Genomic DNA, 57,098 nt, shown 5'->3' with positions numbered 1-57,098 from the left:
GAAAACTCCCCCTATGATGACAGTTTTATTTTTTACTGTCTCTCATAAGGGGAGCATATCAAAGCTCATTTGTTGCAGCCTCTTATTTATTTGCCGTACATTATTTGCTTTTTATAATCATACTGTAAGCGGCGTATCCACTCTGGCCGGCATGGTCTCCCTCTTTGATGGTAATGGGAACGAATCCGTTTCCATGGGGGTCACCGGTTACTTCAATGGGAACAGCAGATTGAAATACCAGTACCTGCCCGTTCCGCAGCATCGTGCGGATTTTATCCGTATCATGCTCTTTGGCGGCCGTAACAAAAAGGTCGATATCCTTTTCGTTCATGACGACGTACGTGCCGCGCATCATCGTATAGGTCTTTCCGGCTTCAAACCGGGGGAGTTCTTTTTTCTGTGATTTGGGAACTTCCGTAGATGAATACGAAGAGAAATCGACGTGCGCCGGTTCGTTCTGGCGCTGGCGGTACATATAGTACCCAAACAGACAGAGACAGATGACCAGCAGTGGAATAAGGCTGAAACGGGTTGCATTTGTCAGACGTTCCAGGAGTGGTGCCGGCTCTTCTTCCTCTTCTTCATTTTCCAGTTCCGTATCTTCCTGCAGCGTATCGGCAGGAAGGTTCAGTGCCCCGGCCAGAACCATCGAAAGGGGAACGCCGTACCCGCTGGCCGGATAAATCATCTGCAGTCTGTCGAGGGCGCTCGTGCAGGCTCTGGCCCGGCTGGCGGCATCGTCCAGATCGGCGCTGAGGCGCAGGCGGTGGATAATAGAAATAAATGAATCGTTTCCCAGTCCCGGCATGTAGGTGATGGCGAGGAACCGGAGATCACGGATGTATAGCTCGGGCAGCATGAACGCTCTGCCGGACGTTTCATAACTGGCTTTCAGGGCATGCAGTGTCCGGGAAGCGTCATAGAGGGCCAGTACATCGCCCTTCAGAAGGGGAAGGATCCGCCGGTCCCATACCGTTGCAAAATCTGCACTGTGCGCTACCATAGAGGCCGTTACTTTACGGGAACATGAGAAATCGTCTGTAGGCGGTTTTACCAGACAGGACATGCTGTGAGCTTTGGATTCACTGATCCAGGCGATAGCGATACGGCATATGCTGGCATCGTCACTGCTGGCTTTGTCGAAAGCGATGGCAATGGCCGAGTTATTTTTACGGCGCATGATGGATTGTAAAAGTTGTTGTGTTTTGGCGTCCTCCTCCATAATACCATCCTTTCTATTCTATCGTTGTATATGATGTGGGGCAGCTCAGGCCTTATTCTGCCTCTTTCTGGAGCGGGATGAATGAGCATAATGATAACGGTGAACCGGTTTTAATTTGAAATAATTATGCTTGACTGTTTTGTTTTTATCATCTGTAATCGTATTGACTTCGAACATGTCCAGGGATTCAATAAAGGGAACGAATTTTTTGAATCCGAAATTACGGACATCGAAGTCGGAAAACTGTTTATTGAGCAGATTGCCCAGCGTGCCGGAAAAAATCCAGCCGTTGTCATCTGAATTTTCTTCCGTGATTTTTACCAGGGCCTGCCGGATTGTGCGGAAATTTTTACCCGAAGTCTTTTCTGATTTGACCGGTTCTTCCGTGACGGGGCAGGTGACGACAGGCGTATCATCGGTGACTGCCGCTTTGGCCGGATCGGTTGATTCTGTATCGGCTTCGTTTTCTGCTTCTTCCAGCAGGACATCGAGATACAGGAACTTATTGCATGCCGAGATGAAAGACCGGGGGGTCTTGCTTTCGCCCATGCCGAGGACGTATTTCTGCGATTCCCTGAGCCGCGATGCCAGGCGGGTAAAATCGCTGTCTGAAGAGACAATGCAGAAACCATCGAGATTGCTTTGGTATAACAAATCCATCGTGTCGATGATTAACGCCGAATCGGTCGAATTTTTTCCTGTCGTATTACTATATTGCTGAATAGGCTGTATGGCATTATTGAGAATTGTCGTCCGCCATGACGCCATCTGTGGTGTGGTCCAGTTGCCATAAATCCGTTTATAAATGACATCGCCCAGATTATTGGCTTCGGATAAAATGACATCAATATACTTCGTCGAGATATTTTCGGCATCGATCAACACCGCAAGTTTCATTTCCTGGTTCATAACTATATGCTCCTCCTGTATAGATTTATTTTATCATGTAGTGTACTAAAGATAAAGCGGAGGACTCTCTTTTTGTAAAAACAATGAAAAATAAAAGGGAGTTATCCCGTAGAGTGGAACTTGCCCCACAGGATGCTCCCGCTTGTCACGTCTTCAGAGTTATTTATAATAATTTTTTCAGTGTATTGGTCACTTCAGACGGATTCTGGACAGGTGACAAATCCATGATCTGCTGCTGGCCGACGCACAGGATATTATTGCCATCTACATGGACATCACCAGAGGATGGTTTGGCATTATTGTGATAGACTGCCGAAAGATTGCCGGCAATCAGGTATGCCCGTTCTTTTCCGCTCATACTGGGAATATCCTGGGGCTGATAGAAGTCCTTTTTGCGGATGGTGATCATGCCCGTGTCCTTATTGACTGCGACGACATTATTGCTCCATTTTGTAATGTCTGCGCTATACGTATCGCGGCGGCTTACCGTCGTAGGATGATCGTTGAACAGCTCCATAATACCACTGGTCTGTACGTCTTTTTCTTTGTCGAGGAAACGCTGCCACAGGGCGGCACCGCCACCGACATTATAACCGGCAGCTACGGCATACTGAAAGCCTAGGGCATCGGCTTCTTTTTCCATCGGCTTGGTCACTAGTTTGGCAGACCCTATCTGGTCCAGAATCGCAGCACCTAGCTGGGCGGCACCGCCACCGGAACCGTAAATCGTTGCCAGGAGGTCAAGTGGCATGCGCTTCTTTACGCCGCTGATAGCGTGATTTTTCTGTCCATGTCCCATTTCATGGGCGAGGACGAAGGCGACTTCATTTTCGTTGTAATTCAATGGTTCAAAGAGGCCGATATTGACGCTCATGTTGTGTCCGATGGTGCAGAAGGCATTGAAACTGGTGTCGTTATTGACGAAGTAGTTGTACGGCTTTTTCAGGATTGATGGATCGGTTTTTGCAATGGCATTGGAGAGGCGGGTCATGACCCGTTCCGTCATAGCATTGGCCTGGTAGTCATTGTTGACGCCATATTTGGCTTTTATCTGCTTCATATAATCGTCGCGGCCTTCATTATCCAGGTAGTTGAGCTGCTGATTCAACTGGGCGTAATAGGCGCCGGCCTGGGCAATCGTACCGATAGTGCCGATATCGATGGCCTGGACTGGGGCCGTTTCCGCCATGGTGCAAAAACTGAGGCCCAGGACTGCGGCGGCAGCCAGCAGGGTCCGTTTCGTTCTGTGTATAAACATGATATTCCCACTCCTTTCGCACTCCACGTTCTATGCAGCCTCATTATAGCATATATTTTTTTATAAGACACGATGTAAAAAAACAATAGTGTTAACATCCAATGTTCAACAATTAATATTGCATCTGCATCTGATTTTGTATTATAATAGAAAAGAGTTATTCTTACTGAATAGTATGGTGTATACAATAGGGCAGGGCAAGTAATCTGTATTAGGATGTGAATCGCTATGGCAGGAGAAAAAACGTATTTAAAACCGATAAAGAGCAAATCCGTCGTTCAGCAGGTCATCGATCGTGTAACCGAAGCCATTATAGATCGCCGTATTCATCCCGGCGATAAAATCCCGACGGAACAGGAACTGGCGGAATCTTTTGGCGTGTCCCGCAACTCCGTACGGGAAGCTATCAAAATCCTCGTTTCCTATGGCGTCCTGGAAATCCGCCGGCCCGAAGGGACCTTTGTCTGTCAGGGATTCAGTGAAGCCATGATTGACCCGCTTCTCTATGGTATTATCCTGAGTGATACGGAATCGATGGAATCGCTTAAGGAACTGCGGGAATGGATTGATATCGGCATCATTTATAAGGCGGCTCGGAAAGCCGATGAAGACGACCTGCGGCGGTTGAAACAGGCATTAGATGATATTCAAAAAGCCGTTGACAACAAAAATTCCAGAGATATGTGTGATGCCGATGACAGGTTCCATCAATGTATGGCTGATATGACCCATAATGTCCTTTTTGATAAAATTGCCTATGTTACGAGACTTCTGACAAAAAAAATCCGTTATCAGACTGTATATAACATGGCTGAAATGGGGAAATTACAGGAAATGTACGATGTCCATCTTTCTATGTATCAATTTATAAAGGATAAGAAACAGGCCGCCGTAGATGAAATAGTGCGTCAGGGCTATTTCTATGAGTATGACGTACTGGATGAAAAAGAAAGATAATATTATATCGAATTCATTCTATTGAAGACGTGGTCCTGTCATGGTGATATAACTGTGACAGGACCATTTTTATGTTTATCACTCATCAGGTTAGTCTTATCGATAACAAAAAAGAAATGGAAAAATCGTCTTAAGTCATTGACAACATCCTACGTTGGAAGTATAATACAGTCAAAAGTTAAACATCCTACGTTCAACGGAGGATGAAAAATGACATCATATTTTTATCTATCATTTATCTTACGAGGTGACATTGCATGAAACGAACAGAAGAGGAATTGAAAGAGGTTGCGAAAGACCTGCGGAAAAAAGCCGTGACCATGATTTATGAAGCTCAGTCGGGTCATCCCGGTGGTTCGCTTTCCGTCGCTGATTTTGTAGCTGCCTGCTATTTTGGTGAAATGAATATCGATCCGAAAAATCCGAAATGGGAAGACCGGGACCGGTTCATCCTGTCTAAAGGCCATGTATGCCCTATCCAGTATGCCGCACTGGCTACACTGGGATACTTCCCCCTCGATGTGCTTCACACGCTGCGGAAAGAAGGATCTATCCTGCAGGGCCATCCGGATATGAAGAAATGCCCGGGTATCGATATTTCGACGGGATCTCTCGGCCAGGGCCTGGCCTGTGGTGTCGGCATGGCGCTTGCAGGTAAGCGGGATAAAAAAGACTATCGTGTATTCGTTGTCGTCGGAGATGGCGAAGCCCAGGAAGGGGAAATCTGGGAAGCTGCCAATACGGCACACAAATATGAACTGGACAACCTGATTGTTTTTGTCGATAACAATAACCTGCAGCTTGATGGCACGACAGACGAAGTCATGCCGAATGGCGACCTGGGCAAAAAATTTGAAGCCTTTGGTTTTGACGTCTATGAAATCGATGGCAACGATATGCACCAGATCGTCCATACGCTCGATATGATCCGCATGCGCAAAAATAAGAAACCACATTGCATCTTCGCTCATACGGTCAAGGGCAAAGGCGTATCGTACATGGAAAACCAGTGCGGCTGGCATGGTGTCGCTCCGAACGATGCAGAATACAAACAAGCGATGGAAGAACTCGAAGGAGGCCTGAAATAAAATGGCAGATATGACAAAAGCAACCCGCGATGGCTTCGGTGAAGAAATACTGAGCCTTGGTAAAAATAACAAAGATATATATGTAGTCGATGTCGATATTGCAAAATCGTGCCGGACGACGCCTTTTTCCAAGGCCCTGCCCCAGCAGCATGTCAATGTCGGTATTGCCGAACAGAATGGTGCCGGCCTGGCAGCTGGTCTGGCTACATGCGGCAAGATTCCTTTCGTCGTCACCTATGCTGTGTTTGGTTCCCTGCGTATGTGTGAAATGATCCGCCAGGAAATCTGCTATCCCAATCTGAATGTGAAGATTGCCTGCTCCCATGGCGGTGTTACACCGGCTAATGACGGGGCCAGCCATCAGTCCATCGAAGATATGGGCGTCCTCAGGACGCTGCCCAATATGACGGTCTGCATGCCTGCCGACTATGTAGCCGCCAAGAAACTGACAAAGGCTGCCGCCGAAATGTACGGCCCGGTATACCTGCGCTTTACCCGCGATCCCATTGCAGTCCTCTATGATGATGATGTAGAACTCCAGCTTGGGAAAGCTCATCAGATACAGGACGGCAAAGACATTGCCATCATCGCCAACGGCGATACGGTCCGCCTGGCTATTGAAGCCGGAAAGAAACTGCAGGCTGAAGGCATTTCGGCACGCGTCATCGACATGCACACCATCAAGCCTCTCGATACAGACGTCGTCAAAGATTGCCTGGAAACTATCGGCAAAGTCATTACCGTCGAAGATCACAATATCATCAACGGCCTGGGCAGTGCCGTCTGCGAAGTAGCGGCAGAACTGGGCAAAGGCAAAGTAAAACGGATGGGCATCCAGGACCGGTTCGGTGAATCGGCTCCATATGAACATCTCCTGGCAAAGAACGGCGTCTCTGTCGATCATATCGTAGAAACGGCCAAATCCTTTTGCCAATAAACAACCTACATTGAACGTTGAGTGGTTATTGGATATATATTGGGAGAAAGGGAGTGCAGTTTTATGACAACAGCAACAGCCAATGTTGCGGATATAGAAAAACGTACTGTGCATAAAGTAACACGAAGGCTGATTCCATTCTTGTTCTTCTGCTTTGCTATTTCCATTCTGGACCGCGTCAATATCGGCTTTGCCGCCCTTCAGATGAATGCTGATCTCGGCTTTTCCAGTGCCGTCTTTGGCTTTGGTGCCGGCATCTTCTTCTTTGGGTATTTCCTTCTGGAAGTACCGGGAAGTGCTCTTATGACCAAATTCGGTGCCCGCCGCTGGATTTCCCGCATCATGGTTTCCTGGGGCCTCGTATCCTGCCTGACCGCATTCGTACAGAACGATATCCAGTTTTACTGCGTACGATTTGCCCTCGGCGTTTGCGAAGCCAGTTTCTTCCCCTGCATGGCCTGGTATCTGAGCAACTGGTTCCAGACGAAGAACCATGCCAAGGCTATCGCCGGCTTTATGATCGCCATCCCCAGTGCCAGTGCCGTCGGGTCCCCTATTTCAACATATCTGCTGGAACTGAACCTCTTTGGGCTCGAAGGCTGGCAGACACTGTTTATCCTCGAAGCTATTCCGTCGCTCATCCTCGGTGTCGCCTGCTTCTATTACCTGACCGATTCGATTGAAGAAGCCAACTGGCTGGAAGCGGATGAACGGGAATGGCTGAAGAATATTGTAGCCGAAGAACAGGCTGCAAAAGCCAAGAAAAAGAAAGTATCTTTCCTTACGGCTCTGAAAGAACGGGATGTCCTCATCCTCGCTCTGGGATACTTTGCCTGGATCTGCGGGTATTATGGCATCGTCATGTTCCTGCCGACACTGGTCCATGGCCTTTCCAGTACGATTGCTACGACGACCATTGGCTGGATCATCGGTCTCATGTATCTCCTGGCTGCATTCGTCATGTATGCTGTCGGTCGTCATTCCGATAAGGTCAATGAACGGCGGTACCACGTGGCAGGCTGCCTGGTAGTAGCTGCCGTCGGACTTGTCGCCAGTGTTTACATTGCCCAGTCCAACGTCATAGCCAGTCTCATCGTCTTTGCCGTCGCACTGAGCGGTGCCTATGGTGCCTACTCTCCGTTCTGGGCCATTCCGCCGGCGTATCTTTCCGGATCTGCTGCCGCAGCAGGTATTGCCCTCATCAACAGCGTCGGTAATCTGGGTGGGTTCTTTGGCCCTTACGTCATGGGCTACGTCAGTACCGTGACCGGTTCCTTTGACGCCGGCGTCCTTTTCCTGGCCATCTGCATGGTCATCAGCGCCTTTGTCGTCACGGTCCTGGTTAAACAGACAGGAAAAGCCATCGACGATAGTAAGTTAAATGCGGCTGAAGCAGCTGATAAATAAGTATTCACAATCTATTACACCATATATTCTATGTATTAACACCGTGTGACATTACACGCGTTATTTCAAGGAGGTTTTTCAAATGTTAGATTTCACAGATCAGGTAGTCATCGTTACAGGCAGTGGTTCTCCCAAAGGTATGGGTCGTGTCATGGCCCGCACATTCGCCAAACAGGGCGCTCAGCTCATCATTGCGGATATCAACATGGCCGGCGTACAGGAAACGGTCGATATCATCAAAAATGAAGGCGGCAAAGCCGAAGGTATCAAACTTGACGTTACGAGCAAAGAATCGTGCGAAGCCATGGTCAATCACATCATGAAGACTTATGGACGCCTCGACGTTCTCGTCAACAATGCCGGCATTTCCCAGCATGTTACCGTAGCCGATATGACTCTCGATGATATGAAACGTATTTTCAACGTCAACATGTTCGGCCTGTTCCTTTGCACCCAGGCCTGCATGAAACCGATGGTCAAAGCCGGTTATGGCCGTATCGTAAACCTTTCTTCCGTATCAGCCAAGCGCGGCGGCGGTATTTTCGGCGGCGCTCATTATTCCGCAGCCAAAGCTGCCGTCCTCGGCTTCTCCAAGAACCTGGCCCGCGAAATTTCTCCTTATGGTGTCACCGTCAATAGTGTAACACCGGGCCTGATCAACACGGAAATCTGGAAATCCCTGCCGAAAGATGAAGCCCAGAAAGTTATCGACAACATTCCTATGGGCCGTCCGGGCGAACCGCAGGAAGTGGCAGATACGGTCGTATTCCTCGCATCTAAAGAAGCTTCGTATATTACCGGTGAAGAAATCGATATCAACGGCGGCCAGCACATGGACTAAGTCGTATAGGACGAGCGGCAGAAAGCAGGAAGGCTTCCTGCCGCCCTTTTCTGCGAAAGGTGGGTCGGGATATGCGAGCAGGATTTATAGAAAAACCAATGAAAGCCTATTTTATTGATGACGCACCAGAGCCCCAGCTGGAGCATGATACGGATGTCAAGATCCAGGTCCGTGCTACAGGCATCTGCGGCTCTGAGGTGCATGCTTATCATGGAAAGCATCCCTGGCGGGTTCCGCCCGTCGTATCAGGACATGAGTTCTCGGGAGTCGTCGTTGAAACGGGCAGTGCCGTGACGACGTGCCGGCCTGGCGACAGAGTGACGGCCGAACCGCAATATGGCTGTGGTCATTGCTATTTGTGTAAGAGCGGACGGTATAATCTGTGCCCGGAAAAGAAGATACTCGGTGCTTCCGGATGGAGCGGGTCCTTTGGCGAATATGTTGTTCTGCCCCAGCAATGCATTGTACCCCTGCCGGATGAAGTATCCTTTGCCGAAGGCGCCCTCATCGAACCGCTGGCTGTCGGCATGCATGCCGTACGGGTTCATCATGTACAGCCGTCAACAACAGTTGCTGTCATCGGCTGCGGTACCATTGGGCTGGGCGTTGTTCTCAGCGCCGCCTGTTTCCATCCGGCAGCTTTGTTTGGAATCGATGTCGTCGATTTTAATCTGGAAAAAGCGCGCTCTATGGGAGCCGTTGCTACATTCAACAGTATGCGCGATGATGTCGTCAAAGAAATTATGACGCGGACCGATGGCAAGGGTGTCGATATCACCTTCCTGGCCTTTGGCAATGATGCCTGCGTACGGCAGGCCGCCGAAATTACCCGTCCGGGCGGTACGATTTCGGAAATCGCCATCATGAATAAGGATGTAAAGGCCTCGTTTGACCTCATTCAGGTGAAAGAGCTGCATGCAGACGGGTCCAATATGTATGTCCGCAGCGATTATGAAGCGGTATTGGCGGAAATAGCAGCAGGCCATATGAAACCGTCGGGATTTATTACGAAACGTTTCCCTATCAGCCAGTTCGGTGAAGCCATGGAATTTACAGACAAGCGGCCGGAACCGGTCGTAAAGACTCTGCTGGAATTTTAGACAGTGATACAGCGTAAGGATGTGACGCCTATGATAAAGAAAATCGGAGTATTGACCAGCGGCGGGGATGCACCGGGGATGAACGCTGCCATCCGCGGCGTTACCCGTTACGCTATGTACAAGGGCCTGACCGTAGAAGGTATCCTGCGGGGCTATGACGGGCTGATCCATGGTGACAGTACGGCCCTGACACGCCGCTCTGTCGGTGGCATTATTCATCGCGGAGGGACCTTGCTGAAGACAGCCCGTTCGGAAGAATTCCGGACCGAAGAAGGACGAAAAAAAGCCTTTGAATGGCTGCAGAAAAACCATATTGACGCACTGGTCGTCATTGGCGGCGACGGTTCTATGAAAGGGGCCGAAAAACTGAGTGCCCTGGGCATGCCGACGATTACCATTCCCGGGACAATTGACAATGATATGCCCGGTACAGAATACACACTGGGATATGACACAGCTGTCAATACCGTACTGGAAGCGGTAAACCGTATCCGCGATACGGCGTCTTCCCATGACCGCGTGGCTATCGTAGAAGTCATGGGGCGTCATGCCGGATTCATTGCCCTTGAATCCGGCATGGCCTGCGGGGCTGAAATCGTTCTGGTACCAGAAAAGAAAGTGACCCTGAAAGAAGTGGCCGATCACCTCGTAGAATCCCATAAGCAGTGGAAAATGAGCAGTATTGTCATCGTTGCCGAAGGGGCTGTCAGCGGATGTGACGTGCTGACGTATATGAAACAGCATCATCCGGAAATGAATCCCAGTCTGACCGTGCTGGGCTACCTCCAGCGCGGCGGTGCTCCATCGGCGCGGGATGCCAAGATGGCGGGGTTGTTTGCCCAGAAAGCCGTCGATTATCTCCTTTCCGGCGGCAAAGATGCAGTCATCGGCTCTATCCACGATAAGATTGTGGCTACCCCTTATACAGAGGTAGACAAGTATTGCTTTACTATCGATGAAAATGAATACGATCTGGTACACGCATTAGGTACGTAAAATTCCCCTCTTCTGTTGAAGAAGAAACTGTAATTCCCCATGCAGTTTCTTCTTCTTTTTTTGTGTACTTTCCCATATAATAAAAGATATAGAACAGGAGGCGGTATGATGCTTGAACGCGTAGCAGCAGATAAGCTGCAACTGGATGTTTTTTCTGTTTTTGGCACTAATAATGGACTTCTCATGGCGGGGGATACAGACGATGCCCGCGTCATGACCGTGGGATGGGCTAATCTGGGACGGACCTGGAATATCCCTACGTGCATCGTCTATGTCCGGCCTGAACGCTATACGTATGAGTATATGGAAACACATGAGTATTTTTCCTTGTCTGTCCTTCCCATGAAGCAGCACGACAAAGTCATTTACTGTGGTATCCATAGCGGACGCGATACAGATAAAATCAAGGACTGTGATTTTTCCCTGCAGTACGGGATGGGGGATACGCCGCTTATTGATACGGCGGAATGGGCGTTGGTCTGCAAGAAACTGTACGTACAGGATTTGTCGCCACAGGGGGTGACCGATTCCCGTGTTCTCCGTTCGTATACCCAGGAAGGATGGCACCGCATGTACATCGGCCAGGTAGTAGAAGCGTACCGGCAGAAGACAGAATAACCGCCGACTAAACTATTTCTATCATTTTCATTTATCAGAGGTGATTCTTATGAAATTAACCATTCTCATCGATAACTACACCATCAGCGGAGGCTGCTACGGCGCCGAATCTGGCTTTTCGGCCTGGTTTGAAGACCGGGGTAAAACGGTCCTCCTCGATGCCGGCCGCTCAGACATGTTTATGAAAAATGCCTGGCGCCGTGGCATCGATTGTCTCCAGGCCGATGCCATCGTCTTGTCCCATGGTCACTATGACCATACATGGGGCCTGCTGCCGCTGGTACAGGCCCATATTGAAGCGACCTATGAAAAACGGCCCCGTATAGCAGCTCCTGTGTATGCCCATCCGGATACCTTCCTGCCCAAGGAAGCGGGCGGTAAAAACATCGGTTCCATTCTGGATGAAGCTTCACTTAATGCGGTCCTGCCGGTCCATACGACAAAAGAACCGGTCTGGCTGACAGACCGGCTCGTATTTCTCAGTGAAATTGAACGGACCAATGATTTTGAAGCGAAAAAGCCTCTGGGTCATACGATGCGGAACGGCGTATGGGAAGATGATTATCTGTATGATGACTCGGCCATGGTCTATTGTTCCGATAAGGGCCTGGTCATCGTAACGCCCTGCGCCCATGCCGGCGTCTGCAATACCATTGCCTATGCGAAAAAAGTATGCCATACCGATACGGTGTATGCCGTCATCGGAGGATTCCATCTTTTGCGGGATAATCCCGATGTCATGAGGAAAACCCTGGATTTCATAGAAGGCTGCCAGCCGGAACTGGTATATCCCTGCCATTGCGTCAGTCTGGAAAATAAGACACTCCTTGCCCGAGAATTGCCGGTAAAAGAACTGGGTACTGGCACGCGCCTGCGCTTTGACGAATAGAGTCAGCGGACGAATTCGAGGCGGAAGGACCGTCCCGGCGTGATATAGGGAATGAGGAATTGTTCTTCCGGCAGGATATAGGCCGCACGGTTGCTGTTGGGACCGCCGGGATACGATTTCAGGCTGATCTGTACTTCTCCCATATAACGGCCGTATCCTTCGTTGTCTACCGTAATATCGCCGTACGATACGGGCTGGTCTGCCGTTTCATCACTTTGGATTGTGTGACCCTGCAGACGGTTGCGGCTTTCTACTGCCCGGATGGCATCCTGAGCCGGGTCCAGCCGGGCCGTCATAGGCTGGCTGAGCAGATCCTGCAGGAAGGGGTCATGACTGAGAAGACGGGCTTTGAGGACAATCCGTCCTTTTTCTTCCTGTCCTGCCTGGGAAAGGGCTGCCAGTTCTTCTCCCGACGGGGCAGGATCGCCGATATATACCGTATCGGCTCCGAGAGCCTGGGCATGGCGGGCTGCCAGATCCACCGGGCGGTGACGGTCCTCTTCCAGTGTAGGCAGTCCTTCGCGGAGGGGCAGCCGGCGGCCGGCCTGGCTGGGGATGAACAGACCGACAGAAATACCCTGGCCCTGCAGCCACTGCGTCTGTTTTTGTACATAGTCTTCTCCCAGACCCGTATGAGGACGGGGATAAAAATTATGCAGACTGTCTATATGGCTGAAATCAGCCCCGGCTTCCTGAAGAGCTGCCAGTCCTTCTGGACGGAGGGTGGAGGCATTGAGCTGCACCTTCATCATATGGCTGAACAGAGCTATTTTGCGGACATCGAATCCATAATCAAAGCGGACGGTCGTAATGCCCCGGAAAAGCAGCTGTTCCGGCGTCAGCGACGGCAGATTCAGTAATTCCTGCGTCTTTGGTGATACATCCGCTATGACATCGAAGTGATGATGGCGGGCGACGGACAGAATTTCCTGGAGTTCCATAGAGAGGATTTCTGCATCTGATTCGGGAATGTGAAGAGACGTAAATACCCGTGTAATACCCATAGATGCCGCTTCTTCCAGAAGGGCCAGTTCATCGATGCAGCTGCGTCCTAAACCGGGATAAAGAGAAACACCTGTTTTCATGGTCAGCAAACCTCCTCAGCAGGGTCATCGAATCCGATGATCCAGGTAGCAATAAAACCGGCAAGATAAGAGACGAAGAGTCCGAGCAGATACACGGGAATATTGTCTGTGCTGGCTGCCAGGGGCAGGCCGGATATGCCCATAGCGGCTGCGCCAACCATACAGGCAGCCTGGACGGCCCCGCCGCAGGCTCCGCCGATGCAGGCACCGATAAACGGTTTGCCCAGTGGAAGGGTAACGCCGTAGATCAGGGGCTCCCCGATACCCATGAGACCGACAGGCAGTGCGGAAGCAATGGTTTTTCGCAGCTGCCTGTTTTTTGTTTTGACATATACTGCCGCTGCGGCTCCTACCTGTCCGCCACCGGCCATGGCCAGAATGGGAAGCAGGATGGTGACGCCGTAGCGTGCCAGAAGTTCAGCGTGGATCGGAGTCAGACCCTGATGGATGCCGAGCATGACCATAGGGAGAAACGTACCACCGAGAATGAACCCCGTCACAGCGCCGCCGCGGCCGATGGATTCTGTTGCCGCGTATCCGATAGCTTCTGAAAGCCATCCGCCGACGGGCTGGCAAATGAACAGGGCGACAAAAGTTGCAATGAGAACGACCAGGAGCGGTGTCAGAAAGAGATCGAACATATCGGGAATGATGCGGTGCAGTTTCTTTTCCAGCAGGGACGCAAAGAGGACGACGAGGATGACGGCGATAATACCGCCCCGTCCCGGGACAAGAGGCTGTCCGGAAAAGACGATATGAGCCAGTCCCGGATGGGTAATGACGGCGGCCATGACACCACCCAGCATGGGCGAGCCGCCAAAGACTTTTGCCGCATTGATGCCGACAAAGATATTGAGACCGTAAAATGCGGCATTGCCGGCAATAGCGAGTATCTGTACCACGGGCAGGGCGGATAGTCCGGGATTGATTTTCAGGGCAATATTCAGCAGTCCCGTAATCAGGCCGCAGGCAATGAACGCAGGGATGATGGGAACGAAAATCTGGGCAATTTTTTTCAGGGCCTCTCTGGCCGGGGTGGCATTTTTTCTGCGTATGGCTTCGTGCAGGGCCTGGCCGTCTCCGACAGCCGCATTGCGGGCCAGCTCGCCAACCGATGATGACTGCGTATCTTTTTTCAGCAATTCCAGAAACTCGCGGGTCACTTCCTGGGCCTTGCCCGGTCCCAGGATAATCTGCCATTCATCACCGGATTTATTGATACCCATGACTCCCCGCAGGCGGCCTATATCTTCTTTTGTGAAATGTTCCTCTTTTACGACCAGGCGCAGACGGGTCATGCAGTGATAGGCCTGGATGATATTGGAGGCAGGGCCGGTAAGATCGTAGATTTCCCGGGCCAGTTCTTTGTAATCCATTATCGTATTCCTTTCTCCGTGGATGCCGTTGTAAGTGTGCGGGAGATAAAACCGTCGGCAGCCTGCAATCTTTTTTGTGCTTCTTCATAGGAAATGTGCAGGAGCAGCATGACGATAGCCGGCTTGGCCTGTCCTTTGCTTTGCCCAAGGGCACGGATAGCTTCATCGCGGCTGCAGCCGGAAGCGGTCATGACGATACGCCGCGCCCTTTCTTCCAGTTTATGATTGGTCGCTTTGACATCGACCATCAGATTCCCGTAGACTTTACCGAGGCGGATCATCGTTCCCGTAGACAACATATTTAAAATCATTTTCTGGGCAGTGCCGGCTTTCATTCGGGTAGATCCGGTAATGACTTCCGGTCCGGTCATCGCGCATAGATCGATATCGCTGCAGGCTCCGACAGGAGAATGGGGAGAACAGTCGATGGCAATCGTAGCAGCACCGCGCTGACGGGCGAAGGTAAGAGCACCTATGACGTAGGGCGTGCGGCCGGAGGCACTGAGACCGACGACGACATCTTTTTCCGTGAGGCCCTTGTCGAGCAGGTCTTTTTTTCCCAGACTTTCATCGTCTTCCGCACCTTCACGGGCGCGGAACATGGCCGATTCCCCTCCGGCAATCAGTCCCTGTACGAGATCCGGGCCGGTGGAATAGGTGGGCGGACATTCCGCCGCATCGAGGACACCGAGCCGTCCCGATGTGCCGGATCCGACGTAAAATAACCGGCCACCGTCATGCAGGTGCCCGCTGATGAGGTCGATTGCTTTTGCAATATCCGGTATGATGGCTTCTACGGCCGATGCTGCCAGATGGTCTTCCCTGTTGATGATGCGGACCATTTCTTCCGTAGAGACCTGATCTATATGCCTGCTGCGGGGATTCCGCTGTTCTGTTGCGATAGCTGCTAATTCAATCATAGTAGAGCCTCTTTTCTCTCAAATGTGTATTCATTATAAAACAGGAGCCGTATCGTAGCAACCGGATGTCATGCAGAGCGGATATGTTATATACAAATGTTTTGATAATATACATCCATTTCAGGATAATAATTTACAATCCCACTTTTTCATGGTATGATATTTTTGCACGGAAAATCTGTGCATGCCTGTGCGCCCATAGCTCAGCTGGATAGAGCAGCAGTTTCCTAAACTGCGTGTCGGATGTTCGAGTCATCTTGGGCGCACCATTTTTATATCCAACCCGTATTATAGCAAACTTCAGCAGAAAGGTGGCTGTCTGCATGTCCCCAAAAGAAAAGAATCCGCTGGCTTTTTTTCATGAAGAACCTATTTCTGACCGTGACTATACTATGTCTGAGGCCGTAGCCGAAGCGAAACGCTGTCTCAACTGCCGTGTGCCCCAGTGCCGCAATGGCTGCCCCATAGAAAATGAAATACCTCAGTTCATTCATGAAGTTGCACAGGGAAATTTTGGCGCGGCTGCCGAATATATTTATCACCGCAGTGATTTCCCCGCACTGTGCGGCCGTATCTGCCCCAGAGAAACACAATGTGAAGGATCCTGTGTGCTGGGCAAAAAAGGAAAGCATATAGAAATCGGGAAACTGGAACGGTTCGTGGCCGATCTGGTCCTTGACAATCATGTCCTCGATGACGTGCCCAGCAAGAAATGTAATGGGACGGTTGCCATTGTCGGCAGCGGCCCTGCTGGCCTGGCAGCAGCGCAGGACCTGGCCCGCATGGACTATGGTGTAACGATTTTTGAAAGTTCCACCCAGCCGGGCGGGACGCTCACCTACGGCATCCCTACGTTCCGGCTTCATAAAGAATATGTTCTCCGGGAAGTAGAACGGCTGGAGCAGCTGGGCGTTACCATACGGTATGAAACCAAAGTGGGCCGAGATATTTCCCTCGATGAACTGGCTGAGCATTTTGACGCCGTATTTATTGCCGTCGGCACTATGGAAGGTTGGAAACTGGGAGTCGAAAATGACCATTTATCCGGAGTGATTGATGCAGCCCAGTTCCTGTATCAGGTGGAACAGGTACAGCTTGGCGAAGAACCGTTATCTAAGCTGCCGGTCAAACCGGGGGATACGGTTCTAGTCGTCGGCGCCGGAAATGTGGCCATTGATGCGGCCCGGACAGCTCTGCGTCTGAAAGCGAACGTGAAAATCGTATACCGCCGGGGCGAAAAGAATATGAAATGTCTCCCTTCGGAATATGAGGAAGCTAAAGAAGAAGGAATTCAGTTCCAGTTCTATTCGGCTCCCCGTGCCGTTACCGGAACAGATCATGTAGAAGGGCTTAAAATAGAAAAACAGAAAATCCTGGAAGACGGGACGATGGTGCCGACAGGAGAATTTGAAATTGTGCCGGCAAATAAAATTATTGCTGCCATTGGCAATAAACCAGAAATGGACATCATCCAGGCTTTTGGTGCCGAAGCGACAGAAGACGGCTATATTGAATCCCGTAATATCCCGTACGGCATGACCAGCCGGCGTGGTATATTCGCTGCCGGTGATGTCGTACACAAACCGAAAACAGTCGTACTGGCTATGCGCGAAGGTAAACGTACCGCTGCCGGTATTGACGAATATATCCGGGCTAAACACATGATGGAAGAAGTGGAGAAAGGATAAGGAGGCCAGTATGTCAGAACTGACACAGCAGATTGAAAAAGCAAATGCAGCATTTGTAGAAGAACATAAAGATGGCGGCCTGGCGCAAGTGAGCAAATATCCGTCCCGCAACGTCGCCATCCTTACCTGTATGGATACGCGTCTCCTGGATTTCCTTGAACCTGCTATGGGATTGAAACGAGGCGAAGCCAAAATCATTAAAGTAGCCGGCAATACGGCAGGCCGCACCTTTGACAGTGTCATTGGCAGTCTGATGGTGGCCGTCTATGAACTTCATGTGACGGACATCATCGTCGTCGGTCATGAAGACTGCGGCATGCTCCATACGACGGCAGCCAGCCTTTGCAAAAAAATGTTTGATGCCGGCATTGCCCCTGACATCATCGATGATGTCGAACCGCGGCTCATGGCATGGGCAGATCCTATCTGCGACAGTGAGGAATCGGTCCGGGTCACAGTACGCAACCTGCAGCGTAATCCCTATTTACCCGGTGGAATCCATTTCCATGGGGCTGTCATCCATCCCGATACAGGGGCTGTCCGGTTCGTGATTACTGATGGAGAAAAGAAATAGAGGAGGCAGATTATGAATCTGGTTGAACAACGTATGGCAGATCATGCAGCCGTCCTGGCTGCGACAAAAGCACTGGCTTCCGATATAGAAAGAGCCGGTATTCTCATCCGGGATGCGCTGGCTCGCGGTCACAAAATTTTATTCTGTGGCAATGGCGGCAGTGCAGCTGATTCCCAGCATCTGGCAGCGGAAATCGTCGGCCGGTTCCAGAAAGAACGGCCCAGTCTGCCTGCACTGGCATTGACCGTGGATACATCGGTCCTTACGGCGGTAGCCAATGATTACGGATATGATACGGTATTCAGCAGACAGGTAGAAGGACTGGGCAATGACGGAGACGTGCTGGTCGGTATTTCCACATCGGGAAATAGCAAAAACGTCATTGCCGCTATCGAGGCGGCTCGTAAGAAGCAGATGAAGGTCATCGGCTTTACCGGCATAGGTGGCGGAAAAATGGCGGATCTGTGTGATGTCTGCCTGGCCGTTCCATCCAGGGTGACGGCCCGTACGCAGGAAATGCATATCATGATGGGCCACATCCTGTGTGAAATTGCAGAAGAAGCGTATTGATGCACGCGTCTCAGTATATAAAAAAACTGGAACAGAATGACTTTATGTCATTTTGTTCCAGTTTTTTTGCTGTTATACATCCTGATTTTTCTGGCGAAGGGAATCAGCAGTATCAATACCCTAAATTTTCTCCGACGAGGATAATTTTGATACGGCCCTGAGGTCCGCTGTTGCGGCGGGTCCGGACCATCTGGTTGCAGATACTCTTCGGGCTGAGACAGTCAGCACACATGCCATTGGCGTTGCATGGCGTAGGGATGCCAAAGCGCTGGGCGTTTATCGTGGCTGCTGTCGAGCGGGCACGGGAGATAGCGGCTTCAAGGGTCGGTTCTACTTTATTCATGCCGACGATGACGATGACCTGTTTCGGCCCGAATATGAGGGCGGCCGTACGGTTGCCATTGCCGTCTATGTTATAGAGCTGTCCGTCCTGGGTGGCGGCATTGGTGCCCATGATGAATGTATCGCAGGTCAGGCCTTTGCGCATGATTTCCATCCGTTCTTCCGGAGTTTTTGCCGTATCACGGTCGAGAACCGGGTTATGGGCTTTGACGTAATCATACAATCCCATTTCGACAATCGATGTGGAACCGCCCCAGGAAACGACGTCCGTTTCCGGAATCAGCGATACCGCTTTGGCAAGGGCTTCTTCTTTGGTGGGACAATACCAGGCGGCAAACCCGCGTTTTTCAAAATTTTTGGCAACGGCCGGTCCTTTCTTATCATACATGATGTGCATCATATCAGAACGATCCATAGTGACTCCTCCTCAAATATATATTGTGACATAGGCTAAAAGCCGATGTTTTCACCTACGAAAATAATTTTGATGCGCCCTGCAGGATTGCAGGCACGGGTACGCAGTATCTGACGGCATACCGTATCCTGTCCTTTACAGTCTGCACACATGCCGGTCAGGTAGCAGGGCGTTTTTGAACCGGCAAAACGGTTGATATTGATGGCAGACGCTGTCGAGCGGGCCCGGGCAAGGGCGGCATCCAGTGTCGGCACGACTTTGTTCATGCCGGCGATGACCAGAACCTGACGGGGACCGTAGGAAAGGGCTGCTACGCGGTTGCCATTACCATCGATGTTCAGTAATTCCCCGTCCTGGACAGCAGCATTGGTCCCCATGAGAAAGGTATCACATAACAGTGCTTTACGCATGAGTTCGACCCGTTCCTCTGGTGTCTTTGCCGTATCGCGGTCGATGACTTTGTAGTGGGCCTGTACATAAGCGTGAAGCCCGATATCGTCGATAGAGCGGGATCCGCCCCAGGAAACGATATCCTCTTTGGGAATCAGCGAAATGGCTTTGGCAAGGGCTTCCTTGCAGTTCGGACAGTACCAGGCGGCAAATCCTCTTTTTTCAAAGTTCCTGGCGACAGCCGGCCCTTTTTTGTCATACATGATGTGCATCATATCGGTTCTTTCCATCGTAAAGCCTCCTTACTGGTTCATGAAATCCTGAAATGCGCGGGTGCTGCGTATACGGTCGAAATGAGACTGGCTGCGTGCCGCTTCTTTTACGTTTTCTTTATCGATGGCAGCGGCTTTTTTCAGATATAAAACGGCTTTTTCTGCATTTCCCTGATCACCGTAAATGGTAGCGATGCCATAATAACTCCACGTATTATCCGGTTCGTTGTCGATGACTTTCTGGAACCAGGTAATCGATTCGTCGTATTGCTTATCGATTTTCAGGGCCAGTGCCAGGTCATAAAAGGACGGGACGTAATCCGGTGCCAGCTCCAATGCCTGCCGGATGAGAGAAATACCCTGACGGACGTCTTTTTGATTTACGCCGTTGCCGCGCATGGCCAGGGCAATCCCTTTGCCGGAGAGCGCTTTATAATTCGCTTTATCTTTGGCAAGAGCCTGGTCATACAGGGAAATGGCCTGATCGTACTGGAATTGCTGGTAGGCAGACAGTCCTTTTTCAAAGAGTGCCTCTGAGGCGGCATCTATCTGAACCGGTTGCTGTTGCTGCTGGTTCTGTGACGGTGCCGGCTGCTGCTGATTTCCGCATCCGGCCATGAACAGGCTGGCCATAAGACATAAGGCCGCCGCTATAGGAATCTTTTTCATTTTTTCACCTCATACACATACGCTACGTATAGTATATAAGAAATTTCATAAATGTACATAGCTGTATACACGGTATTTACATTTTCTTACTATGTATACATAAACTTTGGATAGCTTTATTATACTATCTATGATATCATTTTTATAGAAGTTTCTTTCCGTATACGGCCAATCAGATAATATTTTTAATTATGAAGTGAATTTATTCTGGATGTACCAGATGGGAAACCATACCATTTTAGGATGAATTTTGCTTATATTTAGTATGCCCAAAATGCAATACTCATGCTTGAAACGCAATAGACTATACTGAATAGTGCTATTTATGCAAATGAATTGAAAAATAAATTCAGCTTGCTATAATAAGAGTAGAGAGATTAAACGTTTAAATAACCTCTGTAATTGTAAGCGCTTGTATTGTCTACTATTATTTTTCTCATTTTATTTCTCAAGGAGATGTTTAAAGTGACAGAAAAATTGATGAAAACAATGGATGGTAACGAAGCTGCCGCATATGTATCGTATGCACTGACAGAAGTTGCAACAATTTTCCCGATTACTCCGTCTTCCCCTATGCCGGAACACGTGGATGTATGGGCCGCTCATGGTAAAAAGAACCTCTTCGGCCAGCCGGTCCGGGTTATGGAAATGCAGGCTGAAGCCGGGGCTGTCGGCGCCTTGCATGGCCTCGTTGAAGCAGGTTCTCTGGGTACTTCCTATACGGCTTCCCAGGGCCTGATGCTCATGATTCCTGTCATGCACCGTATTGCCGCAACATGCAAACCGGCTGTACTCCATGTAGCTGCCCGCTCCGTAGGGTCTCATGCCCTTTCTATTTTCGGGGATCATTCTGATGTCATGGGCTGCCGTAATACTGGCTGGGGCATGCTCTGCAGCGGCAGTGTCCAGGAAGTCATGGATCTTGCCGGCGTAGCACATCTTTCTGCTATTAAAGCCAGCCTGCCGATGATGCATTTCTTCGATGGTTTCCGTACATCCCACGAAATCCAGAAAGTCGAAGTTATGCCCTATGAAGAATTAGACAAACTGCTGGACCGCGATGCCCTCTATAAATTCAAACACGAAGCATTGAACCCGGATCATCCGACTATGCGTGGCGGCGTCAACAATCCGGATATCTTCTTCCAGAACCGTGAAGCGGTCAACTCTTACTATGACAAACTGCCTGATATCGTTCAGGATTACATGGATAAGATCAGCGAATTTACAGGCCGCACATACAAATTGTTCAACTACTATGGCGCTCCCGACGCAGAATACGTTATCGTAGCTATGGGCTCCGTAACGGGCGCTATTGAAGAATGTATCGATGCTATGACGGCAGAAGGCCAGAAAGTAGGGTATGTACAGGTACATCTCTACCGTCCGTTCTCGCTGAAACATTTCTTTGCGGCTATGCCGAAGACAGTGAAACGCATTGCTGTCCTGGACCGCACGAAGGAACCGGGTGCAATCGGCGAACCGCTGTATGAAGATGTATGTACGGCATTCCAGAATTCGGACCGCAATCCGATGATTATTGCCGGCCGTTATGGCCTGTCCTCGAAGGACGTACCGCCTTCCCATATCAAATCTGTATTTGTCCATCTCATGAGCGACAGCCCGAAACAGCATTTCACCGTAGGTATCAATGATGACGTAACGAATCTGTCCATTCCTCTCGTACCGATGGATATCAAGACCGACGGCATTATCAGCTGCAAGTTCTGGGGCTTCGGTTCCGATGGTACGGTTGGTGCCAACAAGAACTCCATCAAGATTATCGGGGATAATACGGACCAGTACGTTCAGGCTTATTTCGAATATGATACAAAGAAATCCGGTGGCGTTACGAAGTCTCATCTGCGTTTTGGCAACCGCCCGATCCGTTCGACCTATTATGTCAAATCGGCTGACTTTGTAGCATGTCATAAAGAAGCGTATATTAAAGATTACGATATCGTTGGTGAAATTAAAGACGGCGGCATCTTCCTTCTCAACTGCAGCTGGGATCAGGCAGCCCTGGAAACCCACCTGAAAGCAAGCGTTAAACGCCAGATTGCTAATAAACATATTAAGTTCTATACCATTGATGCGACGAAGATTGCTGCTGAAATTGGTCTGGGCAACCGTACCAATACGGTACTGCAGGCCGCATTCTTCAAACTGGCCAATATCATTCCTATCGACGATGCCGTCAAATACATGAAAGAAGCCATCGTCAATACCTATTCGGCCAAAGGCGAAAAGATTGTCAACATGAACTGTGAAGCTGTAGAACGCGGTGTATCCGGTGTTGTTGAAATCAAGGTTCCGGAAGCATGGGCTACGGCGAAAGACGAAGCCGTCGAAGATATGACGAAAGATCTGCCTGATTTCGTCAAGAGAATCTGCATTCCGTCCAACCTGCAGAAAGGTGACGACCTGCCGGTCAGTGAATTCCTGCCTTATGCAAACGGCGATTATCCGGTAGGCAGCGCGGCTTATGAAAAACGTGGCATTGCTACCAATGTCCCTGTATGGGATGTTACGAAATGCGTACAGTGCAACCAGTGTTCTCTGGTCTGCCCGCATGCCGCCATCCGCCCGTACCTCCTCGATGAAAGTGAAGTAAAATCGGCTCCTGAAGGCTTTGTAACGAAGAAAGCCGTTGGTAAAGGCCTTGAAAAATACGAATTCCGCGTTCAGGTATCTCCGCTTGACTGCTACAGCTGCGGTTCCTGCATTAAGACCTGCCCGGTACAGGCCCTCTCCTTTGCACCGCTCGATTCCCAGCGTAAAGAAGCGGCAAACTGGGATTATGCCCAGACTGTCAGCATCAAAGATACAGGTCTCGATAAATTCAGCGTCAAAGGCAGCCAGTTCAAACTGCCGTACCTGGAATTCTCCGGCGCATGCGCAGGCTGTGGTGAAACACCGTATGTCAAACTGCTGACCCAGCTCTATGGCGACCGTCTCTACATTGCTACACCGGCTGGCTGTATGCAGGCATGGGCTGCTGCACTGCCGTGCATCCCGTGGACAAAAGATAAGAATGGCAAAGGGACTGCATGGACGAACTCCCTGTTCGAAGATAATGGCGAATTTGGTTTCGGCATGTATCTGGCGCTCCATCAGCAGCGTGAAGATGTGAAGAATCACCTGGAAGCACTGGCCGGCCTCATCGATGAAGGTTCGCTCAAAGCGGCTATCCAGAAATGGCTCGATTCCTATGGCTGCCACAATGAAGGGGAAACGACAAAACAGATCAGCGCAGACCTGATTGCTGAACTGGAAAAAGCACAGCTTGCAGGCAAAGCTGGCGAAGAAGTAGCTTATCTCCTGGCTCACAAAGAACATATCGGCAAGAAGACCGTCTGGATCGTCGGCGGCGATGGCTGGGCTTATGATATCGGCTATGGTGGTCTGGATCATATCATGGCAACGACGGAAAACTTCAACGTCCTCGTCATCGATAACGAAGTATATGCCAATACGGGTGGTCAGTCCTCCAAAGCTACGCCAAAAGGTGCTGTGGCACAGTTTGCTGCTGCCGGCCGCCGTACCAATAAGAAGGACCTGGGCCGTATCATGATTGGCTATGGTCACATTTATGTTGCTTCTGTCTCCATGGGTGCCAACCCGGCCCAGATGCTGAAAGCCCTCAAAGAAGCGGAAGCCTATGATGGCCCGTCCATTGTCCTGGCTTACAGCCCGTGCATCAATCACGGCCTCGTAAAGGGCATGAGCACAGCACAGATGGAAGAAAAGAAAGCCGTCGAATGTGGTTACTGGCCGCTGTACCGGTACAATCCGGCTCTGGAAGCAGAAGGCAAGAATCCGTTCAGCCTCGATTCCAAAGAACCGAACGGTAAATATCGTGAATTCCTGATGGGCGAAACACGGTACGCTGCATTGACACGTACCTTCCCGGAAGTAGCCGATCAGCTCTTTACAGAAGCCGAAGCAGCTGCTATGAAGCGGTATAAATTCTATAAGAGACTGGCTACAGAAGTCTGATGGTCAAAATAGTTAAATCTGTATGAAAGATAGTGGGAGCTGTCGCACGTAATCGTGCGGCAGCTCCCATTATTATTTTTTTTCTTTTTGCCAGATTCACGGCCAATACCATTTTATGCAAAGCGGATTATCCTTTTTTTATGATTATTACAAGAAATATTACTTGCAATGTTGAACATAGGATGTTAAAATATAGCCGTAATCAGAAATGACGTACCTGAGGATTCAGAAAGGAAGGATAACATGACTGAAATGGTAACGAATGAAATACCAGCAAGTAATGCCTATCTGGAAAAAATGAACAAGTTTTGGCGCGCTGCCAATTATCTGTCAGCCTGCCAGCTGTATTTATTGGATAACCCGCTCCTCAAAAAGCCACTCACACCGGACATGATTAAAAAGAAAATTGTCGGCCATTGGGGAACTGTACCGGCACAGAATTTTGTATTCGTCCATATGAACCGTCTGATTAAACTGTATGACCTGGATTTGATTTTATTATCCGGGCCGGGTCATGGCGGAAATTTCTTTATTGCCAACGATTATCTGGATGGATCGTATAGTGAAATCTATCCGAATATTTCTCAGGATGAAGCAGGGATGCAGAAACTGTTCAAACAGTTTTCCTTCCCAGGCGGCGTGCCCAGCCACTGTGCACCGGAAACGCCGGGTTCCATCCATGAAGGCGGCGAACTAGGCTATTCGATTGCCCATGCATGCGGCGCTATTTTTGACAACCCCGACCTGATTGCCGCTACTGTCGTAGGTGACGGCGAAGCCGAAACAGGACCGCTTGCTACGTCCTGGCAGTGCAATAAATTCATCAATCCGATTACAGACGGTGTTGTACTGCCTATTCTCAATCTGAACGGATATAAAATTGCCAATCCGACCATCTTTGGCCGCATGTCCCACCAGGAATTAGTCGATTTCTTCCATGGCTGTGGCTGGGAACCATACTTCGTCGAAGGCGACGATCCTATGACGATGCACCGTCTGATGGCAGATACGATGGATACCGTCATTGCCCGGATTAAAGAAATCCACAATCATGCCCGGCAGCAGAACGATGCCACACGTCCCGTATGGCCTATGGTCATCCTGCGCACGCCGAAAGGATGGACCGGCCCGAAAGTAGTCGATGGCAAACGCATTGAAGGAAATTTCCTGGCCCATCAGGTACCGATTGCCATGGACAAGCCGGAACATCTGCAGCTCCTTTCGGACTGGCTCCATAGTTATCATGCAGAAGAATTATTTGATGAAACAGGTAAACTGCTGCCCGAACTGCGGGCACTGGCTCCGGAAGGCGACCGCCGTATCGGTATGAATCCCCATGCCAATGGAGGCATCCTGTACCGGGAACTGCGCCTGCCTGACTTCCGGGACTACGCTTTTGACATTGGAAGTCACGGAGAAAAAGACAGCCAGGATACGCAGAATCTCGGACCGTATATCCGCGACATTTTCAAACTGAATGACGATGCGAAAAACTTCCGGATTTTCTCTCCTGACGAAAACAACTCCAACCGTTTCCAGGCCGTCTTTGATGTAGAAAACAGAGACTGGAATGTACAGGCAACGGCAGAAGACGACCACCTGTCTCCGTCTGGCCGGGTCATGGATTCCATGCTGTCGGAACACATGTGTGAAGGCTGGCTGGAAGGATATCTCCTGACGGGCCGCCACGGCTTCTTTGACACCTATGAAGCCTTCTCGCGTATTGTCGATTCTATGGCTGCCCAGCATGCAAAATGGCTGAAAGTATGCAATCAGCTTCCGTGGAGACACAGCATTGCCTCCCTGAACCTCATGATGTGTTCGACGGTCTGGCAGCAGGACCACAATGGATTCACCCATCAGGATCCCGGCTTCATGGATCATATGGCCAATAAAAACGCTGATGTCGTCCGCATTTTCCTGCCGCCTGATACGAACTGCCTCCTGGCAACTATGGATACATGCCTGCGCACCCAGAACTTTGTCAATGTCATCATTGCCAGCAAACATCCCCGTCCGCAATGGCTGTCTATGGAAGAAGCTGTCAAACACTGCACCCAGGGTATCGGCATCTGGGACTGGGCTTCCAATGACCAGGGACAGGACCCGGACATCGTATTTGCCTGCGCCGGTGAAACGCCGACACTGGAAGCACTGGCTGCCGTATCGATTCTGCGGAAAGAACTGCCAGAATTGAAAATCCGCTTCATCAATGTCGTAGACCTGTTCAAACTCCTGCCTCAGACGGAACATCCCCATGGTCTGACCGATGTCGAATACGATATGCTCTTTACCAAAGACAAACCGGTCATTTTCAACTTCCATGGCTATCCCAAACTGGTCCATGAACTGACTTATCACCGTCATAATAACCGTCTCATGCATGTCTGCGGTTATCGCGAAGAAGGTACCATAACGACACCGTTCGACGTGCGCGTACAAAATAACGTTGACCGTTTCCACCTCGTCCGCAGCGCTCTGAAACGACTCCCGAACCTTGGAAACCGGGGGGCTTACCTATTCCAGAAAATGAATGACAAACTCGTTGAACACAAGCAATACATTCATGACAAGGGCGTTGATTTACCGGAAGTATCCCAGTGGAAATGGGAAGACTGATACATCACTATCCTCTTTCAGTATCACAAGACAAAAACTCCTGCCAGCACCATCTGGCAGGAGTTTTTGTCTTGTGTCACAGAATGTTTTTGCTTTGCGAATTACCGTGTGAAAGGGCGGGGACTTGTGGTATAATTACATGATAAGCCTTTAAATTAGAGTGAATGAGAGATAGGATGACCATCATGAAATTAGTATTCGTGGATTTTGAAATGAATCCCATCAGCAAGGAGCGGCGGCAGATACGAAAAATCTGCCCGGGAGAAATCATCGAAATAGGTGCGGTCAAACTCGATGAACAGGCACAGGAAATCAGCAGTTTCAAAGAATATGTCCTGCCCAAATATGCGACAGAAATGGATGAGACCTGTCAGGAGCTGACGGGAATCACTATGGATATGCTTCGTCAGGCCGATACGTTCGTACCGGTATTCCGGCGGTTTCTGGACTGGTGCAATGAAACCGGCGAAAATGACTATGAAATGTATGCCTGGAGTGAAAATGACTGGCGCCAGCTCCATAATGAAATGCGCCTGAAAAAAATCAATACCCAGGCAGACCGCGTATCCTGGATGCTGGGGCACTGGCAGAATTTTCAGCAGATATACTGCAATCTGCTGGGACTGGATAATATCATTTCTCTGGATAAGGCAATCGAAACGACGGGGGAACCTTTTGATGGTCAGATGCATGACGCATTGTGGGATGCCCGCAATACGGCAAAATTATACATGCTGTCCAAGAAAAAAGAAGAATTTCGCAAAGTTATGGATTCTATCATAGAAGTGACGGCCTCATCCGAACCGCTTACGTTTTCTATGGCTGAGGCGTTCAAAAAAGCCAGACGATAAGATGTATTAAGATATAGAGAGAAGAAAGAAGGAAATAACTCTTGGGGGAAGTTGGTATCCGTATCATTTTTTTATTTATCGATGTGGTCCTGCCTATGGCAGCCGGGTATGCGTGCCGGCAGAAACGGTGGCTGGATGAAAAACAATGTAATATCCTTATCCGCGTCAACATCACTATCATCACAACACTGCTGACGACGCTGACGTTCTGGGTTCTTCCGATTAAACCGCATCTCATGCTGCTGCCTGTCTTCATGGTACTCAATGCATTTATACCTGTAGGGGTCATTTTTCTCTTTCACCGGCAGCGCAAATTCACTTCTATGGCCGATCAGGGCAGTTACATCCTGGCGGCGCTCCTGACAAATCTGGGGACGTTGGGCGGTTTATGCGGCTATATCCTGTATGGTGAACGGGGCTTTGCCTATGCCCAGCTGACGGCTGTATTCCAGAACTTTATCACTTTTTTCATTGCATTTCCGCTGGGTGCCTATTATAAATACAGTGCCGAAGCGGGCGGCCATCTCAGTCTGGTCTCTCTGAACTGGCGTAAAGTCTTTATCAACTGGAATCAGATGCCTGTCGTCGGCATGGCTCTGGGTATTGCACTTTGTGCTCTCGGGATTCCCAGACCACAGATACTGGATTATGCCTTTCAGGGGCTGATTCATATCGGGGCCTGGTCCGGACTGGTACCGATTGGGTTCATGATAGAATTTTCAGCGTTTCCCCGGTATTATAAGAAGACCTTTGATCTTGTGCCGATCAAGCTGCTGGTGACGCCGGCCATCTGTTACGTTCTGAGCCGGTTTTGCTTTACCGACCCTGTCCTCATCGGGACGCTCATGATTCTCATGTCGATGCCGACGGCTATCTTTTCCCTCTTTGCCGTGCGCTTGTATAATCTCAATGTCAATCTGGCCATGTCTGCCTTTATTACGACGACGGCCTTTTACATATTTCTGTTTTATCCCATGTTCTACTTCCTGGTCCACCTGGGCTATCTTACCTTTACCTGATTTTATAAGAGGTGACTTATGATTTTACCATTGAAGAAAACCTGGTTGTTCTTATGTACGGCTTTTATCATGGCACTGTTTCTGGCCGGATGCGGTCATACAGTCAACCTGACTGAAAAACGCATTGATGGCATCGATTCCCAGATTACGATTGCCCTGCCCGGTAATGCCCATGAACTGCCCCTGCCCGTCACATTGGATCCACTGACACAGCGATACCTGAAGGGACAGCGTTTTTATGGAGAAATTAACCAGGGGCTGCATATCGGAATCTTTACGGTCAGTATTGATTCGGGACAGATGTACAGCGACTTGCACCTGACCAATGGGCAGGCCCTGGGGAATACGCTCAGTGAAAATATCGAACGGGCTTCCCAGGCTATTTTAAGCAGCATCGATGCAGAAAACATATCAGCCCAACAAGAAGCGGCCAGTGTTTCCGGGGAACACGCCGTGAAGCAGACCTATACGTTTACTGTAGAGGATAAACGGATGAAGGCACAACTGATGGGATTCTCCCATGGAAATGCTACCTGGGTCATTCTCGTCGCCTGTGATGCCGATTCTAAGAATGCACCGGCGATTGACGATATTATGAAATCCATTACGATAATGAAGTAATAGCATAGAAGAAAAGGGTACCGCAGAAAGCTGACTGCTTCCTGTGATACCCTTTTTAGCTTTTCAGCATGTTTCCTGTATGCGCTTGTACAAAGGCAGTTTCTGCAGATGCTTCAGCGTTACCATGGCGGTGATGCCGATGAGAATGCCTGTTCCGGTCCCGGCAACGGCAAGGACGGGCATGTACAGCAGAATTTTTATATTCTCTACAATGAAGCAGGCCACGAGAACCTGGCCGAAGTTATGAAAAATGCCGCCGGCAGCCGATACGCCAATGAGACTGAATTTGCCACATTTCTGGAAGACGAGCATGCTCCCGAAACTGAGGGCAGCCCCGGATACACTGTAGAAAAAGGCATTGATTCCTCCGCCAAAAGCAGTGGAAAGAATGATGCGAAGCAGGAGAATCAGGGCGACATCTCGTTTCCTGGGAAGAGCATATAAGGCGATGACCGTAATCAGATTGGCCAGACCCAATTTGGCACCGGGTGCGATGAACGGGACTGGCAGCATGCCTTCTACGATATATAATACGAGCGACTGGGCGACGAAAAGACTCAATATAATAAGGTGGAACGTTTTATTCATAAGACACCTCTCTAACGGGCCCGGATGATATCGGGATCCGATGCATCATTGGCCTGGACTTCCACCATGACTTTATGGGGCAGACAGACGCTGGTCTGGCCGGGGTTTTTCAAAAATCCTTCATGGACGCATACCTGATCGGGACAATCGGCATCAATAATGGCGATTTCTTCATCGCGGATCAGAATAGTATTGTATCCATGTTCCGTACGGATAGTCAGTGTATCTGTTCCGTGGTGTTCTGATAAAGGAACTGTTTTATACTCTTTGCCATCTACATAGATGACAGCATGCGTGCCATTGGCAGCGGCGGCCTGGCCGCTGGCCCAGAATAAGGCAGCAGGGATACAGGATAAGATGAGCAGGCTGACGATGAGGACTACGTCCCATTTTCGTATCATATATTTACTCCTCTAAAACCAGACGGCTTCCTGACCGGCCTGGATAAAACCGTGATGCTTCAAATGGATTTCTGTATCAGCAGGCAGATCTGTAAAGATGCAGAAACAGGCATCAGAACGGGCGTGAGCCCTGATATACGCGGCATCGAAGGACAGGAGCCGGTCGCCTTTTTGGACGGGCTGGCCGTCTTGGACATAGAAAGTAAATCCTTCTCCATTTAATGTATCCGTTCCGATGCCGGCCTGCAGCATATATTCCAATCCGTATGCCGTGTGCATGCCAAGGGCATTTTTTTCTTCAAAAATAAAAAAAACAGACCCGTCACAAGGTGCGTACAGAACTGGTTCAGACGGATAGATGAAAAAGCCATCTCCCGTCGATTTATGGGAATAGAACGGGTCCGGGGCTTCCGCAAGAGGATGGAGTGTTCCCGTACAGGGCGCATAAAAAATATGAGACTGCGGAGCTGGCGATGACGGAGGACTGATGCGGACCGCTTTTTCACCTGCCACGATATGGGGACCGGCACAGAGCCGTACCTCCCAATTTTCCGGCAGTTCCGGAAACAGGCAGATACAGGCATCGGACGTTGCCTTTTCACGAATGAGCTTTTCGTCGAAAGACAGGAGCCGGTCGCCTTTTTGGACGTGCTGTCCTGCTTCGACAAAGACCGTAAATCCTTCTCCCTGCAGCCGGACTGTATCAATTCCGATATGAAGCAGGTATTCCGTCCCGTCTGATGCCGTCAGTCCCATGGCATGATGAGTATCGAAGACAAATGTTACGTCGCTGTCACAGGGGGCATAGACCGTATTATCTTCGGGGTACACAAAGAAACCGTCACCAGTCATTTTTTGGGCAAAGGCTTCATCCGGTGCTTCCGTAATCGGGTGCAGTATCCCTGTAAAAGGGGAGTTAAAAGGAATCGGTGCGTCATGTTCCACTATTACCATGCCTCCTGCTGTCACATGCCGCCTCTGCCATATTACTGTTTGACAGGGCACGTCATGAGAAGTACTATTATATTGTATCATAAACCGGATGATAAAGTAATCTAAATATATACACAGGATGTGATAGTGATGGAACCAGTCAAACCGGTGGAGGACCGGAATACGTGGTGTTTTGTCTGCGGCAAACAGAATCCCTATGGACTGCATCTGGAAATGCATCTGACGGAAAACGGCTGTTATGCCTGGTTTATCCCGCAAAAACAGCATGAAAGTTATGATGACCGCATGCATGGAGGGCTGATCAGTACCCTTCTTGATGAAGTGATGGGAGATTTCATTTATCAGAAAACGGGGATACCGGCGTATACGGCCCGTATAGAAGTCCGTTTCCGTCACCCCGTACGGATCGGGGAAAAAATTAAAATCGAAGGCAACGTAGTCAGTCACCGGGGACGGCTCTATGAAACCATTGGCAAAATTACAAAGGAAGACGGGACTATTGCAGCCGAAGCGACTGCCAAAATGATGAGCGCCAAATAAAAAGAGTGATTCAGGATAATGCGTTCAGGAAGGAGCGGTTCATATGGAACAGGAAGAACGAGAACGATTGTATCAATTAAGCACACCTCTTTTGGCCGATGCCTGTATGCGTCTGGGAATTCCCGTACGCTGTGCACCCAGTACTTTGCAGGCCCTGGAAGCGGATATGCATTGTGCCGGCCGGGTCTGTCCTGTCCGTCATGCAGGAAGCGTAGATATCTTTTTTGAAGCTTTGGAAGATGCGCAGCCGGGAGACGTACTGGTCATCGATAACGGCGGCCGTACGGATCATGCCTGCGTCGGGGACCTGGTTGCCCGCGAAGTACAGGCTGCAGGCCTGGCCGGAATCGTCATCTGGGGGCTGCACCGGGATACGTGGCAGATCCATGAAATCGGACTGCCTTTCTTCTCTCAGGGACATATACCGACAGGGCCTGTCAAACTGGACCGCCGGCCTGCCGCCGATGCGCTGGCCTGGGCCCGCGTAGGAGACTGGATTGTCGGCAAAAACGATATCGTTGCAGCTGACCGGGACGGTGTCATCTTTTTGCCATCCGATGACCTGGCGGCAATCATCGAAGCCGGGGAAGCCATCAAGGCGGCGGAAGAACGGCAGGCAGAACTCCTGAAAGAAGGAAAGAGCCTGAGAGAACAGCTGAAATTCAAAGAATACCTGGCCCAGCACAGCGTAACCCCGTCGTACACCTTCCGTGATCACCTGCGCCAAATCGGCGGTGCTATAGAACAGTAACTATATAGATACAATACTGCCTGTCCTATTATCCGGGGCAGGCAGTATGTATAACCTGATTTTATTCTCTCCATGTCTTGCCTTCCCGGACATCCTGTGGTACTATACGCACAGGGCAGAAGATAATATCACCTTTGGTGAGTTATACTTTTCGTAGTGTCATTTGTTATATTTTTCACAACTGCCTGGATCTGAAGAGGACCGGGACGGTGACAGGGCAGGAGTCTGCCCGTTTTACTTCGTTGCAGTATGCTTTCTGGCCCGGGCTGGAAAGCTTTTTCTTTTGCCCATAATTATCATTAGGGGGCATGTCTCATGCTGAAAGGAAAGAAGAAATTAGTAAGTTTAGTGATGCTCTGTGTACTGGCAGGCAGTACGGTGCTGGCTGCGGATAATCCGGCAGTGGCACCGGTAAAGGCGGTTCCGGTCCGTCAGTCGGCGCCGGTGACATCCGGGATGTCTGCCATTGATACGTGGCGGACGCAGAAGCAGCTGGCGCAGGAGGAAACGATGGCGCTCTTATGGATGCGGTCTGCTGCAGAGTACCGGGCACTTTGCTATCAGGGGTATAATACGGCTATGATGGAAGTGGATAAGGCACTGAGTGACCCGGCACGAAAAGGAAAACCGCTGGCCATTGTTCTGGACTGCGATGAAACGGTAACGGATAATACAATGGCCCTGGCAAAGGCAGCGGCGGATGGCAACGGCCAGTATAAGAGCATCTGGTGGCGCGATGTCGTCCATGAAGGAAAGTCAGGTGCGATGCCGGGAGCCGTTGATTTTCTCCAGCAGGTAGATAAGAAAGGGCTGGCCATATTCTACGTGTCAAACCGGTATGCGCCGGTCAATTATGAGGCGACAGAAGCCAATCTGAAAGCACTGCATTTTCCACAGGCAGATAAAAAACATATCCTTCTCATGGAAAAAAGTGGCAATAAACAGTTGCGCTTTGATGCCATTGCAGCCGATTATGATGTCGTCGTGTATATGGGAGACAATGCCGGGGACCTTCCCATCGGGACAAGTGGCAAGAGCCAGACAGAGCGCAATCAGATTGTCGATGTGCACAAAAAAGACTTCGGGACGAAATATATCGTCTTTCCCAATCCCGTGTACGGGGCCTGGGTCAGTGCCATCGCCAAAAATTATCTTACCATGACGCCGGAACAGCGCGATGAAGTTAACCGGGAATTTCTGACAAAAAACTATTAATGGAGACAGTAAAAGATGGCCGCATGCCGTAGTGACATGGTCCATCTTTTTTTACGTACCTTTATCGATTGCGCTGATGGATGAAAGCGGCGTAGTCAGCGATGCTGGAGAGTTCTTCCGGAGAGACTTCCAAAAGAAGACGGATCGTATCGACCAGCTTTGCTTCGTACGGCGGCTGTACCGGTGATAGGCATGGTGCATCTGTGGAGTCGTCCGTATCAACCGGACCTGTCAGTTCTTCTATATCGGTGTGGAAATAGGAAGCGACATCTTCTAACCGGTCTTTGCGGGGAAATTTTTCTTCCTTGAGCCAGGCCGACAGTGTGGCCGGCTTTATCCCCAGATCCTGACAGATTTGTTTCTTTGTCCGGTTCTGTCCGGCGAGCAGCTGTTGGAGATGGTAACTGAAATTCTTTTTCTTTTCATCGTTTTTCATAACGGGCCTTCCTTTATCATGAGATACGGGATTTAGTATATCACAAAAGGAAGCATAAAAAAACAGGGAATTTTATGGCCCGGATTAGATTAACATGTCAGTGTTTCGCCATCTGCAGGAATACTGATGGCGTGGGATAGTCCGGCCAGTTCCAGCTGTTCCTGTAATATATGACGTGTAAAGAGATTGTGGGGAACACTGTCCAGGTGTGTGGCGATAATCCGGGCTTTGGGGATGGCGTGATGCATGGCCAGCAGATCGCCTGTGTCCATGATGAGGCGCCCGCAGTGCTGCAGTGTGGCGGCTCCGGTGTTTGCGATGATGACATCGGGCTGATAGGTGGATACAACTTGGGCTGTGCCATCGTACCAGATAGTATCGCCAGTCAGATAGAGTGTTTTTTCTCCGGGAGCCTGAAAGAGGACGCCACTGGAAATGCCACTGGGCTGACCGGTGCCATGGCGACCGGGAGTACGGCGCAGCGTGACAGACGAGAATGCGACCGGACCCGGGGTCAGAGGGCGGACATCGGTGAAACCAGAATGGGTCAGGATTGCGGCATCGGCTTCGTTCTGGACAAAGACGGGAAGATGCCTGGGGAGTGGGGCTCCGACCGTATGACGGGCCATGTCCATATCAATATGGTCCGGATGGAGATGGGTGATGATGCAGGCATCGACATGGGATAAAATGGCGGACCTGGGGCAGGGCAGTGGCTTCATGGGCATGGCAGTGGCAGACTGGGAAGCTGTCAGGGGCTGATTGCCGCCCCAGTCCCGGAAAGACCCGGCAGCACCTTTATCGGCGAGCCAGGGGTCTGTGAGAAATGTTGTATTTCCCAGTGTGATGCGCATAGTGGCGTTACGGATTTGCTGGATGTTCATAGCAGTTAGCCTCCTATATCATGAGATGGGAACTGTTGCACGTATATGCTTAGTATACGCAGCATCGGGGAGAACACAATAGACAAAAGGCGCGGAATGGAACGGTTCCTGACAGATTCGTATTTTTGTCAAGTGGTAGCAGGATATGCCAGTGATTTCCCGCTTTTTTGTGTTGACGATGGCAAGTTTGATTTCCTATAATGAGAGAAACTCGTATAAATTGCACAGAAAGAGGTGTCAGGGATGAACGAGAAGAAGCCGTATAAGAGTGACCGGCGGACACGGTATACCAGACAGGTCATCAGAGAGACATTCCTCGCGATGCTTCAGGAGTGTTCTTTTGAAAAGGTAACGGTGACAGCCTTATGCCGCAGGGCAGATGTGACGCGGGCTACGTTTTACCTGCACTACCGGGATGAACCATTGCCGATGCTCTGGAAGTGGCGGAGCAGCAGTCACCGCTTACGGATGAAAAACGGCGGGATGAACTGGTCCGGATTGCGCGTACAGGAGATGAACAGGCTTTGCGGGAGCGATATGAGCTGCTGCCGGCGTGTCACCGGGCAGCCCATGCGCCGGAGTACAGGGCGCTCTTTGAAGATGAGAGTTTGGCCGGGTATATTTTGGAACGTATGTATGAACTGGAAAAGAAAAAGATTCCCGGCTTCATGCAACAGTATGGCCTGAGCCGGGAAGAAGCAGAAGCCGTATTTACTTTTGAAATGTATGGCGCCTATGCCGTGAACCGTCATTATCACTGGAAACGGGACGATGCATGGTTCCATCTGCAGATGCTGCTCCTGCAGTTTGTTACGGCTGGTGAAACTGGCATACAAAGACGAAAAGACAGGAGATGAGGACATGCCGTACAATTCGTTTGCCGATTATCCCATGTCGTGGAAACCCGTACTGGACAGGAATTCCCGGCCGCTGTATCTGGCACTGGCCAGGCAGCTGGCCGATGACGTAATGAATGGCATTCTGCTTCCAGGGACGAAGCTGCCTCTTCAGCGGGAACTTGCCGATTTCCTTGATATCAATGTCAGCACCGTATCCCGTGCCTTCCGGCTCTGTTCGGATAAAGGGCTGCTGACCAGTGTTACCGGAAGCGGCACCTTTGTTGCCTACGATGTCCGGACCAGCCTGTCTGTTGTGCCGGACCAGACAGACCCAATGATTGAAATGGGATCTATGATGCCGGAAACACTGGCTGACGATGAAGTCACCTGTCTCCTGCGTCAGATGATGGATGAACCAGGGAGGTTTGATTTTTTCCAGTACAGTATGGGCGGAGAGGACTGGCATCGCGATGCGGCACTGGCACTACTGCGAGAGGCAGGCATAGAAGCGGCACGGGACGATGTTCTTCTGGCCAGCGGAGGACAGAATGCCATTGCAGCGGTTCTGGCCGGTTTATTCCGGCCGGGAGACCGCATTGGCGTCGATCCTCTGGTCTATCCGGGACTGAAGAGTGCAGCAAAATTGCTGGGAATCCGCCTCGTGCCGGTGGGGCAGGAACGTGGGGAAATGAGTGAAGAAGGACTCTGGTATGCCATCCGGAATCACCACATCAAGGGTATTTACATTACACCGGACTTTCAGAATCCTACGACCCACATCATGAGTACCGAGGGACGGCGCATGCTGGCCCGGGTGGCTAAAAAAACGCAGATTCTGGTCATTGAAGATGCTATTACGAGCTTTCTATTGTCCCGGCCATTGCCGCCAGTCCGGCAATTTCTGCCGGAGCAGACTGTCTATATCCTGAGTTTATCCAAAACGATACTGCCGGCACTGCGCCTGGCGTATCTGGTCGTGCCGGAACACATCAGGGATTCTCTGGCAGAAACGTTGTATGCGATGAACCTGTCCCAGTCAGAAATCTTGCTGGAACTGGCCAGCCGGCTTGTCGTATCCCATAGGGTACAGGATTTGATGTCCCTTCGCCGCAGGAGAATTGCCATGCGCAATAGCACCGTTAATGCGGTTTTGCAGGGATATACGGTCCGGGGTGATGACTGCAGCCTGTGCCGCTGGTTAGAATTGCCGGAACCGCTTACGGGCAGCCGGTTTGAAAATCTGGCCCGGCAGAAGGGGGTGCATGTCCTTGGGGCAGAACATTTTACCGTGGGGACCCAGCCTCCGGAACATGGCGTACGGTTATCCGTCGGCTCTCCCCGGGATAGAGAGGAATTACAAACGGCTTTATGGCGCCTGCGGGAGATTTTGGATAATCAGGGAATTTTGTAGGCCATACAATTAACTGATTGTGTGATGGTTCTCCTCGTGATATGATGAACATATCAAAAACAGGTTCGTCTGGAAAGAGGAGGAATGGGTCATGAAATGTTACGTCGTCGATGCCTTTACGAAAGAAGTATTCAAAGGAAATCCGGCCGCTGTATGCGTTATGGATTCCTGGCCTTCCGATGAGATGATGCAGAACATTGCCATGGAAAATAATTTGTCCGAGACCGCTTTTACTGTAAAAGAAAAAGACGGATACCGGCTGCGCTGGTTTACACCAGGCGGAGAAATCGACCTTTGCGGCCATGCGACGCTGGGGACATCCTTTGTCCTGGCAAATTTTGTCGAACCGCAGTGTCAGACCTTTGTATTCCATACCTTAAGCGGCGTGCTAACGGTGACACGGAAAGGTGAACTGTTCTCCATGGATTTTCCCGCTTATGATATGAAGCCGGTGCCTGTGACTGATGCCATGGAAGAAGCGCTGGGAGTCCGCCCGGTAGAAGCATACATAGCCAGGGACCTTCTCTGCGTCCTGGAAAACGAAACACAGGTCCGGGAATGCCAGCCCGATATGGAAAAACTGAAACACCTTGACGGACTGCTGTGCAATATTACGGCCAAGGGGGAAACGTACGATTGTGTCAGCCGCTCCTTTGCTCCCAAATTGTCCGTACCGGAAGACCCGGTTTGTGGCAGCGGGCATTGCCACGTCATCCCGGTCATGGCAGAGAAACTCGGCAAGAATGATTTAATTGCCTATCAGGCGTCACGCCGCGGCGGCGAGTTGTACTGCCATATAGAAGATGGCCATATTGCTATGGCCGGGTATGCTGTCCTGTATTCGGAAGCAGACCTCAAAATCTGATTCATTGGGGACATAAAAAAGGATTGTGCCGGCATAAGCGGGTTGTTCATGCTGGTACAATCCTTTTTTGTAGGGGCAGGATAATCGGATCAGACGTAGGCTTTCAATGCCTGTGCCAGCTGGTCCGGACAGGACGTAGTGCGTTCGCCGCAGCGGATGCCTTCCAGACGGCGGACGACTTCTGCGACGGGCATTCCTTCAGCAAGGCTGGAAAGGCCGAGGTGATTGCCGGGACAGCCGTTTGTAAAGACGACGTCATAGACTTTTCCGTCTTTGATATCGAAATCAATCTGTGTGGCACAGATGCCACTTGGTTTATACGTATGCAATGGAATCTTCCTTTCGCAATTAATCGAAGAGTGCCAGGATGCTGGCTTTCGGCTGGGCACCGACAGAACTCTTGTAGAGCTGGCCATTTTTGAAGACCAGAAGAGTGGGGATGCTCATGACGTTGAACTGCTGGGCCAGTTCCGGTTGTTCATCTACATTGACTTTGCCGACTTTGTATTCCGGATGTTCGTTGGCAATTTCTTCAACGACCGGCGCTACCATGCGGCAGGGACCGCACCAGGTGGCCCAGAAATCGACGAGAACCGGTTTATCGGATTGCAGGACTTCCTGATTAAAATTATCATTGGTAAATGTGTATTCCATATATGATTCACTCCTTTTGTATTTGTATTGTCTGTGGGACAATTCTATTATATCACACATTTGTCAAATTTTACGAGAAAATTTTTAACGTATAATATACAAAATTTATTGTTTATACCATCAAATTTCAATATAACGCAGATGATTGGAAAAAAACGGCCTGCCATCGATGTGACAGGCCGCTTTGCCGGCTATTAGAATGCAGGCAGGATAGTTCCCTGATATTTATCGTTGATAAATTTCTTGATTGCTTCGGACTGATAAATCTGAACGACTTTCTTGTATGTTTCGTTGTTTTCATCGCCCTGACGGACAGCGAATACGCAGGCATACGGCGATTCAATGGATTCTACAAGGATGGAATCTTTTTTCGGATTGAGTCCTGCCGGAATAGCGTAGTTAGTGTTGACGCAGGCGATATCCGTATCATCGAGGGAACGCGGTGTCTGGGCAGCGTCGAGTTCGACAAACTGCAGATTTTTCGGATTTTCCGTGATATCGGCAACGGAGGCTTCGATGGAATCACCGTTCTTCAGTTTGATCAGGCCAGCCTGCTGCAGGAGAAGCAGGGCACGGGCACCATTGGACGGATCGTTCGGGATGGTGACTTTGCTTCCCGGAGCGACTTCATCGAGGGATTTATATTTGTGGGAGTAAACGGCCATAGGCATGAGGATCGTCTTGCCAATAGACGTGAGTTTCAGGCCCTGTTTTTTGACGATATTGTCGAGATAAGGCTGGTGCTGATAGGAGTTCATGTCGAGATCCTTTTCAGCCAGTGCTTTGTCGGGCTGTACATAATCGTTGAATTCGACGACTTTGATGGTAATCCCCTGTTTGGCAGCTTCTTTGACGACTTCGTCCATGATTTCTGCATGAGGACCAGCCGTAACCCCTACTTTAATTTCTTTTTTTGCCTGGTCGCCTTTGCTGTCATTGCTGGAACCGCAGCCGGCAGCAAATACACAGATGGCTGCAATGAGGCCGGCGGAAATGATTTTTTTAATAGATGATTTCATATTTCGTACCCCTCTCCTGAGTGTTTAAATAAAAATAAGTCCGTATCATCAAAAAAGCCGTCATGCAGATGACGGCTTTACTAATCCTATGATTCATCTGCCGGATGTAATCCGATGGAGTTGGCACCATACCTTATGGCGGTTGCCGCAGTGTCATGGGGCCATTCCCTCGACTGCTCTTGATGAAACGTATTTAGTTGATGATGCAGATGTTAGCATAGTTTTTTTCTCTTGTCAAGCATCATTTTTTTCTATATCTAAAAATGCAGGCTATAAAATGCTGCTTTTTAATACAATCCGTCATTTCCATATGAAATATATATTCACTCAAATAGCAATTAATATATACTACATACATTAAATAGCGATGATTATTATGAAAATTAGATGTTTTTTATCTTTTATCGGATAGACAATATAAATGAATACAGTACAATAAAAGCATAAACTATGCGAGTCGGATGATTGATGAAAGGAGCGGAAATATGAAACAACTAACAAAACGAATTATTACACTGGCTGTTGCAGCGGCTACACTGGTTTCACTAGCTGGCTGCGGAGGTGATCAGAAGAGCGCATCGGGTAGCGATGACAAGGTGCTTACGGTTTATACGGCACGCAGTGAAAGCCTGAACAATCTGGTCATTCCCAATTTTGAAAAGGACACGGGAATCAAGGTCAATGTTGTCGTGGCCGGTACAGGGCCGCTGTTAAAACGGGTTTCTTCAGAAAAGGGCAATCCCCAGGGTGATATCCTATGGGCAGCGGATCAGACCATGCTGGAGTCCCAGAAAGACTTATTCATGGAATATGTTTCTCCTGAAGATAAGAATATGATGGAAGCATTCCGCAATAAGACGGGATATTTTACACCGGCTTTTGCCGATCCTACCGTCCTTATCGTCAATACGAACCTGGCCGGGGATACAAAAATTGAGACCTTTGATGATCTGCTGAATCCGGCCCTGAAGGGGAAAATCGCCTTTGGCGACCCGGCCAATTCCAGTTCAGCATTCCAGTCGCTCATGGCTATGCTCTATGCCAAAGGAAAAAATGGCGATCCTATGAGCCCGGAAGCGTGGGACTATGTGGATAAATTCATCCAGAATCTCGATGGCAAAATGCTGAACAGTTCCGGTGCCGTCCACAAAGGCGTTGCCGACGGAGAATATACGGTAGGTCTCACCTGGGAAGATCCGGCAGCTACCTACGTCCGGAACAGTGCGCCGGTTAAAGTAGTATTCCCGAAAGAAGGAGCTATTTTCCCCGGTGAATCGGTACAGATCATCAAGGGATGCAAACATCCGGAAAATGCTAAAAAATTTGTCGATTACATGATTTCCCAGAAAATTCAGGAAATGGCTGGTAAAGAACTGACCGTGCGGCCTCTTCGCAAAAATATCGAGCTGGCTTCGTATATGACGCCCATTGATCAGATTCATTTGTTCCCCAACTATGATGAAGGATGGGTATCGGATCACAAACAGGATATTGTAGCGATGTGGAACCAGCATCTCGAAAACAACAGATAAGTCATTTTACTTGCATCAGTTTGCGGCAGGAAACGCAGTGTCAGTGCAGCGGGTCCTGCCGCGTTTTTATAGGGAGGAAGAAAAGATGAGCGTATCCATTGATATTGATCACGTGGTAAAACGCTATGGGGACAATACGGTAGTAAAGGGATTGTCTCTTCATGTGAAGCCAGGTGAGTTTTTTACACTGCTGGGGCCATCGGGCTGCGGCAAGACGACATTACTTCGTATGATTATCGGATTCAATTCCATTGAAGAAGGCGAAATCCGGCTGAATGGAAAGCGTATCAATGATGTGCCTGTAGAGAAACGGAATATGGGCATGGTGTTTCAGAACTATGCCATATTCCCCCATATGACGGTACGGGATAATGTGGCTTTCGGCCTGCAGATGCGCGGCGCCGGGAAGGCCGATATCGAAAAACGGGTAGATGACATACTGAAAATTGTGAAAATTGACCATTTAAAAGACCGTATGCCCGCCGCCCTTTCCGGCGGCCAGCAGCAGCGGGTTGCCCTGGCGCGGGCTATTGTCATCCAGCCGGCAGTACTCCTCATGGATGAACCGTTGTCCAATCTGGATGCCAAACTTCGTGTAGAAATGCGGAATGCCATCAAGAAAATCCAGCGTCATATCCACATTACAACGGTGTATGTAACCCACGACCAGGAAGAAGCACTGGCTGTATCAGACCGCATTGCTATCATGAATAACGGTGTCATCCAGCAGATTGACACGCCACAGAATATATATAAACGGCCCTTCAATACCTTTGTAGCCGGATTTATCGGATTGTCCAACTTTCTCGATGCACAGCTGCAAAAAGACGGGAATGCAGCTACCCTGCATTTTAAGGATGGATATAGCGTGCCCATGGATAATCTCGATGAGTCGGCAAAGGATGGGGAAAAGGTCATCGTATCCGTACGGCCGGAAGAATTTTCTATTATGCCGGCTGGTGAAATGGGAATTCCTGCAGTCGTCGAAAGCAGCGTGTTCCTGGGGATAGCGACTCACTATTTTATGAAAGCGGCTGACGGGAATAATCTGGAAGTCATCCAGTATCAGGGAGAAGGCAGTCACCTTCCTGATGGAACTGCTGTGAGTCTGCAGCTCAAAAGCAGCCGCATCAATGTATTTCATAGTGACAGTGCAGAAACGATGATAGAAGGTGGTCATGATGGCACAAACTAAAAAATCCCATATCTCATTCTGGACAGTTATCAGTCTCTGGCTGTTTGCCTTTTTTGCTCTCTTTGTCTTATACCCGCTGGTACTCGTATTATACAAAAGCGTAGTGGATCCCGTATCGGGCAGTACGACGCTTGCTTATTTTACGCGGTTCTTTACCAAGCCTTTTTATTGGGAAACCATGGTACACAGCATGGAGGTCACCGTCGTCTCTACTATCCTGGCAGCTCTTCTGGGGCTTCCCATGGCCTATCTCATGCGGAGCATCAAGATAAAGGGGAGTGCCCTTCTCAATATCCTGATCGTTATTTCTTATTTATCACCACCATTCATCGGAGCCTACGCCTGGATTCAGCTGCTGGGGCGCAACGGTGTCATAACCCAGTTCTTCAATCAATTGTTTCATACATCGTTTAATGGCGTATATGGATTTTCCGGTATCGTTCTCGTCTTTACCCTGCAATCTTTCCCACTGATCTATATCTTCTTGTCCGGGTCGCTCAAGACCTTCGATAATTCGCTGAACGAAGCGGCGGAAAGCCTGGGCTGTTCCCGCTTCACGCGGATGCGGCGTATTCTGGTGCCGCTGCTGCTTCCCACACTGTTATCCAGTTCGATGCTTGTCTTTATGCGGGTCTTTGCCGATTTTGGTACGCCCATGCTGATTGGTGAAGGATTCAAGACCATGCCCGTACTGGTATATACGTCCTTTATGGGAGAAGTCGGCGGCGATGATGGATTTGCGGCGGCTATCTGCGTCATCATGATTGTACTGACTGTTGTCATGTTCTTTGCCCAGCGCTATCTGGCGAACCGCAGTACCTATACCATGACAGCACTGAAGCCTATCGTAGCTGAAAAAGCATCGGGGTTGCGCAATATCATGGCTCATGGTATCGTGTATATAGTAACCGGGCTGGCCATTCTGCCCCAGCTCGTCGTCGTGTATACTTCGTTCCTGCGCAGTAATGGCGGACAGGTCTTTACGGGCGGATATGCCCTTCAGAGTTATGAAGCGACTTTGTTTGCCAAAGACAATACGGTCATATGGAATACTTATTTTCTGGGAATCGTCGCTATTGCCATCGTACTGGTCATGGGGGTCATCATTGCCTATCTGAGCGTACGGAAAAAGAATCTGCTCAACAGCATCCTCGATACGGTGACCATGTTCCCCTTCATTATTCCCGGGTCAGTACTGGGGATTTCCTTCCTGTTTGCCTTCAACAGCCCGCCTATCGTTCTGAGTGGCACGGCTTTGATTATGATTATTTCCTTTGCCATCCGGCGTATGCCTTACACCGTGCGTTCCAGTGTAGCCGCTCTGGGACAGATCAGCAAAAACGTAGAAGAAGCGGCTATATCGCTGGGGGCTTCGGACCTGACGACGTTCCGCCGGATTACCCTGCCTATGATGATGCCCGGTGTACTGGCAGGAGCCATTATGAGCTGGGTGACCATCATCAGTGAGCTCAGTTCTTCCATCATTTTATATACAACGGCCAATCAGACGCTGACTGTATCGATTTATACGGAGGTTATCCGTGGCAATTACGGCAATGCCTCTGCCTATGCTACGATTCTGGCTCTGACATCTATTTTGTCCCTGCTGATTTTCTTCAAGCTGACGGGACGGCGCGATATCAGTATCTGATGGTTATTTCCTGAAGGAGCTCCACCATGAGCAGACCACGCAGTTTTCATCTGTATTTACAACAGGTTTTTACCAAAGGGGCGGCATTGCTCATTCTGTTTCTGCTATGCCTGTTCGGGGCATTTCTGGCCTGTTTTTATGAGGTGCATATTGTAGATGGCACCGATGCTCATGCAGCAGAAGCAGAACAGGCGGTCAGCCGGGAATGGGACCGTTGTGCCCGTGCGATGAATGAACTGGGGGGAAACCCTGCTCTGATCCAGGCTTTGCAGACGGGGAAAGCTGACCGGGAGCTGGCACAGTATCTGTATGATATTACGAACAGCGGTACAATCCACGGTGATTTTCTCCTCCTGGATCAGAGTAGAAAACCCGTCATGACCAGTCTGTATCAGGATAATCTTGGCCTGGTCCTGGAAAACCGGGATATACAGGATATGCTCCATCGTGCAGGAACGGATAGTACAGGTGTGCTACGGTATGGGCCGGTAGTACTGCCACTGCAGCATGGCCAGCAGGAGCAGTATTATCTGCTTCTGCCTGTACAGGGACATGCGGAAACAGCGGGATTTTTGTTCCTTTTTTTCCGGCAGGAAGGATTTCAGGAATGGGCAGACCAGTGGCCGGCGGAACAGATTGTCATTCTGGATACGCTGGATCATGTTATTTTTTCCACGAACCCCTTATTTGTCGATGCCATGGGAAAATTGCGGACCTCTATGGGCGTAACGGGGGCGCAGTCTGTGCAGGGACGAAGTTATTATGTCAGCCGGCCGGCCCGGGGGGATAAACTGCAGGTCATTGCATTTACGGCTATTCCCCATACGGATTCTCTGCTTCAGGCAGTGCTTCTTTTTCTGGGATGTATTGGCATAGCGGCCTGTCTGGCTATATTCCTAGTGGCGCGGAAACTGTCCTGCAAAGTATTGAAACCGCTCGACGGTCTGCTGGTTGCTGTGCGGGAAGGAAAAAATGGCAATCTCGACTACCGGCTGGAACCGGAGCAGAGCCTGCAGGAATTTCAGGTCATTTATCAGGAATTTAACCGCATGATGCGGGAAATCCATCAGCTGATGGAACGCAATAAAGAACTGGCAGAACGCAAACGGCTTATGGAAGTACGGAATCTGGAGGGACAGATGGATCCCCATTTTGCTTTCAATGTCATGGAAGGACTGCGCTATGAAATCCTGTTTGATCCGAAAAAAGCATCGGAACTGGCCGTTTCCTTTGCCCGGCTGATGCGGTATAGTATTCACCGCGGAGAAGGAGACGTCAGTCTGGAGACCGATCTTCAGTATGTGAAAGACTATCTGGCTCTTCAGAAGATGCGTTTTGGTGAACGCCTGTCCTATGATATTGCCATGGATCCGTTATTGTACGACTGCCAGATTCCCAAGCTGCTGCTGCAGCCTGTTGTGGAAAACAGTATTGTCCATGGCCTGGAGAACGTGAGAGCTATTCATATCAACATTACCGGGAAAAGAGAAGAAGATATGCTCGTATTATCGGTCGTGGACAATGGCGCCGGTATCAATCCGGAAAAAATGGCAGAACTACGGAAACTTCTGGTATCCGATGTGGTAGCTCCCAGTCATATCGGCCTGTATAATGTGCACCGTGTATTGCGTCTCCGGTACGGTGGGAACGCAGGCATCCGTATCGACGGGGATGCCCATGGGTTCCGCGTTTTTCTCTATCTGCCAATGGTAAAAAAAGAGGTGGCACACTGTGACGATGTATAAGGTTCTGCTCGTAGAAGATGAAGAGATTATCCGAAAGGGGCTCATGTATCTCGTAGACTGGGAAAAAGAAGATTGTGTCGTTGTCGGTGAAGCCGGAGACGGAGTGGAAGGAACTGAAAAAATCCGGAAATTAAGGCCTGATATGGTTATTACCGATGTAAGGATGCCTTTCCTGAGCGGATTGGATATGCTGGAGCAGACCCGGTCCATACCGTATGCAGCTATTGTCATTTCTGGCTATGATGAATTTGAATATGCCCAGCGTGCTATTTCTCTGGATGTAACAGAATATCTGCTGAAGCCTGTGGACTTTACGGCCCTTCATAAAGCGCTGATACGGGTGAAAGAGAAGATTGATACGTTGCGCCAGTTTGAACGGCAGGTTCAGGCCCGGCCCGTGCAGATACATTTGCCGGATGGACTGCCCGAACCGGGAAACCGCTATGTGCGGAAAGTGCTGCAGATCATAGAATCGCAGTATTCACAAAAAATTCTCCTGCAGGATGTCTGTGAGGACCTGGGGGTATCCAGCGTGTATCTCCAGACAAAGTTTAAGGAAGAGATGCATTATACCTTTCACGATTACCTCAACCGCTACCGCATTCAGCAGGCCGTGAAAAAAATGAAGGAAACCGATTATAAGGTCTATGAAATCGCGGATATGGTCGGATTTTCTGATTATAAATACTTCATACAGGTGTTTAAGAAGTACGTCGGCATGTCGCCGAAAAAGTTCTTTGAACAATCGGGAAATTCCTGACCTGGAGTACGCCGGAAGTTCCCCGGTCCTTGTCAGGATTCTTCTTTTCGTGCTATAATATATGTGCTCATCGGAGGGTGTATAATCGTAATGTATGCAGCCGGATAAGATGTCGGCAGACGATATATCGGAGAACAGATATCTGCGTACAGGTATCTGTCGAACTAAGATATAGACGGTATGCCGGTTCTTGTCCGGCTTTTTTTGTCTGTGGAGGTGACAGTTCGATGAGATATACAGAATGTATGCAGCATAAGAAAAAGATACGTTGGGAAATATATGCTGCAAAGGCATTTTATTTTCTCGGAGGATTTGGCTTTACGGCCTGGGCGTCCCTCATTCCCTTTTTGAAACGCAATCTGGAAATACCTGATGACCATCTGGGCATTCTGCTGCTCGCGCTGGGAGCGGGGGCCTTAGTCATGATGTTTTTTGCCGGTGCTGTTGCGGCACGGCTGGGATGCCGCCGTTCGCTGACGCTGGGGGGCCTGGGAATGATAGTCTGCCTTAATGGGTTATGTCATATGCCAGTTTATGCCGGCGCTATAGGGTGTGCTGTCGTACTGGGAGCGTCCCTTGGGCTTTCGGATGTTGTAGTCAATATCAATGGAATTTATATGGAACGGAAAATCCATAAGCGGCTCATGTCAGGACTGCAGGCCATGTGGTCTCTGGGAAATTTTTCCGGAGCTGCTTTTTTTGCCCTGCTTCTTTCATTGGGACTGTACTGGAAACTGGTAGCTCTGGCAGCAACCATGATCATTGCTTTGTGTATCGTCTTCTTTGCGCCCCAGCTGATGCAGGACAGACAGGAAAAAAGCGGTTCTTCTCATTTTACCCGGCCTAAACCATATATTCTGCTTATCGGTATCATCTGCACCATTTCCTTTCTTGTCGAAGGGTCTATCAATGACTGGAGCGGTGTATTCCTGACGACAGAAAAGGGTGTGGATATCTCTCATTCCGGACTGGGACTGACGCTGTTTACGGCAGCTGCCTTTCTCATGCGGCTGCCCGGCGATTCCCTTGTCATGCATTTTGGCAGCCGTCGTATCCTGGCAGTTTCCCTGCCCATTGCCTTTGCAGGGTTTCTTGGTATTCTCCTGTTGCAACAAGGGCTGATGCTCTTTGTCGCATTCATTCTCATCGGTGTGGGATGTGCCAACACGGTACCGGTCTTTTATTCATTGCTGGGTACACAGAAGGTCATGCCCGTGGCGGATGCCGTTTCGGCTGTCAGCACCATTGGCTATGTCGGCATCCTGCTGGCTCCGGCTGTCCTCGGCTTCATTGGACGGGCGTTCAGCCTGTATGCCTCCTTCGGGCTGGTCACGGTCCTTCTGGTCGTCATGTCGGTCATGGCATTGCAAATTTTGAAGGAAAGATAGTTTGTAGTACGGAGTTTGTAGAAGGTGGCTTTAAGATTAAAAGCCTTCACTAAAAACTACAAACTACAAACTTAATACTCAAAAAAAGCGGCTGTCTTCGGACGACAGCCGCTTTTTCTACGCATCAATCAGTTTTCCCGGATTGAGGATGTTGTTGGGATCCATGGCCCGTTTGATGGTTTTCATGATAGCCAGTTCTCCCTTTGGAGTGAATTCTTCCATGTATTTGAGCTTTTTGGCTCCGATGCCGTGTTCACCGGCCAGACGGCCACCGACGCTGTAAGCATAGGCGTATACCTGCTGATGGAATTTTTCGACGCTCGTTTCCCATTCTTCATCGCTCATATCCATCTTGCACAGGACGATATGCAGATTGCCGTCGCCGATATGGGCATTGATTTTGACCTGGAACGGGTAGTCTTCTCCGATTTCCATGATTTTTTCGATGGTTGAAGCGATTTTATGGACCGGTACGACGACATCATCGGTAAGGAAGACTTTGCTGACCATTTCGCACGATGTCTGGACATTGCGGCGCATGTTCCAGATGCGTTCATCGGCTTCGAGGACATCGACAGCTCCCGATTCTTCACAGATGGTGCAGACGCTTTCCATCTTGCTGTCCAGTTCGTCTTCGCGGAATGTTTCTACGGTGATGATGACGTAAATGCCGTCTTCATAATGGGGCATATCCGAATAATGGCAGTAATCGGCCGTATTGCGGACATAAGAGTTATCCATGTATTCTACGCTCGTCGGGTCGATGCCGGCTTTGAGCAGTTTGGGAACCATATACAGGGCCTTGCGCGGGTCTGTATATACGGCAAGGACGTCAAAGCGGTACGGCGGCAGGGGAATGAGCTTGACTGTGACTTTGGTGATGATGCCCAGCGTTCCTTCACTGCCGATGATGAGCTGTTCCAGGTCGTAGCCGGTGGAGCATTTTTTCAGGATGCGGCCGCATTCGACGATGTCGCCTGTGGGAGTGACCATTTCCAGGCAGTATACCTGATGGCGGGTAACGCCGTAGCGGACGGCTTTGAGACCGCCAGCATTGGTGGCCAGATTGGCTCCAATCATGCAGCTTTCGGCACTGGACGGATCCCCGGCGTAGAGCAGGCCGTGGGCTTTCGCTTCTTTTTGCAGGTCTACCGTACGCACGCCGGCTTCGACGGTCATGTACATGCCTTCTTCATTGAGTTCAATGATTTTGTTGAGCCGTTCCATACACAGGACCAGGCCACCGCAGACGGGGATGGCGCCGTCTGCCAGACTCGTGCCGCCACTGCGGACGGTAATGGGGAAATGGTATTCGTTGGCCAGCTTGACAATCTGGGAAATTTCTTCGGCATTGGCCGGGATGACAGCCGCTTCCGGCAGATGGAACCGGCGCGGGTCCGTTTCGTAGTCTGTCTGGTACTGTACCAGGATGTCCTTGTCGGTTTTAACATACGAAGGGCCCGTAATGGCCTTGAGCTTTTCGATGATTTCCGGTGTGATGGATTGATAGGTTTCCATGATGTGCCTCCTGTCATAAAGTAGATTGAGTATGCGTATATTCTATCACGTTTCTATCCGTTGGAAAGAGGAAACGTTTATTCTGATTTGCAATATGTGACTATGTCTGCTAAACTATACCGAAAAGGAGTGATTTGTATGGATATGGGATTACAGAATAAAGTAGCCGTTATTACCGGAGGCAGTGAAGGCATTGGGTTTGCTGCTGCCCGGGCTTTTATTGCCGAAGGGGCATATGCAGCTGTCTGCGGGCGCAGGAAAGATGTCCTGGAACAGGCTGTGGCCAACCTGGGGCCGCGGGCATTTGGCGTTCCCTGCGATATGACGAAGGAAGAGGAAGTCCATGACTTTGCCCGTCGTGTCTTTGACAGATTCGGCCGTATCGATGTGTGGGTCAATAATGTAGGCGCGACCATCGCCCGGAAAGGGACGTGGTATACAGGAAAAGAAATCGATCAGACCTATGCTGTCAATTTTAAATCTGTCGTCATGGGAAGTCAGGCAGCTGTGCCATATTTGTCCCGTCAGGGAGGAGTTATCGTCAATGTGGCATCCCTGGCTGCACGGTGTGCCACGTCCGGGCGGGCAACACTCTACGGGGCGTTTAAAGCCGGCGTCGTCAACTTCACCAATACCTTTGCCGGAGAAGTAGCATCGAAACACATCCGCGTCGTGTCCATTCTGCCGGGGTTTACGCTGACACCACTGGTCCGGGCGACGATTGCCGCCGATGATCTGGAAAAACAGAGCAGGACCTGCCTGTTGCGTCGTGCCGCTGAACCGGAAGAAATTGCCGGGCCTATCGTGTTTCTGGCCAGTTCACAGGCATCGTATATGACAGCGGCATCTCTTGAAATTTCCGGCGGCCGCAGCATGACTCTGAATCCGGGATATTCATACGGGGAATAATGACTTTTCAAAAATTAAATCGAATTATGTTCTAAAATTTTAAAAGTCTACTTGACAAGTGCTGTTTGAAAGTGTACTATGTTCGTAAACATTGGAAACGCCAAGACCGGAACAAGTACACGCAGGCGGTCACACAGAGAGCAGGAATCCAGGCTGAGAGTTCCTGCAGAAGCCAAATGCGCTGGAATGCCTCCGCGAGCGGATGGGCCGAATGGAGTAGGCACATACGGATTTCCCACGTTACGGGTATCGAGATACAGCGTTTGCTGTAAGCAGAGTGGAACCACGGACCACCGTCTCTGTCATAGGAGACGGTGTTTTTTTTGCCTTTAAATGGGGAAAACAAGAATATGTAACCAATGTTTCGAATTATATTTCAAAAATGCAGGAAATATGATGGGAGTAATGGAGGAGGACATGACAATGACACAGAGTAAAAAAGAACTAGTATTGGCCGCTATGGACAACAAGCCCGTAGACCGGGTCCCTTCGGGATTCTGGTTCCATTTCCTGGGAGATGAAATTCATTCCGATTCGTTCCAGCACCCGGAATTGATAGAACAGCTCTATGCGGGACAGGCGAAATACATCGAAACGGTGAAGCCGGATTTTGTAAAAATCATGACCGATGGATTTTTCCCTTATGAAAATAGAACAGCATTCAATATAAAAGACGCTGCTGACTTCAAAAAGATCCAGCCTCTTTCGGATGATGATCCGTGGTTTACGACACAGATTGCCTATGCCAGGAGACTGACCAGCAAGTATGGCAATGACGTGGCTATGTTTTATAACCTCTTCTGCGCCGGTACGACCGTGAAGTTCATGCTCCCTGATATTACTCAGGGCGATGCCTGGCTGAGCCGCCTCGTACGGGAAGATGCCGATGCTGTGCGGCAGGGGCTGGATGTCATTTCCGGAGACCTGGCAAAACTCGCCCGACGGATTATTACCGAAGGCGGAGCGACGGGCATCTACTTCAGTCTCCAGAATCTTCTCGGCGACGGAATTACGAAAGATGTCTATGATCAGGTACTGGCACCGGGTGAAAAACAAATCCTCGCCGCTGCCAATAGTGCCAGCGATTACAATATCCTTCATATCTGCGGCTGGTCCGGCCACCGCAATGACCTGACCTGGTATGCCGATTACGATGTAAAAACCATTAATTGGGCAGCTGTCGTCGAAGGCGTTCCCCTGGAAGAAGGACGGAAGATTTTTGGCGGCCGCGCTGCTCTCGGCGGATTTGGCAATCTGGAAACGGAAGTACTGTACAAGGGTACGAAAGACGAAGTACAGGCTGAAACGAAGCGTATCCTGAATCGTGCCGGACGGCAGGGCATCATCCTCGGTGCAGACTGCACGGTGCCGCGCGATACAGACTGGCAGCGGTTTGAATGGGTACGGGAAGCTGCAAAATAATCGATTACATAACTGGTAAAGCATATAGGGGGATTTCATCATGAATATAAAAAAATTAGGGAAATTTGTCATCACAGCCGCTCTGATTGGTGTCGTTGCAGCCGGTCTTGCCGGATGCAGCAAGAAAGACAGTGCCGCAGCTGGTGATGGCGGTAAGAAAAAGGTCGTCAATGTAGCCTATACGAATTACTATGTGCCCTATGATTTCGTCAATGACAAAGGCGAAGCCGACGGCTTTGAAGTGGCAGTCATGAAAGAAGTTGCCAAGAAACTGCCACAGTATGAATGGAAATTCACGCCAACCTCGGACGATGATCTTCTGATTGGCGTCGAATCGGGGAAATACACCATTGGTACCAAGGGCATCTGGAAAACGGCAGCCCGGGAAAAGAAATATCTCTTTACTGATAATTACATCGGTGCCAGCGTCATCGGCCTGGTCATCCGCAAAGATGAAGCCGATAAAGTAAAAGACATGGATTCCTTTGCCCAGCACAGTGGCAAACTCGTGCCGATTGCCCCGCAGGATGCGCGTTACATGGTCATCGATACGTATAACAAAGAACATCCGGACAAGCCCATCGACCTGAAGTCGTCGGAAGCATTCCAGATTGCCGATGCCTACAGCTGGGTCATGGAAGGCCGCTATGATGCCTATCTGGAAGTTGAACTGAGCTACAAGAACAATATTGTAAAAGACGATGCCCCGTATCATCAGTTCAATGATCAGCTGGCCTATATTCGTTACAAAGGCATCCCGACTTATCCGTTGATCAATAAGAAAGAAACGAAACTGAAAGACGAAGTCGATAAGGCTATCAAAGAACTTCGTGATGAAGGAAAGATTGCCGAACTGGAACAGAAATATTTTGGTGAAAGCCTGTCCCAGTATATCGGACAGTAAGTGAGAGGAGGAGTGCATTGTGAATAGTACGAGAGTATTTGATCCGTCCATGATCGTACAGGTCATACCGGACCTTCTGTCCTATCTGGACGTGACTTTGCTCGTAGCCGTCACAAGTATCCTCCTCGGCTCTCTGCTGGGGATGATACTGGCCTGGGCCAGGACGGGCCGCCACCGCGTGCTGCGCTGGATTGCCAACGGCTATATCTATATCATGCGCTGCACGCCTTCTATTGTCCTGTTGTTCATCGTGTTTTATGGCCTGCCCAAACTGATAGAATCGATGACTGATTATGACATCAACGATACGAACCGTGCCGTTTTTGCCATCATCACTTTTACTCTGTTATTTGGCGCCTATATTTCGGAAGTATTCCGGGCCGCCTATCAGGCCGTCCCAAAAGGACAGTATGAAGCGGCGGTCAGCATTGGCCTGTCCCCGTTCCAGGCATTCCGTCAGGTCATGCTGCCCCAGGCTACGGTCATTGCCCTGCCGAACTTTGGCAATTCCGTCATCAACTTGCTGAAAGAAGGGGCCCTGGCCTATACCATCGGACTCATCGATATGATAGGCAAGGGAAATCTGATCATTGCCCAGAACTTCGGGGCGTATGGTGTGGAAATTTATCTGGCCTGCATGATTGTGTACTGGATCATGACGACCTGTATTGCCAAAGGGTTCCTCCGGCTGGAAGAACACCTGGACAAGGGGCAGAGCCTCCGGGCGAAGAATCCGGCACGGGCAAAGGCCCGCATGCTGCCTGTATGGAAGAATGTACCATCGCTGATGCGGCGCATTCAGCGTCAGGGCTAGGAAAAGGAGTGCACGTATGGAACTGGATTATACATTTATGATAGAAACCTTTTATAAGGTATGGGGTGGTATCGGAACGACTCTGGGCCTGACAGCTCTCAGCCTTATCATTGCGGCTCCGGTTGCCTTTTATATGGCAGTTCTCCGCATTAAAGGCAACCTCATCGGCAGCGGCCTTACCCAGGCATACATCTCCTTTGTCCGGGGGACCCCCATTATTCTGCAGATTCTGCTTCTCTATAGTCTGCTGCCGAGTTTTCTGAACGTCGTGGTCAAATCTCTTGGTTCGGATTTCAATGTCTTCGACAGTGTCGATCCATTCTGGTATGCAGTCGTCGTCTTTTCCCTGAATACCATTGCCCTTCTGGCAGAAGTATTCCGTTCGGCTCTGCTGAGCATACCGAAGGGGCAGCTCGAAGCCGGTGTTTCTATTGGCCTTTCGGAATTTCAGACCTACTGTAAGGTCATCATTCCCCAGGCCATGGTCGTAGCGCTGCCGGCGGTCTGCAATATTACGGTCAACCTGATCAAAGGGACGTCGCTGGCATTCCTTATGACTGTCAAAGATGTGCTGGCTATCGGGAAAATTGCCGCTTCTTACGGTTATAACTATATTGAATCGTACCTGGATGTGTTTATTGTATATCTCATCGTATGCACGGTCATCCAGCTGGCGTATAAATTTGCGGAACAGCACGTAGGTGCCTTCCGGGCCGATGCATAAGAAAGGAGATTGGTTCCATGTTATTGTCAATCAAACACGTCCGCAAGAGCTTTGGCAATCTGGAAGTTCTGAAAGACGTGCATATGGATATTGAAAAAGGCGATGTCGTCGTCATCCTTGGCCCCAGCGGGTCGGGGAAGACGACATTCCTGCGCTGTCTGAATTTTCTGGAAAAGGCCGATGCCGGAGAAATGGATTTTGCCGGCATGCACATTGATCTCAGCCATCCTTCGACAAAAGAAATCACGGCTGTACGGAAAAAAACAGCTTTCGTATTTCAGGGATATAACCTCTTCGCTAATAAGACGGTCCTTGAGAACGTGACACTCGGCCTCACGACGGGCAGAGGCATGAAGAAAGGAGAAGCCGAAGCCATTGCCCGCGACGCATTGCAGCGGGTCGGCATGGCAGAGCGCATGGATTACTATCCCTCCCAGCTTTCCGGCGGGCAGCAGCAGCGCGTAGGGATTGCCCGGGCCATGGCTGTCAAGCCCGATGTCATCTTATTCGATGAACCGACGTCGGCGCTGGATCCGGAACTGGTCGGCGAAGTACTGAAAGTCATGCGGGATCTGGCAAAGGCCGGAACGACGATGATCGTCGTAACCCATGAAATGAAGTTTGCCCGCGATGTAGCGACCCATGTCATTTTTATGGATGGCGGTGTCATCGTTGAAGAAGGGACATCGGAAGATATTTTCGAACATCCGAAAGAAGAACGGACGAAGAAATTCCTGCACCGTGTCCTCTGTCATACATACGAATAAGCAGAGAGGGGCTGTTTCTGGCAGATTCTGTGCCAGGGATAGTTCCTCTTTTACTGTGTGTATTGACGTAAAAGATAAATCTGTATATAGTGAAGGTAACTAAAGGAGGAATGCGTTATGACTTTTACAGAAGAACAGACACTGACAAACCATCTGCAGCATTTTATTGCCTGTCAGACGATTTCCAATGAAAATCTGGAAAAAGTGGACTGGCGGGAATTTACCAAACTTCATGCCCTGCTGGAAGCTTATTATCCCGTCATATATAAAACGTTTGAAGTCATTCCCGTCGGCCGGGCAGGCCTGTTATTCCATTATGATTCGGGCCATCCGGAAAAAACGCCGCTCGTACTCAGCGCACATCAGGACGTGGTTGAACCGGGAGCTCTGGAACTATGGAAGAAAGAACCCTTTTCCGGTGCCTATGAAGATGGCATCATCTGGGGACGGGGCACGACTGACTGCAAACACCTCTTCCTGGCTGAAATGGAAGCGGTGGAAGCAGCATTTGCCGATGGATTCCGCCCTTCTTATGATCTCTATATCGCACTGGGATACAGTGAAGAAATTTATACTATCAGCGGGGAAGACGGCGGCCGGCTCCTCAAGGAAGCACTGGCTGCACGGGGCGTTCACCAGATTGTCCTCTTCGATGAAGGCGGCAGCGTAACGACAGACGATAAGGGGCACCGCATTGCCCACGTCGGTCTGGGAGATAAGTCGCAGATTGTCTACGAGCTCTATAAAGACGGGACAGGCGGCCATTCCAGCGTTCCGGGCCTGCGCACGGATATGGGAGCTCTGGCCCGCTGTATCGTAGCACTGGAAGACCATCCCCGTCCGTATAAGCTGACGGATTTGTCCCGGGGCCAGCTGAAAGGTATGGCCAAGTTGGAAACAGGGGACAAACAACGGATTTTCAGTGATCCCGACCGGTACTGGGATGAAGTGTGTGAACTGGCCCGGCAGGATGCCCGCCTAGATGCGCTGCTCCATACGACCATGTGTGTGACCATGGCCCAGGGCGCCAATCAGCCTAATGTCATCCCGGCGCATGTGAGCGCTACCATCAGTGCCCGCGTCCTTCCCGGGGAAACGGGGGATGAAATCCTTGCGTATATCCAGCAGTACCTTACTGGTGGCATCCAGGTCCGCCGCGTATCCGGCATCGACCCGGTCAACGAAGATACGCCGGACAGTGAAGAGTTCCGCCTGGTCGAACAGACTATCCACGACGTATACGGCGACGATGTCATCGTCATGCCGGAACTGATGCTGTTTGCGACAGACTCCCGCTATTATAAGGACATTGCCAGACACATCTTCCTCTTCAGCGGCTATGAACAGGATGATTCCTGGGGCCCCATGCACGGCGTCAACGAACGAATTCCCGCTGCCGCACTCCCGGGGGCACGCAATTTCTTCCGCAGACTGATGGAAAATTACAACGCATAACACGATGGCAGAGTTGAAACAAGGACGGCAACGAAATGAGCTTTTAAAGTCATTTTGCTGCCGTCCTTGTTTTGTTTACCGGGGATTATGGATCATTTAGTATATTTTTTCAATAGTTTTACGTA

Annotated in this window: 55 protein-coding genes, 1 tRNA gene and 1 riboswitch (1 of these 57 running past the window's edge); of the genes, 37 read left to right on the top strand and 19 right to left on the bottom strand. The window is 49.9% G+C overall.

Going from position 1 to position 57,098, the window contains the following annotated elements; genetic code table 11:
- Window positions 1-100 precede the first annotated feature (100 nt).
- The 3 genes from DW949_RS02160 to DW949_RS02150 form a co-directional block, all read right to left on the bottom strand.
- Entirely contained in the window at window positions 101-1,222 is a 1,122-nt protein-coding gene (locus DW949_RS02160) for a hypothetical protein (protein ID WP_147349039.1), read from the bottom strand.
- A 45-nt stretch (window positions 1,223-1,267) separates the two neighbouring features.
- Window positions 1,268-2,131, bottom strand: coding sequence for an NYN domain-containing protein (locus DW949_RS02155; protein WP_118021619.1), 864 nt, complete (start codon window positions 2,129-2,131; stop codon window positions 1,268-1,270).
- 163 nt (window positions 2,132-2,294) lie between these two features.
- Window positions 2,295-3,389, bottom strand: a complete 1,095-nt coding sequence (locus tag DW949_RS02150) for a M48 family metallopeptidase (protein ID WP_118021618.1) — start codon at window positions 3,387-3,389, stop codon at window positions 2,295-2,297.
- Between the two features lie 228 nt (window positions 3,390-3,617).
- On the opposite strand from DW949_RS02150, the gene DW949_RS02145 reads away from it, so the two are divergent.
- The 9 genes from DW949_RS02145 (at window position 3,618) to DW949_RS02105 (ending at window position 12,222) form a co-directional block, all read left to right on the top strand.
- Complete coding sequence (locus DW949_RS02145; RefSeq protein ID WP_118021617.1) at window positions 3,618-4,346, top strand: FadR/GntR family transcriptional regulator; 729 nt, start codon at window positions 3,618-3,620, stop codon at window positions 4,344-4,346.
- A gap of 257 nt (window positions 4,347-4,603) precedes the next feature.
- Complete coding sequence (locus DW949_RS02140) at window positions 4,604-5,434, top strand: transketolase (protein WP_118021616.1); 831 nt, start codon at window positions 4,604-4,606, stop codon at window positions 5,432-5,434.
- A gap of 1 nt (window position 5,435) precedes the next feature.
- The gene (locus DW949_RS02135; protein WP_118021615.1) at window positions 5,436-6,371 is read left to right on the top strand and encodes a transketolase family protein; all 936 of its coding nucleotides are present in this window, start codon (window positions 5,436-5,438) and stop codon (window positions 6,369-6,371) included.
- A gap of 63 nt (window positions 6,372-6,434) precedes the next feature.
- Window positions 6,435-7,778, top strand: coding sequence for an MFS transporter (locus DW949_RS02130; RefSeq protein WP_118021614.1), 1,344 nt, complete (start codon window positions 6,435-6,437; stop codon window positions 7,776-7,778).
- 82 nt (window positions 7,779-7,860) lie between these two features.
- Window positions 7,861-8,619 carry an SDR family NAD(P)-dependent oxidoreductase gene (locus DW949_RS02125; protein ID WP_118021613.1) on the top strand — a complete coding sequence of 253 codons (759 nt, stop codon included), beginning with the start codon at window positions 7,861-7,863 and terminating at the stop codon, window positions 8,617-8,619.
- Window positions 8,620-8,690: 71 nt separating this feature from the next.
- Entirely contained in the window at window positions 8,691-9,719 is a 1,029-nt protein-coding gene (locus DW949_RS02120; protein WP_118021612.1) for a zinc-binding dehydrogenase, read from the top strand.
- A gap of 30 nt (window positions 9,720-9,749) precedes the next feature.
- Entirely contained in the window at window positions 9,750-10,715 is a 966-nt protein-coding gene (locus DW949_RS02115; protein WP_118021611.1) for an ATP-dependent 6-phosphofructokinase, read from the top strand.
- Window positions 10,716-10,820: 105 nt separating this feature from the next.
- Window positions 10,821-11,333 (top strand): flavin reductase family protein, encoded by a 513-nt coding sequence (locus tag DW949_RS02110; protein ID WP_118021610.1) that lies wholly within the window; start codon window positions 10,821-10,823, stop codon window positions 11,331-11,333.
- 49 nt (window positions 11,334-11,382) lie between these two features.
- On the top strand, window positions 11,383-12,222 hold the full coding sequence (locus DW949_RS02105; RefSeq protein WP_118021609.1) for an MBL fold metallo-hydrolase: 840 nt from the start codon (window positions 11,383-11,385) through the stop codon (window positions 12,220-12,222).
- Between the two features lie 2 nt (window positions 12,223-12,224).
- Here the strand turns inward: DW949_RS02105 and DW949_RS02100 are convergent, their stop codons facing one another.
- From DW949_RS02100 to murQ, 3 genes are read right to left on the bottom strand one after another with little or no spacing between them, the layout of a single operon-like run.
- Window positions 12,225-13,307: a MupG family TIM beta-alpha barrel fold protein gene (locus tag DW949_RS02100; RefSeq protein WP_118021608.1), complete on the bottom strand. Its 1,083-nt coding sequence runs from the start codon at window positions 13,305-13,307 to the stop codon at window positions 12,225-12,227.
- Between the two features lie 2 nt (window positions 13,308-13,309).
- Complete coding sequence (locus DW949_RS02095) at window positions 13,310-14,683, bottom strand: PTS transporter subunit EIIC (RefSeq protein WP_118021607.1); 1,374 nt, start codon at window positions 14,681-14,683, stop codon at window positions 13,310-13,312.
- Window positions 14,683-15,603, bottom strand: coding sequence for an N-acetylmuramic acid 6-phosphate etherase (gene murQ, locus DW949_RS02090; protein WP_118021606.1), 921 nt, complete (start codon window positions 15,601-15,603; stop codon window positions 14,683-14,685). The genes DW949_RS02095 and murQ overlap by 1 nt, the downstream gene beginning before the upstream one ends.
- 192 nt (window positions 15,604-15,795) lie before the next feature.
- Here murQ and DW949_RS02085 point away from each other — a divergent pair.
- The 4 genes from DW949_RS02085 (at window position 15,796) to gmhA (ending at window position 18,435) form a co-directional block, all read left to right on the top strand.
- Window positions 15,796-15,872: transfer RNA gene (locus DW949_RS02085), tRNA-Arg, on the top strand.
- Window positions 15,873-15,926: 54 nt separating this feature from the next.
- Window positions 15,927-17,291 carry an NAD(P)-dependent oxidoreductase gene (locus DW949_RS02080; protein ID WP_118021605.1) on the top strand — a complete coding sequence of 455 codons (1,365 nt, stop codon included), beginning with the start codon at window positions 15,927-15,929 and terminating at the stop codon, window positions 17,289-17,291.
- Window positions 17,292-17,301: 10 nt separating this feature from the next.
- The gene (locus DW949_RS02075; protein ID WP_118021604.1) at window positions 17,302-17,865 is read left to right on the top strand and encodes a carbonic anhydrase; all 564 of its coding nucleotides are present in this window, start codon (window positions 17,302-17,304) and stop codon (window positions 17,863-17,865) included.
- 12 nt (window positions 17,866-17,877) lie between these two features.
- Window positions 17,878-18,435, top strand: coding sequence for a D-sedoheptulose 7-phosphate isomerase (gene gmhA, locus DW949_RS02070; RefSeq protein ID WP_118021603.1), 558 nt, complete (start codon window positions 17,878-17,880; stop codon window positions 18,433-18,435).
- A gap of 112 nt (window positions 18,436-18,547) precedes the next feature.
- On the opposite strand, the gene DW949_RS02065 is transcribed toward gmhA, so the two are convergent.
- The 3 genes from DW949_RS02065 to DW949_RS02055 are packed head-to-tail and all read right to left on the bottom strand — an operon-like array spanning window position 18,548 to window position 20,523.
- Window positions 18,548-19,192: a lactate utilization protein gene (locus DW949_RS02065; RefSeq protein WP_118021602.1), complete on the bottom strand. Its 645-nt coding sequence runs from the start codon at window positions 19,190-19,192 to the stop codon at window positions 18,548-18,550.
- A 35-nt stretch (window positions 19,193-19,227) separates the two neighbouring features.
- Complete coding sequence (locus DW949_RS02060; RefSeq protein WP_118021601.1) at window positions 19,228-19,872, bottom strand: lactate utilization protein; 645 nt, start codon at window positions 19,870-19,872, stop codon at window positions 19,228-19,230.
- Window positions 19,873-19,884: 12 nt separating this feature from the next.
- Window positions 19,885-20,523, bottom strand: a complete 639-nt coding sequence (locus tag DW949_RS02055) for a tetratricopeptide repeat protein (protein ID WP_118021600.1) — start codon at window positions 20,521-20,523, stop codon at window positions 19,885-19,887.
- A 465-nt stretch (window positions 20,524-20,988) separates the two neighbouring features.
- Here DW949_RS02055 and nifJ point away from each other — a divergent pair, with 465 nt between their 5' ends.
- The 5 genes from nifJ to DW949_RS02030 all read left to right on the top strand — a co-directional run bounded on the left by nifJ (window position 20,989) and on the right by DW949_RS02030 (window position 29,632).
- Window positions 20,989-24,522 carry a pyruvate:ferredoxin (flavodoxin) oxidoreductase gene (gene nifJ, locus DW949_RS02050; protein ID WP_118021599.1) on the top strand — a complete coding sequence of 1,178 codons (3,534 nt, stop codon included), beginning with the start codon at window positions 20,989-20,991 and terminating at the stop codon, window positions 24,520-24,522.
- A 243-nt stretch (window positions 24,523-24,765) separates the two neighbouring features.
- Window positions 24,766-27,141 (top strand): phosphoketolase, encoded by a 2,376-nt coding sequence (locus tag DW949_RS02045; RefSeq protein WP_118021598.1) that lies wholly within the window; start codon window positions 24,766-24,768, stop codon window positions 27,139-27,141.
- A gap of 185 nt (window positions 27,142-27,326) precedes the next feature.
- Window positions 27,327-27,992, top strand: coding sequence for a 3'-5' exonuclease (locus tag DW949_RS02040; protein WP_118021651.1), 666 nt, complete (start codon window positions 27,327-27,329; stop codon window positions 27,990-27,992).
- Window positions 27,993-28,033: 41 nt separating this feature from the next.
- Window positions 28,034-29,011 (top strand): AEC family transporter, encoded by a 978-nt coding sequence (locus tag DW949_RS02035; protein WP_118021597.1) that lies wholly within the window; start codon window positions 28,034-28,036, stop codon window positions 29,009-29,011.
- Between the two features lie 18 nt (window positions 29,012-29,029).
- Entirely contained in the window at window positions 29,030-29,632 is a 603-nt protein-coding gene (locus DW949_RS02030; protein WP_118021596.1) for a hypothetical protein, read from the top strand.
- A 63-nt stretch (window positions 29,633-29,695) separates the two neighbouring features.
- Here the strand turns inward: DW949_RS02030 and DW949_RS02025 are convergent, their stop codons facing one another.
- From DW949_RS02025 to DW949_RS13590, 3 genes are read right to left on the bottom strand one after another with little or no spacing between them, the layout of a single operon-like run.
- Window positions 29,696-30,220 carry a Gx transporter family protein gene (locus tag DW949_RS02025; protein ID WP_118021595.1) on the bottom strand — a complete coding sequence of 175 codons (525 nt, stop codon included), beginning with the start codon at window positions 30,218-30,220 and terminating at the stop codon, window positions 29,696-29,698.
- A gap of 11 nt (window positions 30,221-30,231) precedes the next feature.
- Window positions 30,232-30,621, bottom strand: a complete 390-nt coding sequence (locus tag DW949_RS02020) for a NusG domain II-containing protein (RefSeq protein WP_118021594.1) — start codon at window positions 30,619-30,621, stop codon at window positions 30,232-30,234.
- Between the two features lie 12 nt (window positions 30,622-30,633).
- Window positions 30,634-31,566, bottom strand: a complete 933-nt coding sequence (locus tag DW949_RS13590) for a PTS glucose transporter subunit IIA (protein ID WP_233539457.1) — start codon at window positions 31,564-31,566, stop codon at window positions 30,634-30,636.
- Window positions 31,567-31,704: 138 nt separating this feature from the next.
- On the opposite strand from DW949_RS13590, the gene DW949_RS13775 reads away from it, so the two are divergent.
- From DW949_RS13775 to DW949_RS02000, 3 genes are all read left to right on the top strand, one after another.
- Window positions 31,705-32,115 (top strand): PaaI family thioesterase, encoded by a 411-nt coding sequence (locus DW949_RS13775; protein ID WP_118021593.1) that lies wholly within the window; start codon window positions 31,705-31,707, stop codon window positions 32,113-32,115.
- A 43-nt stretch (window positions 32,116-32,158) separates the two neighbouring features.
- Entirely contained in the window at window positions 32,159-32,866 is a 708-nt protein-coding gene (locus DW949_RS02005) for an RraA family protein (protein ID WP_118021592.1), read from the top strand.
- Between the two features lie 315 nt (window positions 32,867-33,181).
- Entirely contained in the window at window positions 33,182-34,081 is a 900-nt protein-coding gene (locus tag DW949_RS02000) for a 5'-nucleotidase, lipoprotein e(P4) family (protein WP_118021591.1), read from the top strand.
- Between the two features lie 61 nt (window positions 34,082-34,142).
- On the opposite strand, the gene DW949_RS01995 is transcribed toward DW949_RS02000, so the two are convergent.
- Window positions 34,143-34,517 carry a helix-turn-helix transcriptional regulator gene (locus DW949_RS01995; protein ID WP_118021590.1) on the bottom strand — a complete coding sequence of 125 codons (375 nt, stop codon included), beginning with the start codon at window positions 34,515-34,517 and terminating at the stop codon, window positions 34,143-34,145.
- An 89-nt stretch (window positions 34,518-34,606) separates the two neighbouring features.
- Complete coding sequence (locus tag DW949_RS01990) at window positions 34,607-35,401, bottom strand: MBL fold metallo-hydrolase (protein ID WP_118021589.1); 795 nt, start codon at window positions 35,399-35,401, stop codon at window positions 34,607-34,609.
- Window positions 35,402-35,841: 440 nt separating this feature from the next.
- Here DW949_RS01990 and DW949_RS13770 point away from each other — a divergent pair, with 440 nt between their 5' ends.
- The 3 genes from DW949_RS13770 to DW949_RS01970 all read left to right on the top strand — a co-directional run bounded on the left by DW949_RS13770 (window position 35,842) and on the right by DW949_RS01970 (window position 38,516).
- Window positions 35,842-36,258 (top strand): hypothetical protein, encoded by a 417-nt coding sequence (locus DW949_RS13770; protein ID WP_233539456.1) that lies wholly within the window; start codon window positions 35,842-35,844, stop codon window positions 36,256-36,258.
- Between the two features lie 4 nt (window positions 36,259-36,262).
- Window positions 36,263-37,651 (top strand): PLP-dependent aminotransferase family protein, encoded by a 1,389-nt coding sequence (locus tag DW949_RS01975; RefSeq protein WP_118021586.1) that lies wholly within the window; start codon window positions 36,263-36,265, stop codon window positions 37,649-37,651.
- Between the two features lie 91 nt (window positions 37,652-37,742).
- A complete protein-coding gene (locus DW949_RS01970; RefSeq protein ID WP_118021585.1) occupies window positions 37,743-38,516 on the top strand; it encodes a PhzF family phenazine biosynthesis protein in 774 nt (257 codons plus the stop codon).
- Window positions 38,517-38,605: 89 nt separating this feature from the next.
- On the opposite strand, the gene DW949_RS01965 is transcribed toward DW949_RS01970, so the two are convergent.
- From DW949_RS01965 to DW949_RS01955, 3 genes are all read right to left on the bottom strand, one after another.
- A complete protein-coding gene (locus DW949_RS01965) occupies window positions 38,606-38,845 on the bottom strand; it encodes a TIGR03905 family TSCPD domain-containing protein (RefSeq protein ID WP_118021584.1) in 240 nt (79 codons plus the stop codon).
- A 19-nt stretch (window positions 38,846-38,864) separates the two neighbouring features.
- Window positions 38,865-39,230 (bottom strand): thioredoxin, encoded by a 366-nt coding sequence (gene trxA, locus DW949_RS01960; RefSeq protein WP_118021583.1) that lies wholly within the window; start codon window positions 39,228-39,230, stop codon window positions 38,865-38,867.
- Between the two features lie 134 nt (window positions 39,231-39,364).
- The gene (locus tag DW949_RS01955) at window positions 39,365-40,189 is read right to left on the bottom strand and encodes a MetQ/NlpA family ABC transporter substrate-binding protein (RefSeq protein WP_118021582.1); all 825 of its coding nucleotides are present in this window, start codon (window positions 40,187-40,189) and stop codon (window positions 39,365-39,367) included.
- Window positions 40,190-40,279: 90 nt separating this feature from the next.
- Window positions 40,280-40,378, bottom strand: a riboswitch (SAM riboswitch).
- Window positions 40,379-40,674: 296 nt separating this feature from the next.
- On the opposite strand from DW949_RS01955, the gene DW949_RS01950 reads away from it, so the two are divergent.
- The 6 genes from DW949_RS01950 to DW949_RS01925 all read left to right on the top strand — a co-directional run bounded on the left by DW949_RS01950 (window position 40,675) and on the right by DW949_RS01925 (window position 48,460).
- On the top strand, window positions 40,675-41,721 hold the full coding sequence (locus DW949_RS01950; protein ID WP_118021581.1) for an ABC transporter substrate-binding protein: 1,047 nt from the start codon (window positions 40,675-40,677) through the stop codon (window positions 41,719-41,721).
- Between the two features lie 85 nt (window positions 41,722-41,806).
- Complete coding sequence (locus DW949_RS01945; protein WP_118021580.1) at window positions 41,807-42,916, top strand: ABC transporter ATP-binding protein; 1,110 nt, start codon at window positions 41,807-41,809, stop codon at window positions 42,914-42,916.
- Window positions 42,900-44,567: an iron ABC transporter permease gene (locus DW949_RS01940; protein ID WP_233539455.1), complete on the top strand. Its 1,668-nt coding sequence runs from the start codon at window positions 42,900-42,902 to the stop codon at window positions 44,565-44,567. The genes DW949_RS01945 and DW949_RS01940 overlap by 17 nt, the downstream gene beginning before the upstream one ends.
- Before the next feature lie 26 nt (window positions 44,568-44,593).
- A complete protein-coding gene (locus DW949_RS01935; RefSeq protein WP_118021578.1) occupies window positions 44,594-46,312 on the top strand; it encodes a sensor histidine kinase in 1,719 nt (572 codons plus the stop codon).
- Window positions 46,305-47,072 carry a response regulator gene (locus DW949_RS01930; protein WP_118021577.1) on the top strand — a complete coding sequence of 256 codons (768 nt, stop codon included), beginning with the start codon at window positions 46,305-46,307 and terminating at the stop codon, window positions 47,070-47,072. Before DW949_RS01935 ends, DW949_RS01930 begins: the two co-directional genes overlap by 8 nt.
- Window positions 47,073-47,299: 227 nt before the next feature.
- Entirely contained in the window at window positions 47,300-48,460 is a 1,161-nt protein-coding gene (locus DW949_RS01925) for an MFS transporter (protein ID WP_233539454.1), read from the top strand.
- Window positions 48,461-48,577: 117 nt separating this feature from the next.
- On the opposite strand, the gene DW949_RS01920 is transcribed toward DW949_RS01925, so the two are convergent.
- On the bottom strand, window positions 48,578-49,978 hold the full coding sequence (locus DW949_RS01920) for an FAD-binding oxidoreductase (RefSeq protein ID WP_118021576.1): 1,401 nt from the start codon (window positions 49,976-49,978) through the stop codon (window positions 48,578-48,580).
- A 138-nt stretch (window positions 49,979-50,116) separates the two neighbouring features.
- Here DW949_RS01920 and DW949_RS01915 point away from each other — a divergent pair, with 138 nt between their 5' ends.
- The 7 genes from DW949_RS01915 to DW949_RS01885 all read left to right on the top strand — a co-directional run bounded on the left by DW949_RS01915 (window position 50,117) and on the right by DW949_RS01885 (window position 56,973).
- A complete protein-coding gene (locus DW949_RS01915; protein ID WP_118021575.1) occupies window positions 50,117-50,887 on the top strand; it encodes an SDR family NAD(P)-dependent oxidoreductase in 771 nt (256 codons plus the stop codon).
- A gap of 423 nt (window positions 50,888-51,310) precedes the next feature.
- Window positions 51,311-52,309 carry a uroporphyrinogen decarboxylase family protein gene (locus DW949_RS01910; RefSeq protein ID WP_118021574.1) on the top strand — a complete coding sequence of 333 codons (999 nt, stop codon included), beginning with the start codon at window positions 51,311-51,313 and terminating at the stop codon, window positions 52,307-52,309.
- Window positions 52,310-52,349: 40 nt separating this feature from the next.
- On the top strand, window positions 52,350-53,213 hold the full coding sequence (locus tag DW949_RS01905; protein WP_118021573.1) for a transporter substrate-binding domain-containing protein: 864 nt from the start codon (window positions 52,350-52,352) through the stop codon (window positions 53,211-53,213).
- Between the two features lie 19 nt (window positions 53,214-53,232).
- Window positions 53,233-54,027, top strand: coding sequence for an amino acid ABC transporter permease (locus tag DW949_RS01900; RefSeq protein ID WP_233539453.1), 795 nt, complete (start codon window positions 53,233-53,235; stop codon window positions 54,025-54,027).
- Window positions 54,028-54,043: 16 nt separating this feature from the next.
- On the top strand, window positions 54,044-54,751 hold the full coding sequence (locus tag DW949_RS01895; RefSeq protein WP_118021572.1) for an amino acid ABC transporter permease: 708 nt from the start codon (window positions 54,044-54,046) through the stop codon (window positions 54,749-54,751).
- Window positions 54,752-54,768: 17 nt separating this feature from the next.
- A complete protein-coding gene (locus tag DW949_RS01890) occupies window positions 54,769-55,518 on the top strand; it encodes an amino acid ABC transporter ATP-binding protein (protein ID WP_118021571.1) in 750 nt (249 codons plus the stop codon).
- Between the two features lie 117 nt (window positions 55,519-55,635).
- Window positions 55,636-56,973: a M20/M25/M40 family metallo-hydrolase gene (locus tag DW949_RS01885; protein ID WP_233539452.1), complete on the top strand. Its 1,338-nt coding sequence runs from the start codon at window positions 55,636-55,638 to the stop codon at window positions 56,971-56,973.
- 92 nt (window positions 56,974-57,065) lie between these two features.
- Here DW949_RS01885 and DW949_RS01880 read toward each other — a convergent pair whose 3' ends face one another.
- Window positions 57,066-57,098 carry the 3' portion of a LysR family transcriptional regulator gene (locus DW949_RS01880; protein ID WP_118021570.1) on the bottom strand. The gene runs 867 nt beyond the window's last position, so the window shows 33 of its 900 coding nt (coding positions 868-900); its start codon lies off the right edge, out of view — the gene reads right to left on this strand; the stop codon is at window positions 57,066-57,068.

The sequence above is a fragment of the Megasphaera sp. AM44-1BH genome, assembly GCF_003467125.1.
GTDB lineage: Bacteria > Bacillota > Negativicutes > Veillonellales > Megasphaeraceae > Megasphaera.
This window is presented reverse-complemented; position numbering and strand designations above follow the sequence as displayed.

Excerpts from the sequence above, each read along its gene's own strand:
- DW949_RS01885 (WP_233539452.1), top strand. The coding sequence starts at position 55,636 with ATGACTTTTACAGAAGAACAGACACTGACAAACCATCTGCAGCATTTT.
- DW949_RS02150 (WP_118021618.1), bottom strand. The coding sequence starts at position 3,389 with ATGTTTATACACAGAACGAAACGGACCCTGCTGGCTGCCGCCGCAGTC.
- DW949_RS01895 (WP_118021572.1), top strand. The coding sequence starts at position 54,044 with ATGGAACTGGATTATACATTTATGATAGAAACCTTTTATAAGGTATGG.
- DW949_RS02000 (WP_118021591.1), top strand. The coding sequence starts at position 33,182 with ATGCTGAAAGGAAAGAAGAAATTAGTAAGTTTAGTGATGCTCTGTGTA.
- DW949_RS01920 (WP_118021576.1), bottom strand. The coding sequence starts at position 49,978 with ATGGAAACCTATCAATCCATCACACCGGAAATCATCGAAAAGCTCAAG.
- DW949_RS02145 (WP_118021617.1), top strand. The coding sequence starts at position 3,618 with ATGGCAGGAGAAAAAACGTATTTAAAACCGATAAAGAGCAAATCCGTC.
- DW949_RS01950 (WP_118021581.1), top strand. The coding sequence starts at position 40,675 with ATGAAACAACTAACAAAACGAATTATTACACTGGCTGTTGCAGCGGCT.
- DW949_RS01955 (WP_118021582.1), bottom strand. The coding sequence starts at position 40,189 with ATGAAATCATCTATTAAAAAAATCATTTCCGCCGGCCTCATTGCAGCC.
- DW949_RS02080 (WP_118021605.1), top strand. The coding sequence starts at position 15,927 with ATGTCCCCAAAAGAAAAGAATCCGCTGGCTTTTTTTCATGAAGAACCT.
- DW949_RS01890 (WP_118021571.1), top strand. The coding sequence starts at position 54,769 with ATGTTATTGTCAATCAAACACGTCCGCAAGAGCTTTGGCAATCTGGAA.
- DW949_RS02120 (WP_118021612.1), top strand. The coding sequence starts at position 8,691 with ATGCGAGCAGGATTTATAGAAAAACCAATGAAAGCCTATTTTATTGAT.
- DW949_RS02125 (WP_118021613.1), top strand. The coding sequence starts at position 7,861 with ATGTTAGATTTCACAGATCAGGTAGTCATCGTTACAGGCAGTGGTTCT.
- DW949_RS02030 (WP_118021596.1), top strand. The coding sequence starts at position 29,030 with ATGATTTTACCATTGAAGAAAACCTGGTTGTTCTTATGTACGGCTTTT.
- DW949_RS02160 (WP_147349039.1), bottom strand. The coding sequence starts at position 1,222 with ATGGAGGAGGACGCCAAAACACAACAACTTTTACAATCCATCATGCGC.
- DW949_RS02135 (WP_118021615.1), top strand. The coding sequence starts at position 5,436 with ATGGCAGATATGACAAAAGCAACCCGCGATGGCTTCGGTGAAGAAATA.
- DW949_RS02110 (WP_118021610.1), top strand. The coding sequence starts at position 10,821 with ATGATGCTTGAACGCGTAGCAGCAGATAAGCTGCAACTGGATGTTTTT.
- DW949_RS01970 (WP_118021585.1), top strand. The coding sequence starts at position 37,743 with ATGAAATGTTACGTCGTCGATGCCTTTACGAAAGAAGTATTCAAAGGA.
- DW949_RS01925 (WP_233539454.1), top strand. The coding sequence starts at position 47,300 with ATGAGATATACAGAATGTATGCAGCATAAGAAAAAGATACGTTGGGAA.
- DW949_RS02155 (WP_118021619.1), bottom strand. The coding sequence starts at position 2,131 with ATGAACCAGGAAATGAAACTTGCGGTGTTGATCGATGCCGAAAATATC.
- murQ (WP_118021606.1), bottom strand. The coding sequence starts at position 15,603 with ATGATTGAATTAGCAGCTATCGCAACAGAACAGCGGAATCCCCGCAGC.
- DW949_RS02045 (WP_118021598.1), top strand. The coding sequence starts at position 24,766 with ATGACTGAAATGGTAACGAATGAAATACCAGCAAGTAATGCCTATCTG.
- DW949_RS02040 (WP_118021651.1), top strand. The coding sequence starts at position 27,327 with ATGAAATTAGTATTCGTGGATTTTGAAATGAATCCCATCAGCAAGGAG.
- DW949_RS01935 (WP_118021578.1), top strand. The coding sequence starts at position 44,594 with ATGAGCAGACCACGCAGTTTTCATCTGTATTTACAACAGGTTTTTACC.
- gmhA (WP_118021603.1), top strand. The coding sequence starts at position 17,878 with ATGAATCTGGTTGAACAACGTATGGCAGATCATGCAGCCGTCCTGGCT.
- DW949_RS02115 (WP_118021611.1), top strand. The coding sequence starts at position 9,750 with ATGATAAAGAAAATCGGAGTATTGACCAGCGGCGGGGATGCACCGGGG.
- DW949_RS02075 (WP_118021604.1), top strand. The coding sequence starts at position 17,302 with ATGTCAGAACTGACACAGCAGATTGAAAAAGCAAATGCAGCATTTGTA.
- DW949_RS01940 (WP_233539455.1), top strand. The coding sequence starts at position 42,900 with ATGATGGCACAAACTAAAAAATCCCATATCTCATTCTGGACAGTTATC.
- trxA (WP_118021583.1), bottom strand. The coding sequence starts at position 39,230 with ATGTGTGATATAATAGAATTGTCCCACAGACAATACAAATACAAAAGG.
- DW949_RS01915 (WP_118021575.1), top strand. The coding sequence starts at position 50,117 with ATGGATATGGGATTACAGAATAAAGTAGCCGTTATTACCGGAGGCAGT.
- DW949_RS01975 (WP_118021586.1), top strand. The coding sequence starts at position 36,263 with ATGCCGTACAATTCGTTTGCCGATTATCCCATGTCGTGGAAACCCGTA.
- DW949_RS01930 (WP_118021577.1), top strand. The coding sequence starts at position 46,305 with ATGTATAAGGTTCTGCTCGTAGAAGATGAAGAGATTATCCGAAAGGGG.
- DW949_RS02105 (WP_118021609.1), top strand. The coding sequence starts at position 11,383 with ATGAAATTAACCATTCTCATCGATAACTACACCATCAGCGGAGGCTGC.
- DW949_RS01910 (WP_118021574.1), top strand. The coding sequence starts at position 51,311 with ATGACACAGAGTAAAAAAGAACTAGTATTGGCCGCTATGGACAACAAG.
- DW949_RS02020 (WP_118021594.1), bottom strand. The coding sequence starts at position 30,621 with ATGATACGAAAATGGGACGTAGTCCTCATCGTCAGCCTGCTCATCTTA.
- DW949_RS02055 (WP_118021600.1), bottom strand. The coding sequence starts at position 20,523 with ATGAAAAAGATTCCTATAGCGGCGGCCTTATGTCTTATGGCCAGCCTG.
- DW949_RS02025 (WP_118021595.1), bottom strand. The coding sequence starts at position 30,220 with ATGAATAAAACGTTCCACCTTATTATATTGAGTCTTTTCGTCGCCCAG.
- DW949_RS01905 (WP_118021573.1), top strand. The coding sequence starts at position 52,350 with ATGAATATAAAAAAATTAGGGAAATTTGTCATCACAGCCGCTCTGATT.
- DW949_RS02095 (WP_118021607.1), bottom strand. The coding sequence starts at position 14,683 with ATGGATTACAAAGAACTGGCCCGGGAAATCTACGATCTTACCGGCCCT.
- DW949_RS01945 (WP_118021580.1), top strand. The coding sequence starts at position 41,807 with ATGAGCGTATCCATTGATATTGATCACGTGGTAAAACGCTATGGGGAC.
- DW949_RS02065 (WP_118021602.1), bottom strand. The coding sequence starts at position 19,192 with ATGGATCGTTCTGATATGATGCACATCATGTATGATAAGAAAGGACCG.
- DW949_RS01990 (WP_118021589.1), bottom strand. The coding sequence starts at position 35,401 with ATGAACATCCAGCAAATCCGTAACGCCACTATGCGCATCACACTGGGA.
- DW949_RS13775 (WP_118021593.1), top strand. The coding sequence starts at position 31,705 with ATGGAACCAGTCAAACCGGTGGAGGACCGGAATACGTGGTGTTTTGTC.
- DW949_RS02005 (WP_118021592.1), top strand. The coding sequence starts at position 32,159 with ATGGAACAGGAAGAACGAGAACGATTGTATCAATTAAGCACACCTCTT.
- DW949_RS02130 (WP_118021614.1), top strand. The coding sequence starts at position 6,435 with ATGACAACAGCAACAGCCAATGTTGCGGATATAGAAAAACGTACTGTG.
- DW949_RS01995 (WP_118021590.1), bottom strand. The coding sequence starts at position 34,517 with ATGAAAAACGATGAAAAGAAAAAGAATTTCAGTTACCATCTCCAACAG.
- DW949_RS02100 (WP_118021608.1), bottom strand. The coding sequence starts at position 13,307 with ATGAAAACAGGTGTTTCTCTTTATCCCGGTTTAGGACGCAGCTGCATC.
- DW949_RS02060 (WP_118021601.1), bottom strand. The coding sequence starts at position 19,872 with ATGGAAAGAACCGATATGATGCACATCATGTATGACAAAAAAGGGCCG.
- DW949_RS02140 (WP_118021616.1), top strand. The coding sequence starts at position 4,604 with ATGAAACGAACAGAAGAGGAATTGAAAGAGGTTGCGAAAGACCTGCGG.